Genomic DNA, 57,011 nt, shown 5'->3' with positions numbered 1-57,011 from the left:
CGTACTCACCCTGCCCGCGTACCCCCTCTTCGGCGCCGCGATCGGTGCTGCCGCGTTGGGCGGCGGTGGTCCGTCACTCGCCGTACGAGCGGCCCTCGGCGCGCTCCTGTTCGGCGGCGCCCACGCGGTGGTCCGGAGAGCCGCGCCACACAGCCTCGGCGCCGGTGACGTGAAGCTTTCCGGCAGTCTCGGCGCGGTGCTGGGCGCGGTCGGCTGGGCCGCCCTCGCCGTCGCGGCCGTGCTGGCGGCGCTCGTCAGCCTGGTCGTCGCGATCGTGCGGAACGGCCGTCGCGTGCCCCACGGTCCCGCCCTCCTCGCCGCCACCTGGCTGTGTGCCCTCTTCCCTGGTGCGCCATGACCGGAACACTCTTCGGGCCCGCCCGGCCCCCGTGACAGGATTGAGCCCATGTTGCGCTGGATCACCGCAGGTGAATCGCACGGACCCGCGCTGGCCGCCGTGCTCGAAGGCATGCCCGCCGGCGTCGGCGTCACCACCGCCGACGTCACCGAGCAGCTCGCCCGGCGCCGCCTCGGCTTCGGGCGCAGCCCGCGGATGGGCTTCGAGACCGACCACATCGACTTCCTCGGCGGCGTCCGCCACGGCCTCACCCAGGGCGGCCCGGTCGCGATCCAGATCGAGAACGCCGAGTGGCCCAAGTGGGAGCAGGTCATGGCGGCCGACCCGGTCGACCCGCAGATCCTCGACGGCCTCGCGCGCAACGAACCGCTCACCCGGCCCCGCCCGGGCCACGCCGACCTGCCCGGCATGCAGAAGTACGGCTTCGACGAGGCGCGCCCCGTCCTCGAGCGGGCCAGCGCGCGCGAAACCGCGTCGCGGACCGCGCTCGGCACCGTCGCGCGGAACTTCCTGAAGCAGCTGCTCGGCGTCGAGATCCTCAGCCACGTCGTCTCGATCGGCGAGGCCGACGCTCCCCAGGGGCCCCTCCCGAAGCCGGAGGACCTCCCCGCCATCGACGAGAGCCCGGTGCGCGCCTTCGGCCAGGAGGGCACCGACGCGATGGTCGCCGAGGTCGACGCCGTGCGGAAGGCGGGCGACACCGTCGGCGGCGTGATCGAGGTCATCGCCTACGGCCTCCCGCCGGGCCTCGGCTCCCACGTCCACTGGGACCGCCGGCTCGACGCCCGGCTCGCCGGCGCGCTGATGGGCGTCCAGGCCATGAAGGGCGTCGAGGTCGGTGACGGCTTCACCACCGCCCGCCGCTGGGGCAGCCAGGCGCACGACGAGATCGACCGCGGCACCGGCCCGGTCGGCGTCACCCGCCGGTCCAACCGCGCGGGCGGGCTCGAAGGCGGCATCACCAACGGCGAACCGCTGCGGGTTCGCGTCGCGATGAAGCCGATCTCGACCGTCCCCAAAGCACTGTCCACAGTGGACGTCAAGACCGGCGAGCCCGCCGTCGCCATCCACCAGCGGTCCGACGTCTGCGCGGTGCCACGCGCCGGGGTCGTGCTCGAATCGGTCGTGGCGCTCATCCTCGCCGACGCCGCGCTCGAGAAGTTCGGCGGCGACTCCCTCGTCGAGAGCAAGCGCAACGCCGAGGCGTACCTGAAGGCCCTCGAGGAGCGCTGGTGAGCCCTCGCGCGGTGGTCGTCGGCCCGCCCGGCTCGGGCAAGAGCACGGTCGGACCGCTGCTGGCGGCCGCGCTCGGCGTCGAGTTCCGCGACAGCGACGACGACATCGTCGCGCGCACCGGGCGCAGCATCTCCGACATCTTCGCGGAAGACGGCGAAGCCGCTTTCCGCGCGCTGGAAGAGGAAGCGGTCGCCACCGGCCTGGCGGAGCACGACGGCGTGCTCTCCCTCGGCGGCGGCGCCCCGCTCACCCCGGGCACCCGGGCGCGGCTGGCCGAGCACACCGTCGTGTTCCTCAACGTCGGCCTCGCCGCCGGCGTGCAGCGCACCGGACTGTCGTCGGCGCGGCCGCTGCTGGCCGGGGTGAACCCCCGCGCCACGTTCAAGAAACTGCTCGACGAGCGGGTGCCCGTCTACCGCGAGGTCGCCACCGTCGAGGTCGTGACCGACGACCGGACGCCCGCCGACATCGTCGCGGGCCTGGCGGCCGAGCTCGCCGTCCCCGCCGAAGCCAAGGAGTGAGTCACCCCGTGTCCGATCCGGTGCGCATCCCCGTCGCCACCGCCCATCCCTACGACGTCGTGGTCGGCCGCGGCCTGCTCGGCGACCTCGCCACGCAGCTGGCCGACGCTTCGAAGATCGCGCTGATCCACCCGCCCACGCTGACCACCACGGCCGAGGCCATCCGCGAGGAGCTGATCGCCGCCGGGCTCGACGCGCACCGCGTCGAGATCCCCGACGCCGAGGACGGCAAGGCGCTCACCGTCGCGAGCTTCTGCTGGGAGGTGCTCGGCCGGATCGGGCTGGACCGCCGCGGTGTCGTGGTCGGCCTCGGCGGCGGCGCCGTCACCGACCTCGCCGGGTTCGTCGCGGGTACGTGGATGCGCGGGGTCCGCCTGGTCAACGTCCCGACGACGCTGCTCGGCATGGTCGACGCCGCGGTCGGCGGCAAGACCGGCATCAACACCGAGGCGGGCAAGAACCTCGTCGGGGTGTTCCACGAGCCGAGCGCGGTGTTCGTCGACCTCGCGACGCTGGAGACGCTGCCGCCGAACGAGCTCGTCGCCGGGATGGCCGAGGTCGTGAAGACGGGCTTCATCGCCGACCCGCGGATCCTCGAGCTGATCGAGGCCGACCCGGCTGCCGCGCTCGACGCGAGCGGCGACGTGCTGGCCGAGCTGGTCCGCCGGTCGATCCAGGTGAAGGCCGACGTCGTGGCCGCCGACCTGCGCGAGTCCGACCTGCGGGAGATCCTGAACTACGGCCACACCCTCGGCCACGCCATCGAACGCCGCGAGCGGTACCGGTGGCGTCACGGCGCCGCGGTGAGCGTCGGGCTGGTGTTCGCCGCCGAGCTCGCGCGGCTGGCCGGGCGGCTCGACGACGCCACGGCCGAGCGTCACGCCGCCGTGCTGAAGCTGCTCGGCCTGCCGACGACCTACGACGCCGACGCGCTGCCCCAGCTGCTGGAAACCATGAAGGGCGACAAGAAGACCCGCTCGGGCGTGCTGCGGTTCGTCGTCCTCGACGCCCTCGGCAAGCCGGGCCGGCTCGAGGGCCCGGACCCGTCGCTGCTCGCGGCCGCGTACTCGGCGATCGCGGCGGACGCCCCTTCGAGTGGCGGGAGCATCCTGCTGTGAAGGCGTTCGTGTTCAACGGTCCCAACCTGGGCCGGCTCGGCAAGCGCGAGCCGTCGGTCTACGGCTCGACCACCCACGACGACCTCGCGGCGCTGTGCGTCAAGACGGGCGAGGAACTGGGCATCGAGGTCGAGGTCCGGCAGACCGACCACGAAGGCGAAATGGTCGGCTGGCTGCACGAAGCCGCCGACGGCGGGAACCCGGTGGTGCTCAACGCCGGCGCGTGGACGCACTATTCGATCGCGGTGCGTGACGCGGCGGCGCAGCTGTCCGCGCCGCTGATCGAGCTGCACATCTCGAACGTGCACAAGCGGGAGGCGTTCCGGCACCACAGCGTGCTGTCGGACATCGCGACCGCGGTGATCGCCGGCCTCGGCGTCGACGGCTACCCGCTCGCGCTGCGGTGGCTCGCCGCGCACCCGGCATGACGCTGCCGACGCTGACCACGGCGCGGCTGCGGCTGCGTCAGCTGGTCGAGGCCGACCGCGAAGCCGTCGTGAAGGTGTTCTCCGACCCGGAGATGAGCCGGTTCTTCGCCGCGGACTTCTCCGACCCGGCCGCGGCGAGCGCGATGGTCGACCGCCGGCTGGCCTACCGCGGCCCGGCCGGCCAGGGCCACTGGGTGATCGAGCGCGACGGCGAGGTGATCGGCGTCGCGCACCTGCGCCCGTCGCCGGAACTGCCCGGCGGGGTGGCGGAGCTGGGCTACTACATCGCGAGTGCGCACGCGGGCCAGGGGTTGGCAACGGAGGCGGCCCAGGCGGTGCTCGCCCACGGCCTCGACGCGCTCGGGCTCGCGGCGATCTGGGCGCTGGTGCACGAGAACAACGCGGCGAGCCGCAAGGTGGCGGCCAGGCTGGGTTTCCTCGACGTAGGCAGCGGCATCCACTACGGCGATCTGCATCGCGTGCTCGTCTCGTTGGCGCCGGTGCACGGAAGGCCGCACCACATCGAGCTGTGGGTGCCGGACCTCGCCGAAGCGGAGCGGAGCTGGGGCTGGCTGCTCGGCGAGCTGGGGTGGCGGGAGTTCCAGCGCTGGCCGGCGGGAATCAGCTGGCGGCGCGGCGGAACGTACGTCGTGGTGGAGGAATCCCCGGCGATGAGCGCCCCGGAGCACGAGCGCACGCGGCCGGGCCTGAACCACCTGGCGCTGCACGTGGGAACCCGAGCCCAGGTCGACGCCTTGGCCGAGCGCGCGGCGGAACACGGCTGGCGCCCGCTGTTCGCCGACCGCTACCCGTACGCGGGCGGCGAAGCGCACTACGCGGCTTATTTGGAGAACGACGCCGGTTTCGAGGTCGAACTGGTCGCACTGGAAGGCCCACCGGCCGGGACGTGACTCGAGCGCCTCGAACCGGGAAGCGTTTTCGCGCAGGGGCATAGTGGCGCCTGAACACTTCGCCGCCGGCCGACTCCGGCGCCGGACGCGCGCTCTCGGCGATCTGCTGAAGCTCGCGCATTTCCGGCGATCCGGGAGCTGAGCATCCGAGCCCGGCGCGAAGTCCGCGATCCGGTCTCGCTGGCGCGCGCCGCTCGCGCCGTGGAACAACCAGAGGCTGCTCGACACCGCAACTCCCGCTGGCTGCTGACACCGCAACCCTCGGTGGCCGCTCGACACCGTAGCCCCGCCGGCACGAACCCCACTCTCCGCGGAGCGAGCCCGACTCCCGCCAGCGCGAATCCAGCGCTCGTCGGCGCGAACCCCCAGCCGCCGGTTGGGCTCGCCACCGGGTCTGACCGGCCCACACTCCGGAAACCCTTGTCCGCCCGCGATCTTGCGCGCGATCGGAGGACCGTCGACCAGGCATGCCGTCACTCGGACGGGTCGGGTCTCGCTACACTCCGATGTCGTGAGCCCGTTTCGTCGTGGGGGTCGGCGACCCGCTCGTGCCCTGGTCGCCAGTGTTCTGGCCGGGCTCCTCGTCGCGGGGTGCACCGAGGGTTACGCCCAGCCCCAAGCGGCGGGGGACAAGCCGGCCATCGCCGGGGGGCAGACCGGTGTTCCGCCGCGGCCGGTCGATGTCAAGCTCGCTTCGGGTGACCCCCGGGAGAGTGGTGGTGTGATCGCCGCCGGTGGGGCGGATGCCGTCTACAACTACGGGCCGTCGGTCATGCTCGACCGGGGGCAGACCCGGATGTGGTGGTGCAGCCAGTACGGCGGCGCCGGACCCGCCGGCGACGACATCCTCTACGCCCAGGCCCAGTCGATCGACGGGCCGTTCGCCGGGCCCGACGGCGGGATCCCGGCCGCCGTGTTCTCCGGCGCGCCCGGGCAGTTCGACGGCATGCACACCTGCGACCCGTCGGTGCTGCGCGTCGGCACGACCTACTACCTCTACTACACCGGCGCGGCCGGCGACCACGCGCTCGGCAACGCCGTCGGGCTCGCGACCAGCACGGACGGTGTGCACTGGACCCGCGCGGCGGGCGGGAAGCCGATCCTCGGGCCGTCGCACGACGTGCACCGCGCCAACGTCTACGGCGCCGGCCAGCCCTCGGCCGTCTACCTCGACGGCTGGTTCTACCTGATGTTCACCGACACCACCGGCCGCGCCGCGGCGTGGAACGGCGCCGGGCAGTTCGTGCTCCGGTCGCACGATCCCGCGTTCGGGTCCGGGGTGCAGGCCCTCGACGTCGGCGGGTTCGTGCCGGTGCCCACGACCGCCATGCCGCGCGGCCGGTCGGTGGTCGAGGGGTTCAGCGCCGACCTGATGTGGGTGGGCGCGCTCGACGCGTTCGTCATCGCGCACGAGACCGACACCGGCACGACGCTGACGTTCTGGACCGCGGACTTCACCGAGAACCCGTACCGGCCAGTGGTCATCCCGGGTCCGTGGAAGGAAGGGCCGGGGCTGGTGCGCCGCGCGGACGGGCACGCGCCGCTGTCGTCGGCCGCGCCGTGCGACCGGGTGCCGTTCGACGTCGTGCGCGCGACCGTGATCGGCGGGGCCGCCGCCCCGACCGACCTGCGGCACTTCGGGCTCGACCTGCGCGGCAGCCAGGCGTGCGCGAACCCGCGCCGGGTGGCCGCGACGTTCGACGGCGTGACGATGCCGTCGCCGGACCGCACGATGGACCTGGTCCGCGCCGGGCAACGGGTGCGGGTCGACCGCCGCGGGGTGGCCGCGGCCCTGGCCGGCGAGCTGCTGGAGAAGGAGCCGCCCGAGGTGGCGGCACTGCCGGTGGCGACGCGGCTGCGCTCGGGCGCGGAGGCGGTTTGGGCTCCGGGCCGCGGGCTGGCACTGGTCCTCGACGACCGCCGCCTGTGGGGAGTCCCGGACGCGGCGATCGTGACCGGCAACGGCTCGGCGACGCACCCGGTGACAGACGCCCAGTGGGACGGCTTCCCCCAGGGCACTTCGCTGGTCGGCTGACGCCGGAGCGGGCGCGTGCTGTTCGCCGGCGGGAATCGCAGCCAGGCAGAGCGGCGGGCAACGGCTCGGCGGCACGCCGGGTGACGGACGCCCGTTGGGACGGGCTTCTCGCAGGCAGTTCGCTGGCGGCGGGGCAGTTCGCGTGCCGAGGAACGGGCGGTGCTCGCCGCAGGAGGAGACCGCGGGCGGGTGCTGCGTGTGGTACTCGCCGGCAGGTGGAAACCGCGGCCAGGTGAGCTAGGCCCGAGGTTCCCGGCTACGTGGCCGGATCCGCGGAGACGGTCGCGGCGCGGGTTCCTCATCGCCCGCCCGGTCGCGGCGGCGAGGCTGGGGCGAGGGCTCGTCCGCCCGGATCCGGCGCTGAGGCCGGGTCAAGGCCTCTGACTCCGACTCCGACTCCGACGCCCGATCCCGGCGCCGCGGCCGGGGCGAAGGGGCCTCCTCCTCCGGAAGAACGTCGTCCGGCTTCGAACGCCCGATCCGCCCGCCCACGAACAGCCCGAGCCCGGCCGGCACCAGCACCAGCAACGCCGAGAACGCGGCCCCGCCGGTCAGCGCCCCGCCCAGCTCCGACACGCCCGTCTGGTCGACGAACACCGCGCGCCCGATCACGTACAGGATCCCTGATACGACCCCCGCCACCAGGGCCGCGATGAACCACGCCCGGCCGCGATCCGCCAGGCCGCGCCACGCGTCCAGGGCGCTCCACAGTGCTGCCGCGCCCACCAGGATCGCCAAGGCCACGGAAGTCACCAGCGTCTGGTCCGTCGGGTGGTACACCGCGTACTTGGCCAGCAGCGTCAGCGCGACGCCGTGGAGCACCGCCATCCCGAGTCCGCGGATCACCCAAGCGCTCATCCTGCGCAGTGTAGGCCAGGTTACTGGCGAGTTGCTTAGTCAGCGCCCACTAGGCTGGGGACGTGCCTGAAACCCATGGACGACGCCGGGCGGCGCTGCGCGGGCTGCTGACCGAAGCCGGTGTCGACGCGCTGCTGGTCACCGATCTGCTCAACATCCGCTACCTGACCGGGTTCACCGGCTCGAACGCCGCCGTGCTGCTGCACGCCGAGGGCGACGCGAAGACGCTCTTCTGCACCGACGGCCGCTACACGACCCAGTCGGCCGCCGAAGTGCCCGACCTGGACAAGGTCGTCGACCGGGCCAGCGCCGCCGCCCTCGTCGCGAAAGCCGCGAAGGACGCCAAGACCTACGGACGGGTCGGCTTCGAGAGCCAGCACGTCAGCGTCGAAGAGTACGAAGCGCTCCAGACGCACATAAAACTCCAGCGCACCCCCGGGCTCATCGAGCAGCTGCGCCTGGTCAAGGACGAAGCCGAGATCGAGGCGCTGCGCCAGGCCTGCGCCGCCGCCGACCGGGCGCTGGACGACCTCGTCGCCGCCGGGGGCCTGCGGCCCGGGCGGACCGAGCTGGAAGTCGCCCGTGACCTGGAGAACCGGATGCTGGAGCACGGCTCGGAGGCGCTCAGCTTCGCCTCCATCATCGCCGCCGGCGCGCACTCGGCCATCCCGCACCACCGGCCGACGCACGCCGCGCTCGAGCGCGGTGACTTCGTGAAGATGGACTTCGGCGCCACCGTCGACGGCTACCACTCGGACATGACCCGCACGTTCGTCCTCGGCGAACCCGCGGACTGGCAGCGCGAGGTGTACGACCTCGTGCACACCGCCCAGGCGGCGGGCGTCGACGCCGTCGTGCCCGGCGCCGAGGTGTCCCATGTGGACGCCGCCGCGCGGAGCGTGATCGCGGACGCCGGGCACGGCGAGCACTTCGCGCACGGTCTCGGCCACGGCGTCGGCCTGCAGATCCACGAGGCGCCCAGCTTCGCCGCGACGGGCGTCGGTACACTGTCCGCCGGTATGGCGGTCACCGTCGAGCCCGGCGTCTACCTCGCGGGGCGCGGTGGCGTGCGCATCGAGGACACGCTCGTCGTGCGGGCTGGGGAGCCCGAACTCCTCACCCTGAGCACCAAGAACCTCGTGGTCGTCTGACGGCGGCCCCGAACCGTAGATTCGACACAGGAGACTGCAAGCTCGTGGCCACGACCAACGACCTGAAGAACGGGCTCGTCCTCAACCTCGAGGGCCAGCTGTGGACCGTCACCGCGTTCCAGCACGTCAAGCCGGGCAAGGGCGGTGCCTTCGTGCGCACGACGCTCAAGCACGTGCTCACCGGCAAGGTGGTCGACAAGACGTTCAACGCGGGCACGAAGGTCGAGACGGCCACGGTGGACCGCCGGAACATGACCTACCTGTACAAGGACGGCCAGGACTTCGTGTTCATGGACGGCGACACCTACGACCAGATCACCGTGCTGCCCGCGGTCGTCGGCGACAACGCCAACTACATGCTGGAGAACACCGAGGTCCAGGTCGCGGTGCACGAGAACGAGGCGCTCTACATCGAGCTCCCGACCTCGGTCGAGATCGTCATCCAGCACACCGACCCGGGCCTGCAGGGCGACCGCTCCACCGGCGGCACCAAGCCGGCGACGCTGGAGACCGGCGCGGAGATCCAGGTCCCGCTGTTCCTGTCCACCGGCGAGAAGATCAAGGTCGACACCCGCGACGGCCGTTACCTGGGCCGCGTCTCCAACTGATGCCGACGTCGAAGCCCCACCCCAACCGCGGCGGCGCGATCAGCCGGCGGCAGGCGCGTCGTCGCGCGGTGGAAATGCTGTACGAGGCCGCGCAGCGGGACGCCGACGCGGTGACGCTGCTGGCCGACCGGGTCGGCGCGACCGAGGTCGACCCGATCGCGGACTACACGATCAGCCTGGTCGAGGGCGTGACCGGCCGGAAGGCGCAGATCGACGAGCTGCTGGCGGAGCACGCGCAGGGCTGGACCCTGGAGCGGATGCCGAAGGTCGACCTCGCGGTGCTGCGGGTCGGGGTCTACGAGCTGCTCTGGGCCGAGGACGTGCCGGACCCGGTCGCGATCGACGAGGCCGTGGGCCTCGCGAAGGAACTGTCCACGGACGATTCGCCGCGGTTCGTCAACGGCGTGCTGGGCCGGATCGGCACGATCGCCGACCGCCTCCGCGCCGTTCTCTAGAGCCCGCCTGGCCCCCCGGTCAGGCGGTTTCGGTCAGCGGTGACCACGACCGGGGGTCCGGGGGCTGGGCCCCCGCAAAGCACGGCGAGCGAGGGCGTGGCTCGCGCTGTCCGCGAGCAGAGCTCGTCCCCGAACGAGCCCCGTCGGCACAGCAACACCCCGAATCAGTCCTCCTTGGAAGGACGCGCCTCCGGCGGGAGCACACCCCAGTCGATGAGCTGCTCGGTGAGCTCGCCCGGCGTCATGTCGTAGATGATCGCCAGGGACCGCAGGTCTTCGGTGCGGATCGAGAGCACCTTGCCGTTGTAGTCGCCGCGCTGGCTCTGGATCGTCGCCGCGTAGCGGGCCAGCGGACCCACCTTTTCGGCAGGCAGCTGCTGCAGGCGCTCGAGGTTGATCACGATCTTGGTGGCGGGCTCCGCACCGGAGGGGACCCGGCCCTCGGGCAGCAGCTCGACCACCGGCACGCCGTAGAAGTCGGCCAGCTCGGCCAGCTTCTGCACGGTGACGGCACGGTCGCCACGCTCGTACGAGCCGACGACGACGGCCTTCCAGCGCCCACCGGACTTCTGCTCGACCCCGTGCAGGGACAGGCCCTGCTGCTGGCGGATCCCGCGGAGCTTGGCCCCGAGCGCCTTGGCGTAATCGCCCATCTGGTCGTTCTCCGTTCTCCACCCCCTCCCGGTCGGGGTGACCGGTCCAGGGGACTCTTCGAGTCGAATACTCAGAGTAATGGTTACGCATTGTTGTCACCAGGTCAAGCAGGAGCTTGCCGCGAATCACGCCACACCACCCGTAAGACTGAGCAAAGTGCCTGCTACTGTCGGTGGGAAAGCCCCGACCAGCAGGGGAACAGACGTCCTTTAAGGACCCGTCCGGTGAGGCGGGGAAGGAGTCCGAAGTGTCGTCACGTCCGCGTGGCGCGGCTGGTTCGGCCGGGGAGCGCGAGCTCCTGTCGGCCGGCGATGTCGCGCGCACGATCGCTCGAATGGCCCATCAGGTCATCGAAAAGACCGCGAACGGTGCGGAGAGCACTACCCCGCCCGTGTTGCTCGGGATCCCCAGCCGCGGCACTCCGCTCGCGGCCCGTCTCGCCGAGAAGATCGGCGAGTTCTCCGGAGTCCGCCCGCCGACCGGCGCCCTCGACGTCACCCTCTACCGGGACGACCTCCGCCGCCGCCCGCCGCGCGCGCTCGAACAGACGCAGCTCCCCGCCGACGGCATCGACGACCGCGTGGTGATCCTGGTCGACGACGTGCTCTTCTCCGGCCGCACGATCCGGGCCGCGCTCGATGCCCTCCGTGATCATGGCCGCCCGCGCGCGGTGCAGCTGGCCGTCCTCGTCGACCGAGGTCACCGTGAGCTGCCGATCCGCGCCGACTACGTGGGCAAGAACGTGCCGACCGCCCGCACCGAGGGTGTGTCGGTCCTGCTCGCCGAGATCGACGGCCGCGACGCGGTCGTGCTCCGGGCCCCGGAAGCCGCGCAAGCCTCGGAAGCACCTGGAGAAGATTCGTGAAGCACCTGCTCGCCACCGACGGGCTGGACCCCGAGCTGGCCACGGCCGTGCTCGACACCGCCGACGAGCTGAAGCACACCCTGCTCGGCCGCGAGGTCAAGAAGCTGCCGACGCTGCGCGGCCGCACGGTGATCACCCTGTTCTACGAGAACTCGACGCGCACGCGGGTGTCGTTCGAGATCGCCGGGAAGTGGATGAGCGCCGACGTGATCAACGTCTCCGCCTCCAGCTCCTCGGTGAACAAGGGGGAGTCCCTGCGCGACACCGCGCTGACGCTGGCCGCCGCGGGCGCCGACTGCGTGATCGTCCGGCACCCCGCCAGCGGCGCCGCCCAGCGGCTCTCGGAGTGGCTGGCCGAGCCCGGCACGTCGGTGGTCAACGCCGGCGACGGCACCCACGAGCACCCGACCCAGGCGCTGCTCGACGCGGCGACGCTGCGGGAACGGCTCGGGTCCTTGAAGGACCGTCGCATCGCGATCGTCGGCGACGTCCTGCACAGCCGCGTCGCGCGCTCGAACATCCACCTGCTCTCGGCTCTCGGCGCGGAGGTGGTGCTCGTCGCGCCGCCGACGCTGCTGCCCTACGGCGTCGAAAGCCTGCCGGTCACCGTTTCGCACGATCTCGACGCCGAGCTGCCCGCGGTCGACGCGGTGATGATGCTCAGGGTTCAGGCCGAGCGCATGCACGGCGGCTTCTTCCCGAGTGCCCGCGAGTACTCGATCGCTTACGGCCTCTCGGAAAAGCGGCAGAAGCTGCTGCCCGAGCACGCGGTCGTGTTGCACCCCGGCCCGATGCTGCGCGGGATGGAGATCGCGAGCGCGGTCGCCGACTCCCCGGCCTCGGCCATCACCGAACAGGTCCGCAACGGCGTCCACGTCCGCATGGCGGTCCTCTACCACCTCTTGGCCAGTGAAGGAGCTGCCGCGTGAGCACCCTGATCAAGGGCGCCCGCCCCTACGGCGAGGGTGATCCCGTAGACGTCCTCGTCGAGGACGGCGTGATCACCGCGATCGGCGCCGTCGACGTCCCGGAGGACGCCGAAATCGTCGAAGCCGCCGGTCAGGTGCTGCTGCCGGGCTTCGTGGACCTGCACACCCACCTGCGCGAACCCGGCCGCGAGGACACCGAGACGATCGACTCGGGCTCGGCCGCGGCGGCGCTCGGCGGTTACACCGCGGTGTTCGCCATGGCCAACACCGACCCGGTCGCCGACAACGCCGTCATCGTCGAGCACGTGTGGCGGCGCGGGCAGGAGGTCGGCCTGGTCGACGTCCACCCGGTCGGCGCGGTCACCGTCGGGCTCAAGGGCGAGAAGCTCGCCGAGCTGGGCACGATGGCGGCGTCGCAGGCGCGGGTCAAGGTGTTCTCCGACGACGGCCTCTGCGTCGCCGACCCGCTGCTGATGCGCCGCGCGCTGGAGTACTCGACCGCGCTGGACGTCGTCATCGCGCAGCACGCGGAGGAGCCGCGGCTGACCGTCGGCGCCCAGGCGCACGAGGGCGAACGCGCCGCCCGGCTCGGCTACACCGGCTGGCCGGCCGCCGCGGAGGAGTCCATCGTGGCGCGCGACTGCCTCCTGGCCCTGCACGCGAACGCGCGGCTGCACGTCTGCCACGTCTCGACGTCGGGCACCGCGGACGTGCTGGCCTGGGCGAAGGAGCGCGGCACGAAGGTGTCGGCCGAGGTCACCCCGCACCACCTGCTGCTCACCGACGAACGCCTGGCCACCTACGACCCGGTGAACAAGGTGAACCCGCCGCTGCGCACGAAGTCCGACGCGGAAAAGCTCCGGACCGCGCTGGCCGAAGGTGTCATCGACTGCGTCGCCACCGACCACGCGCCGCACGCGGTGCAGGACAAGGACACCGAGTGGACCGCCGCCCGGCCCGGCATGCTCGGGCTGCAGACGGCGCTGTCGATCGTGGCCGAGACCATGGTCCGCACCGGGCTGCTCGACTGGCGCGGCGTCGCCCGCGTGATGAGCGAGCGCCCCGCGGAGATCGGGAACCTGGCCGACCAGGGCCGGCCGATCGAGGTCGGCGAGCCGGCGAACCTGACGCTGGTCGACCCGGACGCCGAGTGGACGGTCCGGGGCGCGGAGCTCGCCAGCATCGCCGCCAACACCCCGTACGAGGGAATGCGGCTCCCCGGTGTGGTGACCGCGACGCTGCTGCGCGGGCGGCTCACCGCGCGGGACGGGAAGGTCTGCTGATGGAACGCCTGTGGCTGGTGCTGGCGATCGTCGCCTTCTTCCTGCTGTGCCTGTGGGGCATGTACGTCGGCTGGCGCCGCAAGGCGCGCTCGCAGAGCGTGCAGGTGCCGCCGTTCCCCGCCGTCCCCGAGGACGCGGGCGAGGCGCTGCTGGAGTCCACCGGCGTCTACGTCGCGACGACGTTCGCGGGGGAGTGGCAGAACCGGGTCGTCACCCGCGGCGCGGGGCTGCGCACCGGCGCGGTCCTGCGGCTGCACGACGGCGGTGTCGCCGTCGAACGCGGCGGGGCGCCCGACTTCTGGATCCCGCGCGACGCCGTCACCGGCGTCCGGCGCGACAACAAGATCGCCGGGAAGGTGATGGGCACCGACGCGCTGCTGGTGCTCACCTGGCGGGCCGGCGACACCGAGCTCGACACCGGCTTCCGCGGCGACGACCTCGACGACTATCCACAGTGGATCGAACAGCTCAAGATCAAGGGAGGTGCCCAGTGAACGCGCGCGCTCAGGCCGCACTGGTACTCGAAGACGGCCGGGTGTTCCGCGGCGCCGCCTACGGCGCGCAGGGACGGTCCCTCGGCGAGGCGGTGTTCTGCACCGGCATGACCGGCTACCAGGAGACGCTGACCGACCCGTCCTACCACGGGCAGATCGTGGTGCAGACCGCGCCGCAGATCGGCAACACCGGCTGGAACGACGAGGACGACGAGTCGTCGAAGATCTGGGTCAACGGCTACGTGGTGCGCGACCCCGCCCGCACGCCGTCCAACTGGCGCTCGAAGCGCACGCTGGACGACGAGCTGGTGAACCAGGGGATCGTCGGCATCGCCGAGGTCGACACCCGCTCGCTGACCCGCCACCTGCGCGAGCTCGGCGCGATGCGCGCCGGGGTGTTCTCCGGCGACGCGCTGGGCACCGTCGACGAGATGGTCGCCGAGGTGCTGGCGAGCCCGAAGATGGAGGGCGCCGACCTGGCCGGCCAGGTCACCACGCCGAAGCCGTACGTGGTCTCGCCCTCCGGTGAGACGCGCTTCCGCGTCGTCGCGCTCGACCTGGGCATCAAGTCCAACACCCCGCGCCAGATGGTCAAGCGCGGCATCGAGGTGCACGTGCTGCCCTCGACGTCGACCTTGGACGAGCTGCTGGCGATCGAGCCGCACGGCGTGTTCCTCTCCAACGGCCCCGGCGACCCGGCCACCACGGTGCACGCCACCGAGCTGACCAAGCAGGTCCTCGGCCGCGAGATCCCGCTGTTCGGCATCTGCTTCGGCAACCAGGTCCTCGGCCGCGCGCTCGGCCTCGGGACGTACAAGATGCGCTACGGCCACCGCGGCATCAACATCCCGGTGATCGACGTCGCCACCAAGCGGGTGGCGATCACCGCGCAGAACCACGGCTTCGCCCTCGAAGGCGAGCCCGGCCAGCGTTTCGAGTCGCCCTTCGGTGCGGCCGAGATCAGCCACTACTGCCCCAACGACGACACGGTCGAGGGCGTGCGCGCGCTCGAAGTCCCGGCGTTCTCGGTGCAGTACCACCCCGAAGCCGCGGCCGGCCCGCACGACGCGGCCCCCCTGTTCGACGATTTCGTGACGCTCATGGAGAAGAAGGCCTGATGCCGAAGAGGACGGACATCCAGCACGTGCTGGTGATCGGCTCCGGGCCGATCGTGATCGGGCAGGCCGCGGAGTTCGACTACTCCGGCACCCAGGCCTGCCGGGTGCTGCGCAGCGAAGGCCTGCGTGTCTCCCTGGTGAACTCGAACCCGGCCACCATCATGACCGACCCCGAGTTCGCCGACGCGACCTACATCGAGCCGGTGACGCCGGACTTCGTCGAGAAGGTCATCGCCGTCGAACGCCCCGACGCGATCCTCGCCACCCTCGGTGGGCAGACGGCGCTCAACTGCGCCGTCGCGCTGCACGAGCGCGGGGTGCTCGCGAAGTACGGCGTCGAGCTGATCGGGGCCGACATCGACGCCATCCAGCGCGGTGAGGACCGGCAGAAGTTCAAGAACATCGTCGCCGAGGTCGGCGCCGAGACCCCGCGAAGCCGCGTCTGCAACACCATGGACGAGGTCCGGGACACGGTGAAGGAACTCGGCCTGCCGGTCGTCATCCGGCCGTCGTTCACCATGGGCGGGCTCGGCTCCGGCATGGCGCACACGCCGGAGGACCTGGAGCGGCTCGCCTCCACCGGCCTCGACGAGTCGCCGGTCACCGAGGTGCTCATCGAGGAGAGCGTGCTCGGCTGGAAGGAGTACGAGCTCGAGCTGATGCGCGACCGCAGCGACAACGTCGTGGTCGTCTGCTCGATCGAAAACGTCGACGCGATGGGCGTGCACACCGGCGACTCGGTCACCGTGGCGCCGACCATGACGCTCACCGACCGCGAGTACCAGGTGATGCGCGACGTCGGCATCGACGTGCTGCGCGCGGTCGGCGTCGACACCGGCGGCTGCAACATCCAGTTCGCGATCAACCCCGAAGACGGCCGGATGGTCGTCATCGAGATGAACCCGCGGGTGTCGAGGTCTTCCGCCCTCGCGTCGAAGGCCACCGGCTTCCCGATCGCCAAGATCGCCGCGAAGCTCGCCATCGGCTACACCCTCGACGAGATCCAGAACGACATCACCGGCGAGACCCCGGCGGCCTTCGAGCCGACGCTGGACTACGTCGTCGTCAAGATGCCGCGGTTCGCCTTCGAGAAGTTCCCGGGCGCCGACCCGACGCTGACCACGACGATGAAGAGCGTCGGCGAGGCGATGTCGTTCGGTCGCAGCTTCCCCGAGGCGCTCGGCAAGGCGATGCGCTCGATCGAGACGAAGGCGACCGGGTTCTGGACCCTGCCCGACCCCGACGGCGTCACTCGTGAGTCCACTTTGGACTCGCTGCGCGTGCCGCACGAGGGCCGGCTGTACGAAGTGGAACGCGCGCTGCGCCTGGGTGCTTCGGTGCAGGAAGTCCACGAGGCGTCCGGGATCGACCCGTGGTTCATCGACCAGATCGCGCTCATCGGCGAGGTCGGGGCCGAGGTCCGCGACGCGCCGGTGCTCGACGGTGACCTGCTGCGCCGCGCCAAGCGCACCGGCCTGTCCGACCGTCAGGTCGCCGCGCTGCGGCCGGAGCTGGCCGGCGAGGACGGCGTCCGCGCGCTGCGCCACCGCCTCGGCGTGCGGCCGGTGTTCAAGACCGTCGACACCTGCGCGGCCGAGTTCGCCGCCAAGACGCCGTACCACTACTCGGCTTACGAGTCCGACCCCGAAGCGCAGTCCGAAGTGGCCGCGCAGACGGACAAGCCGAAGGTGCTCATCCTCGGCTCGGGCCCGAACCGGATCGGCCAGGGCATCGAGTTCGACTACTCCTGCGTCCACGCGGCGATCGCGTTGCGGGAGGCCGGGTTCGAGGCCGTCATGGTCAACTGCAACCCGGAAACCGTGTCCACCGACTACGACACGTCCGACCGGCTGTACTTCGAGCCGCTGTCCTTCGAGGACGTCCTCGAGGTCGTGCACGCCGAGCAGGCGTCCGGCACGGTCGCCGGCGTCATCGTCCAGCTCGGCGGCCAGACCCCGCTGGGACTGGCCAAGCGGCTCGCCGACGCCGGTGTCCCGGTGGTCGGGACGCCGCCGGAGGCCATCCACCTGGCCGAGGACCGCGGCGCGTTCGGCGAGGTGCTCACCGACGCCGGGCTGCCCGCGCCGCGCTACGGCACGGCGACGTCGTTCGAGGGCGCCAAGCGGATCGCCGACGAGATCGGCTACCCGGTGCTCGTCCGGCCGTCCTACGTGCTCGGCGGGCGCGGCATGGAGATCGTCTACGACGAGCAGACCCTCGCCGGGTACATCAGCCGCGCCACCGAGATCAACCCCGAGCACCCGGTGCTCGTCGACCGCTTCCTCGACGACGCCATCGAAATCGACGTCGACGCGCTGTTCGACGGCGAAGAGCTCTACCTCGGCGGTGTCATGGAACACATCGAGGAAGCCGGGATCCACTCCGGTGACTCGTCGTGCGCGCTGCCGCCGATCACGCTCGGGCACACCGACCTGCAGGCCGTCCGCCGCTCCACCGAGGCCATCGCGCGGGGCGTGGGCGTGCGCGGGCTCCTGAACGTCCAGTACGCGCTCAAGGACGACGTCCTGTACGTCCTGGAGGCCAACCCGCGCGCGTCGCGGACGGTGCCGTTCGTGTCCAAGGCGACCGCGGTGCCGCTGGCCAAGGCCGCCGCGCTGATCATGACCGGCTCGACGATCAAGGACCTGCGCGAGAGCGGCGTCCTGCCGGCCGACGGCGACGGCGGGCAGATGCCGGCCGACTCGCCGGTCGCGGTGAAGGAAGCCGTGCTGCCCTTCCACCGCTTCCGCACGCCCGAAGGACACGGCGTCGACTCGCTGCTGGGCCCGGAGATGAAGTCCACCGGCGAGGTGATGGGCGTCGACGTCGACTTCGGCAAGGCGTTCGCCAAGTCCCAAAGCGCGGCCTACGGCTCGCTGCCGACGTCCGGACGCGCGTTCGTCTCGGTCGCCAACCGCGACAAGCGCTCGATGGTCTTCCCGGTGAAGCGCCTGGCGGACCTCGGGTTCGAGATCCTCGCCACGTCCGGCACCGCGGAAGTGCTGCGGCGCAACGGAGTCGCGTGCTCGGTGGTGCGCAAGCACTACGAGGGTTCGACGGAAGCCGAGCCGAACATCGTGGACGTCATCCTCAACGGTGACGTCGACATGGTGATCAACACCCCTTACGGCAACAGCGGTCCGCGCGTCGACGGCTACGAAATCCGCACCGCCGCGGTGTCGCGCGACATCCCGTGCGTGACGACCGTGCAGGGCGCCGCGGCGGCCGTGCACGGCATCGAAGCGCTGATCCGGGGCGACATCGGGGTCAAGTCCCTGCAGGAGCTCCAGGCGGCGCTCAAGGCGAAGTCGTGAGCACGGGGGAGCGGTTCGGGGCGCGGCTGGCGAAGGCCGTCGCGGCCCGGGGCCCGCTGTGCGCCGGGATCGACCCCCACCCGGGCCTCATCGAGGCCTGGGGGCTCCCGGTGGACGCGTCGGGCCTGGAGCGCTTCGCGCTGTCCGCCACCGAGGTCCTGGCGGCGCGCACGGCGATCGTGAAGCCGCAGTCGGCGTTCTTCGAAAGTTTCGGAGCGGCGGGTGTCCGGGTGCTGGAACGGGTGGTGGAAACGGCGCGCGAAGCGGGCGCGCTGGTGCTGCTGGACGTCAAGCGCGGTGACATCGGCTCCACGATGGCGGCGTACACGGCCGCGTACGTGGCCGACGGCGCCGCGATCGCGGCCGACGCGATCACCGTTTCGCCGTACCTCGGGTTCGGCTCTTTGGCCCAATGCGCCGAAACGGCGGTCGCCGCGGGGAACGGCATCTTCGTGCTTGCGCGAACTTCCAACCCCGAAGCGGCCGCCGTGCAGAACGCCCGGCTGCCGGACGGGCGCACCGTGGCGCAGTCGATCGTCGATTCCGCGGCGGCGCTCAACGCATCCGCCGCACCGCTCGGCGATGTGGGTGTCGTGGTCGGCGCCACCATCTCGCCGGGAGACCTGGATCTTTCCGGGCTGAACGGTCCGGTGCTGGCGCCCGGTTTCGGGGCCCAGGGAGCCACTGCGGCCGATTTACGGGCACTTTTCGGTGCTTCGCTGCCCGGGGTGCTGCCCGCGTCGTCCCGCGACATCCTGAAGCACGGTCCGGAGCAAGCGGCTTTGCGCCAAGCGGTCGAACGGGTCGCCGAAGTGCTGGCCGACCCGCAGGAAAACGACCAATAGCAGGGCCCGGAACCGGGTCCCACCAGGCACCCCCGCATTGTGGCCGGTGCTCACGGGTGGGTACCGTCGCGTCACCCACCCAGATTTGAGAACTACCGGAGGAAAACGTGGCACTTCCCCAGCTGACAGAGGAACAGCGCGCTGCGGCGCTGGAGAAGGCCGCCGCCGCTCGCAAGATCCGTGCTGAGCTGAAGGAGCGGCTGAAGCGGGGCGGTACCACTCTGGTCGACGTGCTGAAGCAGGCCGAGGAGAACGAAGTCCTCGGCAAGATGAAGGTTTCGGCTCTGCTCGAGGCCCTTCCGGGCGTCGGCAAGGTCCGCGCGCAGCAGACCATGGAACGACTGGAGATCGCCCCCAGCCGTCGCCTCCGCGGCCTCGGCGACCGGCAGCGCAAGGCGCTGCTGGCCGAGTTCAGCGGCGAGTGAACGGCGCCGGTCGTGACTACCCGGTGACCCCGGGCGCCGACCGCGGCAGTGAGCCGGTGGCGGGGGACATCCCCCGGCACCGGCTCACCGTCGTATCGGGGCCTTCGGGGGTCGGGAAGTCGAGCGTGGTGGGCGAGCTGCGGAAGCTGGAGCCCGACATCTACTTCAGCGTCTCGGTCACCACGCGCAAACCCCGCCCCGGCGAGATCGAGGGCGCGCACTACCACTTCGTCGACCGCGCCGAGTTCGACGCGATGGTCGCCGAAGAGCGGCTCCTGGAATGGGCCGAGTTCACCGGCAACCGCTACGGCACCCCGCGCGAACCGGTCGAGAAGGCCCTCGCCGAAGGACGGCCCGCGATCCTGGAGATCGAGCTGCAGGGCGCCCGGCAGGTCCGCAAGGCGATGCCGGAGGCCCGGCTGGTGATGCTGATGCCGCCGTCCTGGGAGGAACTGGTCGGCAGGCTCACCGGGCGGGGCACCGAGAACGAGGCCGCCGTGCAGGCCCGGCTGGCGGAAGCGGAGCGTGAACTGGCCGCCGCCGGCGAGTTCGACCACCGCGTCGTCAACGCCGACGTGCGGGAGGCCGCTGAGCACTTGCTAAACTTGATTACCGGCGAGCAGTTTGCCGCCGGTAGTCCCACAGATTCGGAGCACCAAGAGTGACGACTCAGGCGACGCTGCACGAAGAGCTCGAGGGCATCACCAACCCGCCGATCGACGACCTGCTCGAGAAGGTCAGCTCGAAGTACGCGCTGGTGATCTACTCGGCCAAGCGTGCCCGCCAGATCAACGACTACTACGCCCAGCTGGGCGAGGGCCTGCTCGAGTACGTCGGCCCGCTCGTCGAGCCGGGCCCGCGCGAGAAGCCGCTCTCGATCGCGCTGCGCGAGATCCACGGTGGCCTGCTCGAGCACACCGAGGGTGAGTAAACCCAAGGTCGTCCTGGGCGTGGGCGGCGGCATCGCCGCCTACAAGGCCTGTGAGGTCCTGCGGGGACTGACCGAGTCCGGTCACGACGTCCGCGTGGTACCCACCGAAGCCGCGCTGAACTTCGTCGGCGCGGCCACCTTCGAGGCTCTCTCGGGGCACCCGGTGCACACCGGCGTGTTCACCGAGGTGCCCGAGGTGCAGCACGTCCGCGTCGGCAAGGAGGCCGACCTCGTCCTGGTCGTCCCGGCCACCGCGAACCTCCTCGCCAAGGCCGCCCACGGCCTGGCCGACGACCTGCTGACGAACACCCTGCTCACCGCCCGGTGCCCGGTCGCCTTCTTCCCGGCGATGCACACGGAGATGTGGGAGCACCCCGCGACCCGCGCCAACGTGGCCCTGCTGCGCTCGCGCGGCGCGATCGTCACCGAGCCCGACGCGGGCCGGTTGACCGGCGTCGACACCGGCAAGGGCCGGCTGGCGAACCCCGCCGAGATCGTCGACCTCGCCCGGCTGCTGCTGGCCCGGCCGGACGCCCTCCCGCGCGACCTCGAAGGCGTCCGCGTCGTCGTGTCGGCGGGCGGCACCCGCGAGCCGCTCGACCCGGTCCGCTACCTGGGCAACCGCTCGTCCGGCAAGCAGGGCTACGCGCTGGCCCGCGTCGCCGCTCAGCGCGGCGCCGAGGTCACCCTGGTCACCGCCCACACCGTCGCGCTGCCGGATCCGGCGGGCGCGACCGTCTCGCACGTCTCGACGGCGGAGGAGCTGCGGCAGGCGGTGCACGCGGCCGCCGAAGCGGCCGACGTCGTCGTGATGGCCGCCGCCGTCGCCGACTTCCGGCCCGCGAACCGCGCCGACCACAAGATCAAGAAGTCCGACGACCAGCCGGACCCGGTCATCACGCTCGACCGCAACGCCGACATTCTCGCGGAATTGGTGCGAAACCGGCGTCCCGGACAGGTCGTCGTGGGGTTCGCCGCGGAGACCGGCGACGAGCACGGCGACGTCCTCGACCACGCCCGCGTGAAGCTCAAGCGCAAGGGCGCCGACCTGCTGGTCGTGAACGCCGTCGGCGACGGCAAGGCGTTCGGCACGGAGGACAATTCGGGCTGGCTGCTCGGCTCCGACGGCACGGAAATCCCCATACCCCTGGGCGCGAAAGCCGAGCTGGCGTCCACACTGTGGGACGCTGTTGTGAGCTTCATGAAGCGTTGACCGGCCTCCGAGCGATAGTCAGTACGCTTGCACAGGTAAGGGGTGCCTAAGTTACGGGGCATCCGACGACAAGGTGAGGAAGTGACGGCCACCGTGACCGCGTCTAGCAGCAGATTGTTCACCTCGGAGTCGGTGACCGAAGGGCACCCCGACAAGATTTGCGATGCCATCAGTGACTCGATCCTCGACGGTCTGCTGTCGAAGGACCCGCGCAGCCGCGTCGCGGTCGAGACCCTGATCACCACCGGCCAGGTGCACGTCGCCGGTGAGGTGACGACCGAGGCCTACGCCGACATCCCCACGATCGTCCGCGACGTCATCCTCAAGATCGGGTACGACTCCTCGGCCAAGGGCTTCGACGGCAACTCCTGCGGCGTCAACGTCGCGATCGGGTCCCAGTCCCCGGACATCGCCCAGGGCGTCGACACCGCGTACGAGTCGCGGGTCGAGTCCGACGAAGACGAGATCAACCGCCAGGGTGCCGGCGACCAGGGCCTGATGTTCGGCTACGCCTGCTCGGACACCCCCGAGCTGATGCCGCTGCCGATCGCGCTGGCCCACCGGCTCTCGAAGCGGCTGACCGCGGTCCGCAAGGACGGCGTGCTGCCGTACCTGCGCCCGGACGGCAAGACCCAGGTGACCATCGAGTACGCCGGTGACCAGCCGGTGCGCCTCGACACGGTCGTCGTGTCCTCGCAGCACGCCGACGGCATCGACCTCGAGCGCATGCTCAGCGTCGACGTCAAGGAGCACGTGGTCGGGCCCGAGATCGAGGCACTGGGCATCGACACCTCCAGCGCGCGGCTGCTGGTCAACCCGACCGGCCGGTTCGTTATCGGCGGCCCGATGGGTGACGCCGGCCTGACCGGGCGCAAGATCATCGTCGACACCTACGGCGGCATGGCCCGCCACGGTGGCGGCGCGTTCTCCGGCAAGGACCCGTCCAAGGTCGACCGCTCCGCCGCGTACGCGATGCGCTGGGTGGCCAAGAACGTCGTCGCCGCCGGCCTGGCGTCGCGGACCGAGGTGCAGGTCGCGTACGCGATCGGCAAGGCGGCCCCGGTCGGCCTGTTCGTGGAGACGTTCGGGACCGAGACGGTCGACCCGTCGAAGATCCAGCAGGCCATCACCGAGGTCTTCGACCTGCGGCCCGCCGCGATCATCCGCGACCTCGACCTGCTGCGCCCGATCTACGCGCCGACGTCGGCGTACGGCCACTTCGGCCGGCCCGAGCTCGACCTCCCCTGGGAGAGCACGGCCCGCGCCGAGGCGCTGAAGTCGGCCGCGGGAGCCTGACGCACGATCCGGTGAAGGCCACCTCGGAAACCCTTCGAGGTGGCCTTCCTGGCGTCCGGGGTGTCGGAGGGGTCTGGTAGAGATCACGGCGTGAGTAGCTCCGAGCCCGCAGCCCTCTGGGACCTCCCGGAGAAGCCGACCGCCGCTCCGGCGGCGCCGTCGCGTGCCCGGAAACCGAAGCCGAAGCCGGGTCAGAAGGCCAAGGGCGCGCAGTCGCCCGCGCCCGAGCGGCCGGTCGCGCGGATCGTCGTCGACATCCCGCTGGCCCACCTCGACCGCACCTTCGACTACCTCGTGCCGGAGAAGCTGCACGAGACCGCGGTGCCCGGGTGCCGCGTCCGCGTCCGGTTCGCCGGGCAGCTCGTCGACGGCTACCTCATCGAGCGCGGCGAGACCAGCGACTACGGCAGCAAGCTGGCGTTCCTCGACCGCGTGACCTCGGCCGAGCCGGTGCTGGCGCCGTCGTTACACGCGCTGTGCCGGTCGGTCGCCGACCGCTACGGCGGCACGCTGTCGGACGTCCTGCGCCTGGCGATCCCGCCGCGCCACGCGAAGGTCGAGGGGGAGCCGCCGCTCGCGCCCGCCGCGCCGCCGGAGCTGCCGGACAGCACGGCCTGGGCGCGCTACCAGCGTGGCCCGGCGTTCCTGGAGGCGCTGACCGAGGGCAAGCCCGCGAACGCCGTCTGGCAGGCCCTGCCGGGCGAGGACTGGCCACGCCGGCTCGCCGAGGCCGCCGGTTCGGTGGCGGCGGCCGGGCGCGGCGCGGTGCTGGTGGTGCCGGACCACCGCGACCTGACGCGGGTGCACGAGGCGTGCGCCGCGATCGTCGGCGAGGAGGCCGTGGTGGCGCTGATCGCCGGCCTCGGGCCCGCGGAGCGGTACCGGCGCTGGCTGGCGGTGCTGCGCGGCTCGGTGCGGGTGGTGGTCGGCACGCGGGCGGCGATGTTCGCGCCGGTCCACGACCCCGGGCTGTTCGTCGTCTGGGACGACGGCGACGACCTGCACCTCGACCAGCACGCGCCGTACCCGCACGTCCGGGACGTGCTGATGGACCGCGCGCACGCGGCGAAGGCGTCCCTGCTGGTCGGCGGGTTCGCCCGGACGGCGGAGGCCCAGCTGCTGGTCGAGTCGGGCTGGGCCGCGCCGGTCCTGGCCGACCGCACGGTGCTGCGGTCCGCGGCGCCCCGCGTGACGCCGGTCGGCGAGGACTTCGACGTCGCCCGCGACGAAGCGGCCCGCGTCGCCCGCCTGCCGGCGGTGGCGTTCGAAGCGGCGAGGCAGGCGTTCGCGGCGGGCCTGCCGACGCTGGTCCAGGTCCCGCGACGCGGGTACGTCCCCGGTCTGGCCTGCGGAAACTGCCGGACCCCGGCCCACTGCCGTCGCTGCGCGGGACCCCTGTCGTTGCCGGGCGGTTCGGTGGACGGGCAGCCGAAGCCCCCGGCGTGCCGCTGGTGCGGCGTCCCGGAGACGGCGTTCCGCTGCACGGCGTGCGGCTCGGTGAGGCTGCGCGCGGTGATCGTCGGCGCGAAGCGGACGGCGGAGGAGCTGGGGCGGGCGTTCCCGGGCATCCCGGTCCGCACGTCGGGGGCGGCGGAGGTGCTGTCATCGGTCCCGGGCAAGCCGGCACTGGTGGTGTGCACCCCGGGAGCGGAACCGGTGGCCGAGGGCGGCTACGGCGCGGCGTTGCTGCTGGACGGCTGGGCATTGCTGGGCCGCCAGGACCTACGGGCGGGCGAGGAGGCGTTGCGCCGCTGGATGGCGGCGGCGGCCTTGGTGCGCCCGGCGTCGTCGGGTGGCCGCGTGATCGTCGGGGCGGAGGCGGGGATGCCGGTGGTCCAGGCACTGGTCCGCTGGGACCCGGCATGGCACGCGGGCCAGGAGCTGTCGGAGCGCCGCGAGCTGGGCTTCCCCCCGGCGATGCGCATGGCGAGCGTGGAGGGCAGCCCGGACGCGGTGGCGGGGTTTCTGTCGGACTTGCCGTTGCCGCCGTCGGGTGAGGTGCTGGGACCGGTGCCGCTCGGGGAGATCGACGAGGACGGCAATGCCGAGCGGGAGCGGGCTTTGGTGCGGGTCTCCCGAGCGGAGGGAAAGGCTTTGTCGGCGTCGATCCACGCGGCGGCTGCCCGCCGGGACGCGAAGAAGGCCACGGAACCGATCCGCGTCCAGCTGGACCCGCTGGAACTCATCTGATCCGCGCGCACGCCAGGATTCCCCGGCGTGCGCGCGAATTCCGCCGGATCAGTGGCCGAGAACCGTGCCCGGCAACGAATCCAGCGCCGCCCGCGGGGATTCCTTCTGCGGCAACGGAACCGCCGAACCCGCACCGCCGGCCGCGGCGGACGTCAGGTCGACCACCTCAGCCGCGATCGCCTGGCGACGAGCCTCGAAAGCCGGATCCGTCAACCCCGTCGGCTGGCCCAGCACCGGAGTGTGCAAATGCCCGCCCGCCACCGAAGCCAGCCCCAGACCCAGCCGCACTCGGTTCGCGCGGAACATCGATTCGTTCGACAAATAATTTCCGCCCCCGCCCGAAGCCGCGATTTCGCCCGGTGCCGGGGCGTCCGATCGGCACACCGGCGTCCCCGCACCCGGGTGTGAAGAGTCCGGCCACACGCAGAACGCCTGGTTGAAGTTGACCGGATAGGCGCCGGTCACCTCGAGCATCCGCGTGTACGGCAGCGTCGTCTCGATGAACTGGACGTCCGGCTGGGGCCAGCCCGCGGCCGGCGGGACCCCGCCCGTCACGGACACGTTGTTGTTGTCCGGGAAGCCGCCGCGCCAGGCGCCGGCCCAGCGTTCGACGTCGAAGCGGCCCGGGCGGCCCTGGCTGATCGTCAGCACCACGTCCGGCCGCCGCGCGCGGTCGCGCAACGCCGTGCCGTACGCCGCTTCCACGATGCCCTGGTCGAAGTAGCCCCACACCACCGGGAAGCTCACCGCCTGCACCACGGCCGGGCCGGCCGGCGTGTCGAGCACCTGCCCGTCGAGCTGCAGTGCCGACGCGCCCGCCGGGTTCGAGATGGTGATGCCCGCGCCGTCCAGCTGGAACGGGTCGAAGCCGCTCACCATCACCCGCCGCGTCTTCCCGAGCGGGAACCGGACGTCGTCGAGGCCACGCGCGCCGCGATCGAACGCCGTCAGCAGCGCGTCCCGCTGCGAGGGGAACGACTTCCACTGCCGGATCGCGCTGCTGAGCTGCAGCCGCGCCCAGTACAGCGGCCGGTCGTCGAACCGGTCGAGCGTGCCGAGATCGGGACGGCGGCCCTGCGCGCGGTCGACGGCGGTCCGCCACAGCCGCTCGCCGGCCTGGGTGACGACGTGCTCGGCGCGACGCGGGGTCCGCGCCGCGCAGAGGTCGTGCTTCACCTCGGCGACGAGCGGATCGAACCCCGCCAGCCGCACGAGCTCGGGCCCGACAGCGGGACCACCCGCGGGCAGGGAAGCGGTCAGACGCTGTTCCTCAACGGTCAGCGGAACACCGGCGTCGAAACAGCCGGGCGCGGCGGTGGCGACGGCGGGGAACGCGAAGAGCGGGACGGCGGCGAGCAGGGGGAGCAGGGCGGTCAGGCGCACGGATTTCCCTCCACGGCGTGGGTGACGCGGCCGAGTCTTCCGCCGACCGCGCCACCCGCGTAACCCGCGGAAGTCGGGATCAGCCCGTCGCGAGGACCTTCAAGCGCGAAATGTCCGCGCTGAACTGGTCCTGGTCAATGGGCGAAGAGCTGTACTGCCAGAACGTGTAGAAGCCCCAGTTGTACGGCAGCGTCCCCGCCGACGACGCGTACCGCGCCACCCACAGCGGGTTCGTCGAGCTGAAGTCGCCCGTGTTGCCGGTGCACTGGCTCCACCAGCTCGTCGCCGTGTAGATCACCGGCCAGCGGGTCGTCTTCGCGTGGTACTCGTCGCTGAACGCCTTGATCCACGCCACCATCTGGGCCGGCGTCTTGCCGTAGCACGCGTTGTTCGGGCCCCACTCGATGTCGAGCGTGCCCGGGAGGGTCTTGCCGTCCTTCGACCAGCCGCCGCCGTGGGCGACGAAGTAGTCGGCCTGGGCCGCGCCGCCGGCCCCGTCCGGGCGGCCGTAGTGGTAGGCCCCGCGGATCATGCCGACGTTGTACGACCCCGTGTACTGCTGGCTGAAGTACGCGTTCTGGTAGCTGGTGCCCTCGGTCGCCTTGACGTAGGCGAACTTCTTGCCCGCGCTCCAGTACGACGCCCAGTTGACGTTGCCCTGGTAGGAGCTGACGTCGATGCCCGGGACGCTCGCGTCCACCGACGCCGGCGCGAGCCCCGCCGGGGCCACGCCGTCGTGGGCGCGGATCGCCGCGCCCATCTCGTGGTTGTTCGACGCGTCCTGGTCCGGCAGGCTCGGTGACGCCGACGCGCCGGGGGCGGTCACGACCAGCAGGGAGGTCGAGACAGCCACAGCGGCGCCGAGCAGGCGGCGCCATCTGCGTGGTGCGGTCATCTTCAGTTGTCCTTTCGGTTGCCCTCGCTGTGCGCGGCTGTGCAGGGCCGCGCCGGACGATTCTGTGACAGCGATGTGGGCGGCGTCACTCCGCCATGTGATCCAATTTCGAAGTCTGGGGAAACTCGTAAAATTCTGACGAGCGCGCCGCGGCGCCTTTTGGCGTCTTGAACGTGCCTGGTCCGAAGGGCAGACTCGCCCGCATGCCCGCGCACCGGAGTCGCACCCTCGTCATCGCCGCCACGGCCGCGCTCCTCACGACCGTCGCCGCCGGACCCGCCACCGCCGCCACGCCCACGCCGAAGTCCCCGGTCGCCGTCGGCTTCGGGGGCGCCGTGGCCAGCATCGACGCCGACGCCACCGCGATCGGCACCAAGGTCCTGCGCGACGGCGGCAACGCCGTCGACGCGGCCGTCGCGGTCGCCGCCGCGCTCGGCGTCACCGACCCGTTCTCCGCCGGTGTCGGCGGGGGCGGGTTCTTCGTCTACTACGACGCGAAGACCCACCGAGTCCACGCCCTCGACGGCCGCGAGACGGCGCCGAAGACCGCCGACGCGAACCTCTTCGTCGAGAACGGCCAGCCGCTGCCGTTCAACGACGCCGTCACGAGCGGGCTCAGCGTCGGCGTCCCCGGCACGCCCGCGACGTGGTCCGAGGCGCTGCGCAAGTGGGGGACGCGCTCGCTGGCGAAGTCCCTGAAGCCCGCCGAAGACCTGGCGCGCAAGGGGTTCGTCGTCGACTCGACGTTCCAGACGCAGATCGCGAACAACGCCGCGCGGTTCGCCGCGTTCCCGTCGACGCGGTCGCTGTACCTGCCCGGCGGCGCCCCGCCGTCGCCCGGGACGGTGTTCCGGAACCCCGACCTCGCGGACACCTACGCGCAGCTCGAACGCCGTGGCGTCGACGCGCTGTACCGGGGCCAGATCGGCGCGGACATCGCCAAAACCGTGCAGCAGCCGCCGAAGGACCCGGCCTCGACGCTGAACGTCCGCCCCGGCAAGCTCAGCACGGCCGACCTCGCGGCCTACCGCGCGATCGAGCGCGACCCGACCCGCACGAGCTACCAAGGCCTCGACGTCTACGGCATGCCCGCGCCGTCGTCCGGCGGGCTCACGGTGGCCGAGGCGCTCAACATCCTCGAGAACTTCGACCTCAAGCACGCGAGCAAGGCCGACTACCTGCAGTACTTCCTGGAGTCGACGCGGTTCGCCTTCGCCGACCGCAACCGCTGGATCGGCGACCCCGCCGTCATCGACGTCCCGGCCAAGGAGCTGCTGAGCCAGCGCTTCGCCGACTCGCGGGCGTGCCTGATCTCGAAGGACAAGGCCGCGACCAGCCCGGTCGCGCCGGCCGACCCTCGCCATCCGACACCGTGCGCGGCCGGGACCACCGCCGCGCCGACGCCGTACGAGGGCGAGAACACCACGCACCTCACGGTCGCCGACAAGTGGGGCAACGTCGTCGCCTACACGCTGACGATCGAGCAGGAGGGCGGCAGCGGGATCGTCGTGCCGGGCCGCGGGTTCCTGCTCAACAACGAGCTGACCGACTTTTCGTTCACGCCGGTGACGCCGGGCGTGCCCGACCCGAACCTGCCCGGCCCCGGCAAGCGCCCGCGTTCGTCGATGGCGCCGACGATCGTGCTCGACCACGGCCGCCCGTTCTTCGCGACGGGTTCCCCGGGTGGCGCGTCGATCATCACCACCGTCCTGCAGGTGATCCTCGGCCGGCTCGACCGCGGGCTGTCGCTGGAGGACGCGATCGCGGCGCCGCGGGCGTCGCAGCGGAACTCGGCGGCCGCGCAGGTCGAGCAGGCGTTCCTGGACCAGCCGGAGACGGCGGACCTGAGGGCCCGCGGCCAGGGCTTCTCGACGGCACCGGCGGAGATCGGCGCGGCGACGGGCGTGGAGCGCCTGCGTGACGGCCGCTGGCTGGCGGCGGCGGAACCGGTCCGGCGCGGTCAGGGCGCGGCGCAGGTGGTGTGGCCGGCGCGCTGGTAGGTCAGGCTTCGAGAGCCCAGCGGATGTACGGCGTCTTCGGGACGAACCCCGCCCGTTCGAACACCCCGGAGGCGCCGGACGGGCTCGCCGAGTCCACCACCAGGCTCGCTTGGTCGTAACCGTGGTCCTTCGCGGCTTGCAACGCGTGGGCCAGCAGGGCCGTCGCGACGCCGCGCTTCCGGTGGTCCGGGAGCGTCCCGACCACCATGAAGTGCGCGTCGCGGATCCCGGTCGCCGCGGTGTCGGCGTCCCAGGACAGGGTCACCAGCAAGCCCGCCGGTGCTCCGGCCGCGTCGCGGGCCAGGAAGCTGACCTCGGGCCGGAACGTCTGGTTGACGATCTTGTTCCGCCAGTGGTCCGCGGGCATCGGCGTCGCGCCCCAGCAGTCCTCGAACGCCGCGTTCCGGACGCGCCGGAAGTCCTCGTCGGTCTGCTCCGACCACGGCTCGATCCGGGCTTCCCCCGGCGCGACGTCCCCGAGGGGGTGCTCCATCCGCCGGAAGTACCGGACCGGCGCGAAGCCCCGGGAGCGCATCAGCTCGGCGAGGCCGGCGATGTGCCCGGGCCGGTGGACGTCGACCGCGAGCTTCGCGTCCGGGTGGTGCCGGGCGTGCAGCACCTTCGCCGCGGCGACCCCGGCTTCGACGAGCCGGGTCCCGACCCCCCGGCGCCGGTGCGCCGGGTGCACCCCGCCGTCCAGGAAGACCCGGTGGACCTCGCCGGCGGACGGCTTGAACCGGATCTTCACGTAGCCGATCATCGTGTCGCCGTCGAAGGCCGCGAGGCTGCCGCGTTCGAGGTCGGCGTAGGGGTCGACCAGCTCTTGGAGGGTGTCCTCGGCGGTGTAGTGCTCGCCGATCCCGTCCACGGATTCCATGGCGTTGAGGAGGTCGGCGGAGGCTTGGGCGTCCTCGCGGGTGAGCGGCTGCCACGTCAGTCCGTGCATACCGGCGACGCTAACGCCCGGGAGCCGGGCCTGTCGTGCCGATTACCGGCGGTCAGGCGGGCGCGCCGCGATCACGGGGGCCTTCTAGACTCGGCTCCGATGTTCCAGCCATGTGAATCCTCCCCGCTCCCGCCGGGGGTGCGCCGATGAAGCTCGTCTTCGCCGGCACCCCCGAACCGGCGGTCCCGGCGCTGCGCGCCCTGCTCGACTCCGGCCGGCACGAGATCGTCGCCGTCGTCACCCGGCCCGACGCCCAGGCCGGCCGCGGCCGCCGGGTCGTCCGCTCGCCGATCGGCGCCCTCGCCGACGAGCACGGCATCGAGGTCCTGACGCCCGCGCGCGCCGGCGACCCGGCCTTCCTCGCCCGGCTGACCGAGCTCGCGCCGGACGCCTGCCCGGTCGTCGCCTACGGTGCGTTGCTGCCGCAGGCCGCCCTCGACATCCCGCGCCTCGGCTGGGTGAACCTGCACTTCTCGCTGCTGCCCGCGTGGCGCGGCGCCGCGCCGGTGCAGGCCGCGATCCGCGCCGGCGACGAGATCACCGGCGCGTCGACCTTCCGGATCGTCAAGGAGCTGGACGCGGGCCCGGTCTTCGGCTTCGTCACCGAGGCGATCGGCGGGACCGACACGGCGGGCGGCCTGCTCGGGCGCCTGTCGGAGTCCGGCGCCAAGCTGCTGCTGTCCACCATGGACGGTCTGGCCGACGGCAGCCTCGTCGCGCGCGAGCAGCCCGCCGAGGGGATGAGCTACGCGCCGAAGGTGACCGTCGAGGACGCCCGGGTGTCCTTCGCCGACCCGGCCGCGGCGGTCGACCGCCAGATCCGGTCGGTCACCCCGGACCCGGGCGCGTGGGCGGAGTTCCGCGGCGAGCGGTTCAAGCTCGGCCCGGTGACGGTGGTCGACGAGCCCGGCCCGCCGCCGGGGGAGATCGTGGTCGAACGCAAGCGGGTGCTGGTCGGGACGGCGACCAAGCCGTTGCGGCTCGGCGAGGTCCAGGCACCCGGCAAGAAACGGATGGCGGCCACCGACTGGGCGCGAGGTACGAGGATCGACCAGGGAGAACGCCTCCGGTGAACGACCACAGGGAACGACGTCCGTCACGGCCGGACCGGGGCCGCCCGGCTCCGCGCAAGGAAGGCCCGCGCCGCCCGCCGGAGGTGGACCCGGCCCGGCAGGCCGCGTTCGACGTCCTGCGCGCGGTCCGGGAGAAGGACGCCTACGCCAACCTCGTCCTGCCGGACCTGCTGCGCGAGCGGCGGATCGGCGGCCGGGACGCGGCGCTGGCCACCGAGCTGGCGTACGGCACGTCGCGGGCCCAGGGCCTGCTCGACGCCGTCATCGAGGCCAACGCCGAGCGGCCGCTGGCCAAGACCGACCCGGTGGTGCTGGACGCGCTGCGGCTCGGCGTCTACCAGCTGCTGCGCACGCGCATCCCGGAGCACGCCGCCGTGACGTCCACTGTGGACCTCGTGCGGGCCGAAGCCGGTTCGTGGGCAACGGGTTTCGCGAACGCCATCATGCGCAAGGTGTCCGAAAAGGACGAAGCGACCTGGCTGGACGAGGTCGCGCCGGACGAGGCCAAGGATCCGATCGGGGCTTTCGCGCTGCGCACCGCGCACCCGCGCTGGATCGCCCGCTCGTTCGCCGAAGCGCTGGGGGACAAGGGTGCGGGGCTGAAGGCGGCCCTGGAGGCCGACGACGCGCGGCCCGAGGTGCACCTGGTCGCCCGGCCCGGCGAGATCACCGCCGACGAGCTGGCGGCGATCACCGGCGGCGACCCGGCGCCGTACTCGCCTTACGGCGTCCGCCTGCCCTCCGGTGCCGGTGACCCGGCCGACGCGGAGCCGATCCGCGAGCGGCTGGCCGCGGTGCAGGACGAGGGCAGCCAGCTGTGCGCGATCGCCGCGACGAAGGTGCCGGTCGAGGGCTCCGACGAGCGCTGGCTCGACCTCTGCGCCGGTCCCGGCGGCAAGGCGACGCTGCTCGGCGCGCTGGCGGCGTTGAGCGGGGCGACCGTGGACGCCGTCGAGAAGGCGCCGCACCGCGCGAAGCTCGTCGAGAAGGCCACGACCGGCCTGCCGGTGAAGGTGCACGTCGCCGACGGCCGCGAGTCGGGTCTGGAGCCGGGCTACGACCGCATCCTGGTCGACGCGCCGTGCAGCGGTCTCGGCGCACTGCGTCGGCGGCCGGAGGCGCGTTGGCGCCGGCAGCCGTCGGACGTCGCGGACCTGACGAAGCTGCAGGGCGAGCTGATCACGGCGGCGTACGCGCTGCTGCGACCGGGCGGCGCGCTCACGTACGTCGTCTGCTCGCCGCACCTGGCGGAGACCGAGGGCGTGCTGGGCGAGACGGCCCGGCGGCTGAAGGCCGAAGTGCTGGACTCGCGGGAGTTCTTCCCCGGTGTTCCCGAGCTCGGCGACGGGCCGTACGTGCAGCTCTGGCCGCACCGCCACGGCACGGACGCGATGTTCTGCGCCGTGCTGCGCAAACCGTGAGAGACCTCGGGCTGATCGCCGGCTCGTGCGGCGGGCTGGACACCCGGTTCGCCGCCGAGCTGGTCCGGCCCGCCGCCGAGCGCGGCTGGCGCCCGGCGATCACCTTGACGCCGACGGCGCACCGCTGGCTGGAGTCGACGGGCGCGCTCGCCGAGGTTGCTTTGTCGACCGACCTGCCGGTGCGCAGCGTCTCGCGGTTGCCGGGCGAGCCGCGGCCGCACCCGGACCCGGCGGTGTTCCTGTTCGCGCCGGCATCGGCCAACTCGGTCGCGAAGCTGGCACTGGGCATCGCGGACAACCAGGCGCTGACGGTCCTCGGCGACGTCCTCGGCGCACCGGGGATCACGATCGTGGTGGCGTACCAGATCCAGGACACCCGAGTGCACCACCCGGCATGGCAGCGCCACTTGGACACTCTCGCGGGGGTAGGGGTGACGCTGCACCGGCTGGACGTCGGGCGGCATTGGACCGAGGTCTTGGACCTGCTTCCCTGATCAGCAGGCCGCCGCGTCGGTGGCGGCCAGCAGGTGCCCGCTCGTTTCGGCCGGAGTCGGGTTCTCGTTCAGCACCACCGTCACCCGGCGACCACCCGGGCCGACGCCGGCCAGGTTCGTGAAGCCGAGGATTCCGCCTTCATGACCCCAAAACTCCCCGCACGACAGCGGAACACTGCCCAGCCCCAAGCCGTAACCCGCCCCCGGGATGCCGAGATCCGCCGGGACCGTGCGCTTCATCTCGGCCAGCTCGGCCGGACGCAGCAACCGCCCGCCGAGCAGGGCGCCGTAGAACCGATCGAGGTCGGCCGGGGTCGAGATGAGCCCGCCCGCCGCCCCGGCGATCGTCGCGTCGTAGTCGCTGAAGTCCACCAGCTTCCCACCAAACGGCACGTAACCGACGGCGTGCGGGTCCGGCAGCTTCTCGTCGCCGCGGCGGGGGAGGTACGTGTCGTGCAGGCCCAACGGCCGGGTGATCCGCCGCGCGATCTCGTCGCCCACGGAACGCCCCGTGACCTGCGAGACGAGCATCCCGGCGACGATGTAGTTGGTGTTCGAGTACGACCAGCTCGTGCCGGGCGGGAACAGCGCCGGGTGCTTCAGCGCCATCGCCACCAGCTCGGCCGGCTCCGCGCCGCGGTGGCGCAGCGACTCCGGGTCGCTCAACGCGAGGTCGTCGGTGTAGTTGTACAGCCCGCTGGTGTGCTGGAGCAGCTGCCGCACGGTGATCCGCCGGTCGGGCAGCAGGCCGGGCAGGTACCGCTCGACCGGCGCGTCCAGCTTCACCCGGCCCTCGCCGACCAGCTGCAGCACGACCGTCGCGACGAACGACTTCGTGACGCTGCCCGCGCGGAAGGACCCGTTGCGCGGGAACGGTTTCCCGGTCGTGACGTCCCCCGTGCCGCTGCGCGTGACCCGCGTCCGGGAGCCGTCCTGGACGACCGCCTCGGCGCCCGGGGCCCCGTCCTGGCCGGTCAACGTGTCGAGCGCGCCCTGGACCGGGTTCGTGGTGACGGCCAGCGCCGGGGCCGCCGGCGTCGCCGCGATCAGCGCGACGAGGGTGCCGCAAGCGACGATCCGCTTGCCGCGCAATGACTTCCGCATGAAAGAACCCCCTGGTGTCGTGGTACTCCCAACCTAGGGAGCCACGGCACCAGGGGGCATGGGGCAGGCCGCCCGAACGATCCGGGGGCCTGCCCCACCACGTCAGCGCAGGCGCAGCGCGCGCTTCAGCGTGCCGAACAGGTCGGTCTGGTTGGTCAGGCCGACGATGTTGGCCGCCTGCGGGCCCATGGCCGCGATGCGGACCTGGGTGCCCGTGTGCGACTGCGAGCCGCCGGTCTCGGCGGTGCCGTACGCGAGGGTCATGTTCGCACCCTCGTTGGTGATCAGCGTCGCGGTCAGGCCCGGGGTGGCCGTCGGCTCGACGATCTGGCTGCTGTGGCCGTGGTCGGCCGTCACCAGCACCAGCGTGTCGGGGTGGCTGCGGGCGAACGCCGTGCCCGCCGCGATCGCCGCGTCGAAGTCGATCGTCTCGCCGATCTGGCCGCACGGGTCGGCGGCGTGGTCCTGCTTGTCGATGCTCGCGCCTTCGACCTGCAGGAAGAAGCCCTTGTCCGAGTGACGGTCGTCGAGCAGCTCCAGCGCCTTGCGGGTCTGGTCGGCCAGCTTCGGCTGGGTCTTCGGCAGCGCCGGGTTGGCGGTGCAGCGCGACGGCGCGGTGCCGCCGTGGACCGCGGCCGGGCCGGTCCAGTTGACCGGCATGTTGTTCTTGGCGAACAGGCCGAGGACCGGCTTGCCCTTCTTCGCCGCCGCCAGGTCCGCCGCGGTGTTCACGACGTTGTAGCCGGCCGCCTTGGCCTGGTCGAGGACGGTCTTGCCCTTGAACTTGCCGGCGGTGACCGTCTGGTCGAAGTACGTCGCGCCGCCGCCCAGCAGGACGTCGGGGCGGGTCTGGACGAGCTGCTCGGAGATCGAGCCGGCGCCGCCCTTCTCCTTGGCGTTGACCGCGCACTTGGCGGTCGTCTCGACCGGGCCCTTGCAGTCGCGGCTGACGACGTGCGAGCCGAGCACGGCCGGCGTGGCGTCCTGGACCTCGGCGGTGGTGACGTCGCCGGTGCGCAGGCCGCCGCGCTTGGCCAGCTCGAGGATCGTCGGCACGGGGTTGCCGTACGCGTCGACCGAGATGGCGCCGTTGTAGGTCTTGACGCCGGTGGCCCAGCCGGTGCCGGACGCGGCCGAGTCGGTCACGTAGTTCGGCTTGCCGGGGTTGTTCTGCTCGACCGCGTAGGTGGTGTAGTCACCGGTCAGCGGCAGCTCGTCCATCGCGAGCCGGCCGGCGGCGCCGCGCTCGTAGTTGCGCGCGGACGTGATCTCCGACTGGCCCATGCCGTCACCCAGGAACAGGATGACGTTGCGGGCACTGCCGCCCTGGATCGCGGAGCGGACGTCGTTGGTGCGGTCACCGGTGCCGGCCGACGAACGCGCGTTGTCGCTGTCGGAGCCGTTGGCGGCGATGGCGACCGGGGCGGCGGCGACCAGTGCGGCGCCGAGCGCGCCCGCGACCAGCCACCGGCGGCGGCCGGTGAGCAGCGAAGCCATGTTTCTCCTCTTCGGGGACTTCGGGAGGTAAGAGCCCGGATTCCGGACACGGGCTATTAGTCCGTCTGCATGTGTGCCGAGGAGGGACGGCGGGTGAGCGCCAGGTGACCGCTGGGGGAACTCATGGCTTCACGGAGGTGACCGGGAGCACGTCGGTTATTGACCGGCGAGGTGGCCCGGCGCGACGATGCCCGATTCGTACGCTATGACCACCGCCTGGGCGCGGTTGCCCGCGCCGAGCTTCGCGAAGACGTTGCCCACGTGCGTCTTCACGGTCTCGAGGCTGATCACGAGCGCGGCCGCGATGTCCTGGTTGGACAGTCCGGTCGCGACCAGCCGGAGCACCTCGGCCTCGCGCCGGGTGAGCGCTTTCGCGGCCCGCGTGTACCTCCCGTCCGGCAGCCGGGCGCTCACCAGCCGCCGGATCGCTTCCGGGAACAGCAGCGACTCGCCGGTGGCGACGGTCCGGACGGCGTGCGCGATCTCCTCCTTGCGGGCCCGCTTGAGCAGGAACCCGCTCGCCCCGGCCAGCAGCGCCTCGTGCACGTAGTCGTCGTTGTCGAACGTCGTGACGACGAGGACCTTCGGCGGCTCGGGCAGCTCGGCGAGCAGCTGCCGGGTCGCCTCGATGCCGTCTATGCCGGGCATCCGGACGTCCATCAGCACGACGTCGGGCCGGCTGCGGCGGACCGCGGGCAGCACCTCCGAGCCGTCGGCCGCTTCGCCGATCACAGTCAGGCCCTGCTGCTCCAGCAGCGCCCGCAGGCCGGTGCGGACCAGCGGCTCGTCGTCGGCCAGGAGGACGGTGGGCGTCATGCGCCCGTCCGCAGCGGGATGGTCGCGCGCAGCCGCCACCGCTCGCCGTCCGGACCGGCGTCGAGCTCGCCGCGCAGGGCTTCGACGCGCTCGGCGAGCCCGGTCAGCCCGCGCCGCCCGGGCCGCGGACCCACGCCGGGCAGGGCGTTGACCACGGCGATCGCCAGGCGTTCGGGGCCGGCCTCGACGCGGACGTCGGCCCCGCCCGGGCCGGCGTGGCGCAGCGCGTTGGTCAGGCCCTCCTGGACGATCCGGTAGCCCTCGCGCGACACGGCGGCGGGCAGCGTGGCGACCGGTCCGCTGACGGTCAGCCGGACGTCGAGCCCGGCGTCGCGGGCGCGCACGGCGAGGACCTCGGCGAGCGTGCGCGTCGGTTCCTTGGCCGCGGGTTCCTCGCGCAGCAGGCCGAGGACGTGGTCGAGGTCCTCGAGGGCGCTTCGAGACGCTTCTTCGATCGTGCCCAGTGCGCGCCGCACCTGGGCCGGGTCGGCCTCGACGAGGTCGGCCGCGGCCGCCGCCTGGATGGTTGACGTCGTCAGCGTGTGCCCGATCGAGTCGTGCAGCTCGCGGGCGAGCCGGTTGCGCTGGGCGAGCACGGCGGCGCGGCGTTCGGCCAGGGCCGCGCGTTCGGCCGTGGACGGGCCCAGCAGCGCGGTCGCGCCGGCGCGGAGACCGAAGGTGGCGGCCGCCGTCAGCACCACGGCCGCAAACGCCACCACCAGGCCGAACGGGATCGTCCACGCCCCGAGCGGGACTCCGGACCGGTACAGCGAGATCGTGTCCTGCCCGCCCGCCAGCCAGATCGCGGGCACGAGCAGCCCGAGGCCCAGGAAGGCCAGCACGGTGAACAGGACGCCGCTGGCCGCGGTGTGCAGCGCGAGCCACAGCCCGGACCGCAGCCGCGACGCCGCGTCCGGCCGGCCCTCGGGCGCGGGGACGTGGGTGCCGAGCAGGGTGTTCGCCAGGCCGATGCCGAGGCGTCGCACCGGCCCCAGCAGGCCCAGCAGCCCCATCAGCACGGCCAGGGCGAGCAGGGCGACGAGCGCGCGGACCCGGGAGTCGGCTTCGACGGACACCGCCACGGCCAGGGCGAAGGGGGACACCGGCGCCGCGATGACGGCGCCCGCGGCGGCGTGGAGCAGGCTGCGGTAGCTGCCGATCCGCGTCAGGGACAGGAGGAATCCGGGCATGCGGCGAGCGTAGGGCGGCCGGGATGGCCGTGACCTCCCTCTCCGGAGCCAGATTCTGGTCACAACCGGTTAGCGACCGTTAGCACCGGCCTCCTACACTCGGGACGTGGCTGACCGACCCCTGATCGCCCCCAGCATCCTGTCCGCGGACTTCGCCCGGCTCGGCGAGGAGATCGCCGCCGTCGCCGGCACCGGCGAGGCCCGCGCCGACTGGGTCCACGTCGACGTCATGGACGCGCACTTCGTGCCCAACCTGACCCTCGGCCTGCCCGTGGTCAAGGCGCTGCTCAAGAGCACCGACCTGCCGATCGACTGCCACCTGATGATCGACGACCCGGACCGCTGGGCGACCGGGTACGCCGAGGCCGGCGCCTACAACGTCACCGTGCACGCCGAAGCCGCGAAGGACCCCGTCGCGCTGGCCAAGAACCTGCGCGCCGCCGGGGCCAGGGCCGGCCTGTCGATCAAGCCGGGCACCGCGCTCGAACCGTGGCTCGACGTGCTCAAGCACTACGACACGCTGCTGGTCATGTCGGTCGAGCCGGGCTTCGGCGGGCAGTCGTTCATCGCCGACGTCCTGGAGAAGGTGCGCACCGCGCGGCGGCTCGTCGACACCGGGCACCTGAAGCTTGTCGTCGAGATCGACGGCGGGATCAACGCCGAGACCATCGAGCAGGCCGCCGAAGCGGGCGTCGACTGCTTCGTCGCCGGGTCCGCCGTCTACGACGCCGGTGATCCGGGCAAAGCGGTCGCCGCGCTGCGCGAGCAGGCGGCGCGCGGCCGGGCCGGCTGATCCAGGGGTGGCACCGGGGAAGCCCCGGGGCCGCGTCGGGTGTTGGATGGGAGAACCGGCTCACTAGGAGGCAGCGGACGTGTTCACCGGCATAGTCGAGGAGATCGGCGAGGTCACCGCGGTCGAACAGCTGACCAACGCGGCACGGCTGCGCGTGCGCGGCCCGCTGGTCACCAGCGATGCCGGGCACGGCGACTCGATCGCGGTCAGCGGCGTGTGCCTCACGGTCGTCGAGGTGAGCGACGGCGAGTTCACCGTCGACGTCGTGAACGAGACGCTGCAGCGCTCGAGCCTGGCCAAGGTCGCGACCGGCGACCGGGTCAACCTGGAACGCGCCACCCCGGCCGGCGGCCGGCTCGGCGGGCACATCATGCAGGGGCACGTCGACGGGACGGGCGTGTTCCTCTCCCGCGACGAAACCGGCGTCACGACCTTCGCGCTGCCGGGGCACCTGGCCCGGTACGTCGTCGAAAAGGGGTCGATCGCGGTCGACGGGATCTCCCTGACCGTCGCGGCGGTCACCGACGAGCAGTTCAAGGTCGCGCTGATCCCGACCACCCTCGAGGTGACCACCCTCGGCGGCCGCGAGGCCGGCGACCTGGTGAACCTCGAGGTCGACGTGGTCGCGAAGTACGTGGAAAAGCTGGCCGAGGCACACATCCGCGACCAGGTGCAGAATCGGGACGGCGGCACGGAGGAGCGGTCATGAGTGAATCGAGTGCGGCGGAGCCCGAGGCGGGCTGGACGCCCTGCGGCACGGGGGCGGTGTTCGACGCCGACGCCATCGAGCGGGCGATTTCCGACATCGCGGCGGGCCGTCCGGTCGTCGTGGTCGACGACGAGGACCGCGAGAACGAGGGCGACCTCATCTTCGCGGCGGAAAAGGCGACGCCGGAGCTGCTGGCGTTCATGGTCCGCTACACCTCGGGCTACGTCTGCGTGGCGCTGACCGAGGCCGAGGCCGACCGGCTGGACCTGCCACCGATGTACCACACGAACCAGGACGCGCGGGGCACCGCGTACAGCGTCACGGTCGACGCCGCCGAGGGCATCAGCACCGGCATCTCGGCCGCCGACCGCGCGCACACGATCCGCCTGCTGGGCGACCCGAAGTCGACGGCGAAGGACTTCCGCCGTCCCGGGCACGTCGTGCCGCTGCGGGCCAAGAGCGGTGGCGTACTGCGGCGCCCCGGGCACACCGAGGCGTCGGTCGACCTGGCCCGGATGGCCGGGCTCGCGCCGGCGGGCGTGCTGTGCGAAATCGTGTCGCAGAAGGACGAAGGCGACATGGCGCGCCGCGACGAGCTCGAGGTGTTCGCCGCCGACCACGACCTGGCGATCATCACCATCGCCGACCTGATCGCCTACCGCCGTCGCACCGAGAAGCAGGTCGAGCGCGTCGCCGAAGCGCGCATCCCGCTGGCCGCGGGCACGTTCCGCGCGGTCGGATATGACTCGCTGCTGGACGGCATCGAGCACGTCGCGTTCGTCTACGGCGAGATCGGCGACGGCCAGGACATCCTGGTGCGCGTCCACTCCGAGTGCCTGACCGGCGACGTCTTCGGCTCGCTGCGCTGCGACTGCGGCCCGCAGCTGGAGGCGGCGCTGGAAGCGGTGGCCGCCGAAGGCCGCGGCGTCGTGCTCTACATCCGCGGCCACGAAGGTCGCGGCATCGGCCTGCTGCACAAGCTGCAGGCCTACCAGCTGCAGGACGACGGCGCCGACACGGTGGACGCGAACCTCGCCCTCGGCGTCCCGGCCGACGCCCGCGACTACGGCACCGGCGCGCAGATCCTGTGCGACCTGGGTGTCCGCACGATGCGGCTGCTGTCGAACAACCCGGCCAAGCGGATCGGCCTCGAGGGCTACGGCCTGCGCGTCACCGGGCGGGTGCCGCTGCCGATCTCGCCGAACCCGGAGAACCTGCGCTACCTGCGGACCAAGCGCGACCGGATGGGGCACGACCTGGCCCAGCTGGAGCACTACGACCAGGTGGGCGCGGGCCCCGAGCACCCCGACGGAGGAACGCTGTGAGCGGCGAAGGCCGTCCCGAGGTTTCGCTGGACCTGACCGGCTGCAAGTCCTTGAAGCTCGGCATCGTGGCGACGAAGTGGAACGCGGACATCACCGACGTCCTGCTGGAGCGCGCGCTGGCGGCGGCCCGCGAGGCGGAGCTGGAGGACGAGCCGACGGTGGTCCACGTCGCGGGCGCGGTCGAGCTCCCGGTGGTGGTGCAGGCGCTGGCCCGCAACCACGACGCGGTGGTCGCGCTGGGCGTGGTCATCCGCGGCGGCACCCCGCACTTCGAGTACGTGTGCGACGCGGTGACGGCGGGCCTGACCCGGGTGGCACTGGACGAGAGCACCCCGGTGGGCAACGGCGTCCTGACGTGCGACACGCACGAGCAGGCGGTCGACCGGTCGGGGCGCCCGGGCGCGAAGGAAGACAAGGGCTACGAGGCGACGGTGGCGGCCCTGGACACGGCCCACGTGCTGCGGAGCCTCCGCCAGCCGTGGACCGAGCGGGGTTTCGTGTGAGCGTGAAGACTCTCCTGGTGGTCCGCCCCCGGCGCGCGCTGATCGTGTGCAGCGTGCTGGCGGTGGCGCTGCTGGCGGTGTTCGTGGTGGTGGCGGTGTTGCTGCGCAACGGCAACACGGGAGTCCACTTCCAGCGCTCCGACCAGGCGGCGATGATCGGCATCGGCATCCTGTTGGCGTGCGGCGTGATGCTGTTCGCGATCGCCCGGGTGCGCGCGGACGAAGAGGGCATCGAGGTCCGGAACGTGGTGATCACCCGGCGGTTCGCTTGGAGCGAGGTGCTTTCGGTGAGCTTCCCGGACGGCGCGTCGTGGGCGCGGTTGGAGCTGCCGGACGACGAGTACCACGCGGTGATGGCGGTGCAGGCGGTGGACCGGGACCGGGCGGTGGAAGCGGTGCGGGCGTTGCGAAAGCTGCACCGCGCCGCTACCGGCGGCTGACGGGCCCGGGCGTCAGAGGTCCAGGTCCACCACGATCGGCGCGTGGTCCGAAGGCCCCTTCCCCTTCCGCATGTTCCGGTCCACATAGGAATCCGTCACCGCCGACGTGAACCCCTCGTTCCCGTAGACGAGATCGATCCGCATCCCCTTGTTGTTCGGGAAGTTCCCCGCCCGGTAGTCCCAGTAGGTGAAGGGATGGTCGTACTTCAACGGCCGCGGGAACACGTCCGACAGCCCCAGCTTCCGCAGGTGCGCCAGGGCCTCGCGTTCCGGGGGAGTCACGTGTGTCGACTCCGCGAACACCGCGATGTCCCACACATCGGCATCCGTGGGCGCCACGTTGAAGTCCCCGAGCACCGCGAACGGCCCGGCAGACACCTCCGTAGCCACCAGCGCCCGCAAGGCCTCCAGCCACTCCAGCTTGTACGCGTAGTGCGGGTTGTCCGGCTCACGCCCGTTGGGCACGTACACCGACCACACCCGCACGCCGCCGCAACTTGCCCCGATGGCGCGCGCCTCCGACGCTCCGTCGAACTGCGGCTCGCCCGGCAGCCCGCGCACCACGTCCGACAGCCCCACCCGGGACACGATCCCGACGCCGTTCCACTGCCCGAGCCCGTACGCCGCCACCTCGTAGCCGAGCGCTTCGACCTCGGCAAAAGGGAACTTGTCCGTCGGCCTCTTCAGCTCCTGCAGGCACAGCACGTCCGGCGCCGACTGCTCCAGGAACTCCAGCACGCGAGGCAAGCGGGGGAGAATGGAGTTCACGTTCCAGGTGGCGATCCGCATGCCCGCGAGTTTCGCACACCCCACCGACAGTTCCGGGGCGGAGCCGAAGCGCCGCCCCGGAACAAGAGAGATCAGACCCCGGCGGTCGTCCGGATCCAGGAGCGGCTCGACGCCACGCTCGCGTAGTTGTTCGTGCCGCGCGTGTTCGTGCCGCTCTGGTTCTGGACCGTCGACGCGACGCCGACCTGGACGCCGCCCGACAGCTGGGGGCCGCCCGAGTCGCCCTTCCACGCCGACCCGTTGATCCCGACGCTCTGGATCGCGCGGCCGCCGTACGCGTCCGACGACCGGCCGGTGACCTGGACGTTCGCCGTCTTCAGTGCCGACGCCGGCGGGCCGGTCGGGGTCGTGCGGCCCCAGCCGTAGAGCTGGTTGGTGCTGCCCGTCGACGGGTCCGCGCTGCCCAGCGAGATCGGCCCGGCGCTGGTGGCCGACGCGAGGTGCAGCAGCGCGATGTCGCCGTTGGGGGACTCGTACTTCCCGTCGACCGCGATCTGCGTGCCGGAGAACAGCGTGTTGCTGCCGACCTTGACGTGCATGCCCGAGCCGTCCTGGTCGAGGCAGTGCACCGCCGTCATGACCCAGCGGGCGGCGATCACCGTGCCCGAGCAGTTGAAGCCCTGGAAGTCACGGCCGGGGGTGTTCACGTACACCTGGGCGCCCCACGACACAGTGGGGGCGGTGGTGCCGCCGACGATGTTCGGCTGGACGCCGGCGGAAGCGACGGCGCCACCCGCGAGGGTCAGCGCGACGGCGGCCGTGCACGCGGCGCCGAGGAAACGAAGAGAGCTCACGGAGGTGATCCTTTCGGACGGGGCCCCGATCGGGCCGGTCGGAAAGTAACCACCGCGTCACCGAGGGGGACACCCACCAAAGTCTGAACCGGACGAACACCCTACTTCCGGCGGGCGGGCCGGGGGCGTGCGAGAACTGTCGGTGCCGCCAAATACTCTGTGACGTGTGGCTGACCCGACCACCTACCGACCCGCTCCGGGAAGCATCCCGGAGGCCCCTGGCGTGTACAAGTTCCGCGACGCGACCAAGCGGGTCATCTACGTCGGCAAGGCGAAAAGCCTGCGCAGCAGGCTGAACTCCTACTTCGCCGACCTCTCCGGCCTGCACCCGCGCACGCGGCAGATGGTCACGACCGCCGCGAGCGTCGAGTGGACCGTCGTCGGCACCGAGGTCGAGGCGCTGCAGCTCGAGTACAACTGGATCAAGGAGTTCGACCCGCGGTTCAACGTCCGCTACCGCGACGACAAGAGCTACCCGATGCTCGCGGTGACGCTGGCCGAGGAGTTCCCCCGCCTGCACGTCTACCGCGGCGCCCGCAAGAAGGGCGTCCGGTACTTCGGGCCGTACGCGCACGCGTGGGCCATCCGCGAGACCCTCGACCTGCTGCTGCGCGTCTTCCCGGCGCGCACCTGCTCCGCCGGGGTGTTCCGGCGGCACGGCCAGATCGGGCGGCCCTGCCTGCTCGGCTACATCGACAAGTGCTCGGCGCCGTGCGTCGGCCGCGTCTCGGCCGGCGAGCACCGCGACATCGTCGAGGACTTCTGCGACTTCCTCGCCGGCAAGACCGACGTCATGATCAAGCGGCTGGAAGCCGAGATGGCCGCCGCCTCCGAAGAGCTCGAGTTCGAGCGCGCCGCCCGCCTGCGCGACGACCTCGGCGCGCTCCGCCGGGCCATGGAGAAGCAGGCCGTGGTGCTCGGCGACGGCACGGACGCCGACGTCGTCGCGTTCGCCCACGACGACCTCGAAGCCGCGGTCCAGGTCTTCCACGTGCGCGGCGGCCGGGTCCGCGGCCAGCGCGGCTGGGTGATCGACAAGGCCGAGGAGATGGACGTCCCGGCGCTGGTCGACCACTTCCTCACGCAGTTCTACGGCGACGAGGCCGACCTGGACGCCCGCGACGACGTCGACGCCGGGCCGGTCGTCCCGCGCGAGGTGCTGGTGCCGGAGCTGCCCGCGGACGCCGACGCGGTCGCGGAGTGGCTGACCGGGCTGCGGGGCTCGCGGGTCCAGCTGCGGGTGCCGCAGCGCGGCGACAAGAAGGCCCTCGCCGAGACCGTGCAGCGCAACGCGGGGGAGGCGTTCACCCAGCACAAGCTGCGCCGCGCCGGCGACCTCACGGCGCGCTCGGCGGCGCTCACCGAGCTGCAGGAGTTCCTCGCCCTCGACTCCGCGCCGCTGCGCATCGAGTGCATCGACATCAGCCACATCCAGGGCAGCGACGTCGTGGCGTCGCTCGTCGTCTTCGAGGACGGGCTCGCGCGCAAGTCCGAGTACCGGCGCTTCGCGCTGCGCGAAGCGGCCGAAGAGGGTGACGTCGCGTCGATCGCCGAAGTCGTGCGCCGCCGGTTCTACCGCTACCTGAAGGAAACCGCGGAGGAGACGGACTCGTCGAAGCCGGGCCTCGACCCCGAGACCGGCCGGCCGAAGAAGTTCGCCTACCCGCCGAACCTGCTGGTCGTCGACGGCGCGGGCCCGCAGGCCACCGCGGCCGCGGACGTGCTGGCCGAGCTCGGCATCACCGACATCTCCGTGGTGGGGCTGGCGAAGCGGCTCGAAGAGGTGTGGCTGCCCGCCGACCCCGACCCGGTCATCCTGCCGCGGACGTCGGAGGGGCTGTACCTGCTCCAGCGGCTGCGTGACGAGGCCCACCGGTTCGCCATCACCTACCACCGCGAGAAGCGCTCCAAGCGGCTGCAGACGTCCGAATTGGACAGTGTGCCCGGGCTGGGGCAGGCTCGCCGTACCGCCCTGATCAAGCACTTCGGCTCGGTGAAGAAGCTCAAGCAGGCCAGGATCGAAGAGATCGAGGCGGTGCCCGGCTTCGGCAGGCGCACCGCGGAGGCCGTGGTCGCCGCGCTGGCCGGGGAGTCCGGCGCGAGCAACGGCACGCAAGCAGGGGAGTAGGGAAACACAGTGAGTGCGCAAGAGGAGATCCGCGGTTCCGGCATGGAGGTCGCGGTCGTGTCCGGGTTGTCCGGGGCGGGCCGCAGCACGGCGGCCAAGTGCCTGGAGGACCTGGGCTGGTTCGTCGTCGACAACCTCCCCCCGGAGCTGATCGCCACCATGGTCGAGCTGGGCGCGCAGGCGCGCGGCGCGATCACGAAGGTGGCGGTCGTCATGGACGTGCGCTCGCGCGCGTTCACCGACGACCTGGCCTCGGTCATCAAGGACCTGGACGCGCGGGGCTACAAGCCGCGCGTGCTGTTCCTGGAGGCGACCGACGCGGTGCTGGTGCGGCGCTTCGAAGCGGTCCGCCGCGGGCACCCGATGCAGGGTGACGGCCGGCTCGCCGACGGCATCACCGCGGAGCGGACGCTGCTGGAGCCGCTGCGCGAAGAGGCCGACCTGGTGCTCGACACGTCGTCGCTGTCGGTGCACGACCTGCGCGCCAAGATCGAGGACGCGTTCGGCTCCGAGGCGAGCACCCAGACCCGGGTCACCGTGCTGTCGTTCGGCTACAAGTACGGCCTGCCGATGGACGCCGACCTGGTGATGGACGTCCGGTTCCTGCCGAACCCGTTCTGGATCCCGGAGCTGCGCGAACACACGGGCCTCGACGGCGAGGTCCGCAACTACGTCCTCTCGCAGGAGGGCGCCGAGGAGTTCCTCGACCGCTACCACCAGCTGCTGCGGCTGATCGGTGCCGGGTACAAGCGCGAGGGCAAGCGGTACCTGACGCTCGCCGTCGGCTGCACCGGCGGCAAGCACCGCAGCGTCGCGCTGTCCGTGGAGCTCGCCCAGCGTCTGTCCAAAGAGGACGGCATGGCCGTGAAGGTGGTGCACCGCGACCTTGGTCGTGAATAACGTGCGGGCGGTCGCCCTCGGGGGCGGCCACGGACTGCACGCCACGTTGTCCGCGGTGCGGCGGGTGACCCCCGACGTGACCGCGATCGTGACCGTGGCCGACGACGGCGGATCGTCCGGCCGGCTGCGGCGCGAGCTCGGGCTGCTGCCGCCGGGCGACCTCCGGCAGGCCTTCGCCGCGTTCGCCGCCGAAGACGGCGGCACGCTCTGGGCCGAGGTGTTCCAGCACCGCTTCGGCGGTGACGGCGCACTGGCCGGGCACGCGGTGGGCAACCTGCTGCTGGCCGGGCTGTTCGAGGTGCTCGGCGACCCGGTCGCGGCGCTCGACGAAGCCTGCCGGCTGATGGGCGTCTCGGGCCGGGTCCTGCCGATGTCGCCGGAGCCGCTGGAGATCGTGGGGCAGGTCAGCGGGCTCGACAGCGAGGACCCGGAGGCGTTGCGCACGATCCGCGGGCAGGTCGCGGTGGCCTCGACGCCGGGGCAGGTGCAGCGCGTCAGCCTGCACTCGCCCGGCCGCTCGGGGCGACCGCCGCAGGCGTGCGAGGAAGCGGTGGAGGCGGTGCTGAGCGCCGACGTCGTCTTCCTCGGGCCGGGCTCCTGGTTCACCAGTGTTCTCCCTCACCTGCTCGTGCCGGGCCTGCACGACGCGCTCGTGAAAACCACCGCGACGAAGGTGCTCGTGCTCAACCTTGTCCCCCAGCCGGGGGAAACCGCGGGGTTCTCGCCGGAGCGGCACCTGGACGTACTCTTCGAGCACGCGCCCGATCTGCGGGTCGACGCCGTGATCGCGGACCGCGATTCCGTGCCCGACCCGGCGAATCTCCGGCGCGCGGCGGAACGGCTCGGCGGTCGCGCGCACCTGGGGGCGGTGGGCGACCCGGAAGTGGCGGGACGGCATGATCCTGATGCGCTCGCGTTGTGCATGCGGGAGGCTCTCGGTCTCGGCGGGGAGCACGGGGGAGGAGCGAAAGGCAGGGAGGGGCAGTAATGGCGATGACCGCCGCGGTGAAGGACGAGCTGAGCCGGCTGGAGATCACGAAGGTCGGGCCGCGCCGGGCGGAGGTCGCGTCGCTGCTTCGCTTCGCCGGCGGGCTGCACATCGTGGCCGGCCGGGTGGTCGTGGAGGCGGAGCTGGACACGGGCTCGGTCGCGCGACGGCTGCGCAAGGAGATCCACGAGCTGTACGGCCACCATTCCGACGTCCACGTCATCACCGCCAGCGGCGGGCTGCGCAAGGGCACCCGGTACGTCGTGCGCGTGGTCAAGGACGGTGAGGGCCTGGCCCGGCAGACCGGGCTGATCGACCAGCGCGGCCGCCCGGTGCGCGGACTGCCCGCGGCCGTGGTGTCCGGGGGAGTGGCCGACGCGGAAGCGGCGTGGCGGGGCGCGTTCCTCGCCCACGGTTCGCTGACGGAACCGGGCCGCTCGTCGTCTCTCGAGGTGACGTGCCCGGGTCCGGAGGCGGCGCTGGCGCTCGTCGGCGCGGCGCGCCGGATGGGCATCCAGGCGAAGTCCCGCGAGGTCCGCGGCGCGGACCGCGTGGTGGTCCGCGACGGCGACGCGATCGGCGCGCTCCTGACCCGCCTGGGCGCGCACACGAGCGTCCTGCAGTGGGAGGAGCGCCGCATGCGCCGCGAGGTGCGAGCGACGGCGAACCGCCTGGCGAACTTCGACGACGCGAACCTGCGCCGTTCGGCCCGCGCGGCGGTGGCGGCGGCGGCCCGCGTGGAGCGGGCACTGGAGATCCTCGGCGACACGGCGCCCGATCACCTGCTGGCGGCGGGCAAGCTCCGGCTGTCCAACCGGCAGGCGTCCCTGGAGGAGCTGGGCCAGCTGTCGGACCCGCAGATGACGAAGGACGCGGTGGCGGGGCGCATCCGCCGCCTGCTGGCGATGGCGGACAAGCGCGCCAAGGACCTGAACATCCCGGACACGGAGTCGGCGGTCACGCCGGAGATGCTGGAAGAAGACGACGAGGCCTGACCGGTCCGCGGTCGTGGTTCGGGCAGCCGGCCTCGTGCCGCGCCCGCCAGGCCGCCTGCGGCGCCGCTTGGTGGCGACGACGTCCACACGGAACCGCCGGTCCTCGTCGGCGCGCGGGGTTAACCGGACCCGCCACTTCGTAACATCCCGGTAGCACCACGGCGCGACCGCCGAAACGCGGGACCTCGAACCTCGGGGAGGGATAGGCCGAACGAGGGAAGGGGAAAGCATGCGCAAGAGCAACGCGCGGCTGCAGGTGACGCCGGAGGTCGGCACCTGGCTCGCCCGGCGCAGCAGCAAGGTGGCCGACTGGACGATCGCCGAGCTGGCCGCGGCCAAGCGCGGTACCACCGTCTCCGTGGTCATCCCGGCCCGGGACGAGGAAGCCACCGTCGGGGCGATCGTCACCGCCATCCGCGAAGAGCTCCACGGCGTGCTCGTCGACGAGATCCTCGTCGTCGACAGCCACTCCACCGACGCCACCGCCGAAGTCGCCACCGCGGCCGGGGCCCGCGTCGTCGCGCAGGACGACGTCTTCCCGGAGCTGGACGGCCTGCCGGGCAAGGGTGAAGCGCTCTGGAAGGGCGTCGCCGCGACGACCGGCGATCTCGTCGTCTTCGTCGACGGTGACCTCTACGACTTCACGACCGACTACGTCACCGGTCTGCTCGGCCCGCTGCTGACCGACCCGTCGGTGGCCTACGTCAAGGGCTTCTACCACCGCCCGCTGAACGGCGCGGCGGGCAGCGAACCGGAAGGCGGCGGCCGCGTCACCGAGCTCGTCGCCCGGCCGCTGCTCAACATGTTCTGGCCGGAGCTGGCCGGGTTCGTGCAGCCCCTCGCCGGTGAGTACGCGGGTCGCCGCGAGGTGCTGGAGAGCATCCCGTTCGTCGTCAACTACGGCGTCGAGATCGGGCACCTCATCGACCTGCTGGAGCTGCGTGGCCTCGACGCGCTCGCCCAGGTCGACCTCGGCCACCGCGTGCACCGGCACCAGAGCACGCAGGCGCTGGGCCGGATGTCCGGGCAGATCATGCAGACGCTCTTCGACCGCCTGGAACGCTACGACCGCCTGGTCACGGCGGTCCCGCCGGCGACGCTGCTCGCGCAGTTCCGGCGCGGGACGTCGGCCGATGGCGTCGAGCGTGAGCTCGTCCTGACCGACCTGACGTCCCCGCAGCGGCCGCCGCTCGACAGCCTGCCGGCGCACGCGCTGCGGGAAACGGCGTAGGTCAGGCGGGCACGCGCGCGGGTTGCCACCCGGGCGGGCCGAGCACGTAGCCGGCGCGCTCGCGCCACGTCCGGGCCCCGCGGAGGTCGCGCAGGATCGAGCCGTACTCGTGGAAGCCGACCTTGAGCAGGTTGTACGTGTTGATGTTCTTCGTCAGCCCGTAGGTCGGCCGCTTGCCCTCGGGCACAAAACTGCGGAACAGCCGGTCCCAGATGATGAGGATGCCGCCGTAGTTGGCGTCCAGGTACTCGGCGTCGCTGCCGTGGTGGACGCGGTGGTGTGACGGCGTGTTGAAGACGTACTCGAACCAGCGCGGCAGCTTCTCGACCTTCTCGGTGTGCACGAAGAACTGGTAGACGAGGTCGATCGACAGGCCGGTCAGGATCATCCACGGCGGGATCCCGCACAGCGCCAGCACCGACCAGAACGGCAGCTGGAAGTACGGCGTCCACTTCTGGCGCAGCGCCGTCGAGAAGTTGTAGTGCTCGCTGGAGTGGTGCACCTGGTGCCCGGCCCACAGCAGCCGCACGCGGTGGCTGGCGCGGTGGTAGGCGTAGAAGACCAGCTCCTGGCCGAGCAGCATGAGCACCCACGTCCACCAGTCGCGCGGGTCGAGCTGGACCGGCGCGAGCTCGAACAGCGCGGCGAACACGAAGAGCATCACCAGCCGGAACAGCGCGTTGACGCCGACCGCGACGGTGCCCATCAGCATGCTCGTGCGGGTGTCGGCCGGGCTGTAGCCGATGACGTTGTCGTCGTGGCCGAGCACGTGCACCGCGACGACTTCGATCGCCACGAACAGCAGGAACACCGGGGTCGCGAACAGCACGGGGTCGCGCAGGTGCGCCAGGAACTCGGCCACGCTGCCTCCTTTGATCTGACCTGACGGTAACTTACCCTGAAGTCACTTTACGCACGGTAGGCTCTCCGGCGTGACGGAGTCAAGGGCGGTCGGGACCAAGGGGATGCCCCGCGAAGAGCGCGAGGCCCAGCTCGTCGTGGCCGGCACCGAGGAGTTCGGCCGCGCGGGCTACGCGGGCGCGTCGATGGTCGAGATCGCGCGCCGGGTCGGGGTCACGAAGCCGTTGCTGTACCAGTACTTCGGCTCGAAGGACGGGCTCTACCTGGCCTGCCTGCACCGCGCGGGCGACCGGCTGACCGAGGGCGTCGCGACGACCATGGCGGCCGGCGGCGACCCCGAGCGGATGCCGCTGAAGGTGCTCTCGGCGATCTTCACGACGTTCGACCACGACCGCTACGCGTGGCGCCTCCTGCGCGACGCGACCGTCCCGGCGACGGGCGGCATCGCGACCGCGGCGGCGGACTACCGGCGCCGCCTGGACGCGTTCGCCCTGCTCGGCGCGACACAGCTGATGACGTCGCGCGGCCTGGCCGACCCGGTCGACATCGAGGCGATCGCACAGGTGTGGACGGGCGTGGTCGATTCGCTGATCAGCTGGTGGATCGACCGCCCGGACGAAGATTCGGCGGCGATGACGGCCCGCTGCGCGCGAATCATGGAAGGGTTGTTCGGCTGGTGAAATCTGTCCACAAAGGACAGATCACGGTTCGATGGTAGTCTGGTACGTCTTCTTTGTCCGTTAATCAGGACACGGAGCGTGGCATTCGAAGATTGGCTTCCCGAACGGCGTAGCGAAACCGCTCCCGTTCGCGATTAATCAGGGAAGCCATCCCGTCGAGAGGTGTCCCATGCCCGAACCAGCCGCTTCCGTCCCGGACGATCCCCGCCTCGCCGCGCGGTTCACCGAGGACCTGCTCGACGGCTGCCGCGTCCTGGCGAAGGATTACGGGTACCGGCCGGCCCAGTTCGAGCGGATGGTGCGCGAGCACGGCGGCGTCGAAGCGGCCAGGCTGCTGCTGCGCGGCGCCGGGACCGCGGGCGGGTTCACCGTGCTCTGGGAGAAGAACCAGCTCGGCCGCAGCTCCGAGGCGACGATGCTCCGCGGGGAGTACGCCGACCTGTTCACGCCCGACGAGCTCCTGCTGGCCCGGCGGCGGCTGGAGGAGCACGGCTTCGACGTCGACGCCCACCTGCGGAGCCTCGCCGAGCAGGGGTAGGGGTGAGCGCGGCAGGGGTGACCGGCGCCGCTCCGGTCACCCCTGCCGCGGCTTTCAGGCAGCCGCGCTGGACTTGCCGCGCAGGACGACGCTGCCGGTCGAGGCGCCCTTGACCGCTGTTTCGACCTGGGCCATCGTCGAAGACGAGCTCAGGCCGGGGACGGTCGCGGTGTTCAGGGCGTAGAGCGTGAACGTGTACGGGTGGCTGGACCCGCCCGGGCAGGGGCCGAAGAACTTCTGCGCGTTCGCCCCGCTGCCCATGGCCTTCTGCTTCGCGCCACCCTGGTCCGGCACGGTGTAGCCCGCCCCGAGACCCTCCGGCAGCGAGCGAGCCGACGCCGGGATGTCCCAGATCGCCCAGTGCAGCTTGTTGCCGCTGTTGGCGACGTCGGCGAACACGACGGCGTAGGCTTTCGCGCCGGTGGACGCGCCCCACGCGAGCGGCGGCGACGGGTCCTGGCCCGCCGTGCCGTCGCCGGCGCAGGTGTACTTGTCCGGGATCGTGGCGTTGTCGGCGAACGCCGAGCTGGTCAGCTTGAAGTCACCCGGCGTCGAGCCGCCCGGGAACTTCAGCCGGACGATCACGTTGTCCAGCACCGACGGCGTGCCGCCGTTCTTGTCGTTGTTCGTCGACGTCAGCCACAGCCCGCCGTCCGGCGTCTTGGTGACCGAGCGCAGCCGGCCCCAGCGGCCGGAGAACAGCGTCGACACCGTGCCGATGCCCGTGCCCGCCGCGTTGATCTGCGTGGCGAACATCTGCTCGCCGGTGACGCCGGCGATGTAGATCCAGTCGTTGACGATCTCGATCCCGCTCGGCCCGGCCTGGGACGTCGGCCAGGTCTTCTTCGGGGCGATGAAACCGCTGCAGCTGCCCTGCGTGCCTTCGCAGCTCGGCCAGCCGAAGTTGCCGCCCTTCTGGATCAGGTTGAGCTCGTCCAGGCTGCTCTCGCCGAACTCCGCCGCCCACAGCTGGCCGCGGGAGTCCCAGGCCAGGCCCTGCGGGTTGCGGTGGCCGTAGCTCCAGACGTACCGCGCGTTGCCGCCGGTGGCGTAGAACGGGTTGTCGGTCGGCGCCGAGCCGTCGGGGTTCAGCCGCAGGATCTTGCCGTTGAGCGAGCTCTTGTTCTGCGCGTTGTCACTGTTCTTCGCGTCGCCGACGGTGGCGTACAGCTTGCCGTCCGGGCCGAACTTGATGCGGCCGCCGTTGTGGTAGCGGTTCTTCGCGATCCCGGTCAGCACCGGCGTCGACGTCGAGGACAGCGTGGTGCCGTCGTAGGTCATCTTCACGATCCGGTTGTCCCCGGAGGCCGTGTGGTAGACGTAGACCGCGTGGTCGCTCGCCCAGTTCGGCGAGATCGCCAGGCCCAGCAGGCCGCCTTCGCCGTTGGTCCCGACCGCGCCCGGCACCTTGCCCAGCGTCGTCTTCTGGCCGGACGGCGTCACCAGCAGGATCTCGAACCGGTCCCGCTCGGTCACCAGCGCGTTGCCGTTCGGCAGGAAGTCCACCGCCCAGCCGAGGTCGACCTTCGCGATGTCCTTGTCGTACTCCGGGATGCCCCCGGCGCCGCCCGGCGCGCTCGTCTTGGCGGTGACCGCGTTGCTCGCCGCGGAGCTGTTGCCGTCGGGGTCGCGCGCCTTGACCGTGAAGGTGTAGGAGGTGCTCGGGTTCAGGTTCGTCACGGTCGTCCCGAGCGACGTCGTGGTCGCGACCTTCGTGGCGCCCTGGAAGACGTCGTAGCCGGCGACCGTGCCGCCGTTGTCGGTGGAAGCGTTCCACGCCAGGGAAACGCTGTTCGCGGTGACGCCGGTGGAGCGCAGGTTGCCCGGCACTGTCGGCGGGGTGGTGTCGTCGCTCGGCGGCGTGGTGAAGGTGACCACGTTGCTCTGCTGCGACGGGTTGCCCGCGGCGTCGAACGCGCCGACCGAGATGTCGTAGGCGGTGTTCGGGGTCAGGTTGGTGACCGTCGCCGACGTCGTGGTGCCGTCGACGGTCTTGAGGATGTTGCCGCCGCGGTTGATCTCGTACCGCACGACGCCGACGTTGTCGGTCGCGGCGGTCCAGGAGAACGTCGCCGCGGTGGGCAGGACGTTGCTCGCCTGCAGGTTCGACGGCGGCGACGGCGGTTCGCTGTCGCTCGGCGCGGTGAACGTGTCGGTGAGCTTGTCCGCGTTCGGGCCGCCGTTGGCGGTGGTCGCGGTGGTGCGGATCTTGTTGACACCCGCGGTCAGCTGGACGCTCGCGGTGACGGTCTTCCACGTCGTCCACGCGCCGGTGCCGGGGAAGTCGACGGTGCCCTTGTCGCCGCCGTCGACGATCAGCTTCACCGGCCGGTTGTCGGCGGTTCCGTTGGCGTAGCGGAAGGTCAGGGTGTGCGTGCCCGCCTGCGCGGCGTTCACGGAGTATTCGACATAACTGCCGACGACGTTGTCGAAGTTGACGAACCCGGTGCCGGAGTAGCCGGCGTGGTTCGATTCGACGACGCCTTGGGAGATGACGGCGTTCTCGGACTCGTAGTCCGTTGCGGCGGCTGCGAAAGCGCTTACCGGACTGAGCGCGGTGAGGCCGAGCGCCGCGACGGCGGTACCGGCCAGTACCACGCGCCACGGTGGACGGGGTGCCACTGGGAGCCTCCTGCGTGGGTCGGGGGACAGGGGGTGACCGGGGCGGAACTGGTCGGCGGACCACCGGAACTGGACCTAATAGTTAGGAAAGTTTCCTATCTATAGGGCAGATCTCACACCCTCCGAGCGGGCCGTGTCAATACTCGACATGGGCGCTCACCCTTGGTCAAGAAGGGTTTCCCGCTCAGCGGTGCGTGTGCCCGGACGGCGGAGTGCCGTCAGCTCGCGACCGCGGCGTTCTCGCCCGCCCAGTCGCGCGGTTCGAGGAAGGAGGCCAGTTCGGCCTCGGCGCTCCCCGGTTCCGGCGTGAACCCGGACTCCCACCGCGCCAGCGGCGGCAGCGCCAGCAGGATCGCCTCGGCGTCGGCCCGCGCGGCGGACGCGGCGCGGAAGAGCGCGGCTTCGACATACCGGCCACGCCGGTGGAGCTGCCACTGCCGCTCACGTGCCCCGTGCGGCAGGTCTCGCCGCCGTCGCACGATCGGGAGGTACGCGGGCGCGATCGTCGCGATGCCCGCCGCCGTGAACGCGGCCGCGCGCCGCCAGCCGTGCGGACCGGACGGGCGCAGGTGGTCGAAGGCGATGCCGCCGAGCCCGTGCGGCTCGTCGCGGTGCGGCAGCCGGAACCGGTCGTCGGCGGTGCGCTTCGCCTGCGCGTGGAACGCCGGGTCGAGCGAGTCGCAGTGCTGCCGGAGCACGCGGTGGAAGTGCGCCGCGTCCTCGGCGTAGCCGTAGCAGGGAAGGAGCTCCACGGTGCCGCCGAACCACCAGGTGTCCCCGGACTCGCAGTACCGGAAGTGCGCCTGGAACGCGGGGACGTACGGGTTGCGCGGGTGGATCACGACCGACAGCCCGCTGGTGAAGAACCCACCGTCGTCGGCGGTCGTCACGCAGATCCCGGCGCGCTCGAAGACGTCGCCGTCTTCCAGCAGGCCCGTCCGGCCCCGGCCGAACCGCGCCCCGCCGTCGAGGCGTTCCAGCTCCGCGACCAGCTCGCGCCGGCCGGAGCTCATGATCGCCTTGACGGCGTCGCGTCTGCTGTCCTCACCCGAAAGCATGACCCCCACCCCCGCGGGCGAGGATACCGCGAAAACGAGGTCAGCCGGCGATCTCGGCCCGCGCGATCACCTTGGTGATCTTCGCCCGGACCAGCGACTCCTCGGGGACGGCGTTGCGCTTGCCGTACTCCTCGGCCCGCTCGGCGCCCATGTACCGGCCGCCCAGCCTGGTCGCCCAGTCGAGCATCTCGTCGTAGTCGTGGGTCAGGCGCGCCTCGGCGGTGAACTGGATGTAGGAGTACGGCGGTTCCTGGTCGTCGACGACCAGGGAGATCCGCGGGTCGCGGGCGATCGCCTTGCCCTTGAGGGTGTCGGTGCCGGTGGTGAAGACCAGCTCGTCGCCGTCGGGGGTCTCGTCCAGCAGGAACCAGATCGGGGTGACGATCGCGGCGCCGTTGGCCCGGACCAGGCCGAGCTTGCCCGTCCGGGTGCCTTCGGACGCGAACTTCCACCACTCTGAACGGCTCATCTCACGCATGAGAGGGACGTTAGCCCGTCACCCGAGCGTGTGCAGAGGGTGGCCGACTAGCCTGGCCTGCTGTGCGAGACGACGACAGGGCCGCGATGGGTCTGGCCGACGAGGGGCTGACGCGCCGCCTCAAGGCGCTGGCCTGCACCGCGCCGTTGCACGACCTGGACGCGCGGAAGGCGAAGCTCGACTGGGCCGACGCCACGATCTACCAGATGGCCGAGATCGCGCTGCACACGATCGACCAGGTCACCATCGCGATGGACTTCGACACCGGCGCCGGCCACGACGAGGTCATCGACCGGCTGCTGCCGTTCATCGCGGCCCAGGCGCCGTCGCGGATGCCCGAGGAGCACGTCCGCGTGGCCAAGTGGGTCCTCGACAACCTGATCAACGTCGGCACCACCGACCGCGGCTTCCGGCGCGTCTACGGCTCGATGGGCCCGGGCGGCTACCAGCGGCGCCAGTTCGACTTCAAGCTGCTCGTCGAGCTGGCCGCCCGCGACGGCGAGGTCTACCTGCGTGCCACCGACGAGGCCATCAACGTCCTGGTCGGCGCGCTGGACACCGACGTCGAGTCGGCGCAGATCGCCGCCGAGGTCAAGCTCGAGAACCTCATCGCGCGCGGTCGTCTCGCCGACGCCAAGCTGGCCGCCGAGCAGGCCCGCTACCGGACCGTCCAGTACGGCGAGACGCTGCGCGCGAAGCTCGACGCGACCCGCCGCGACGTCCGGTCGGTCGACTGGGAGCGCGAGGTCCCGGAGCTGCTCGACAGCGCGCTGTCCCACATCGAGGCCCGCTTCCGCGCCGAGAACGCCATCCTCAAGAACATCACCACCGCCCGCGACGAGACCGAGGACCTCGACCGCAAGCGCCGCGCGGCCGAGCTCGTCGACATCGTCGGCGACTGCATCCGCCGGCACACCCGGCTGCAGTCCCGGCTGGCCGACGCGGGCGCGGTGTTCCGCGCCGAGCAGGACCGCCAGCAGTTCTCCGGCCCGCCCCAGCGGGCGACGCTCGACCTGTTCGGCCAGCTCCTGGTGCCGACGCTCGGGCTGCCGCTGGCCGACGCCGTCGCGCCGGTCGAGCACTTCTTCCACGCCGTCGCGGGCATTTCCCCGCCGGTCGTGCCG

The 57,011-nt window shown here is 71.9% G+C and carries 54 protein-coding genes and 1 pseudogene (2 of these 55 cut by a window edge); 40 read left to right on the top strand and 15 right to left on the bottom strand.

Annotated elements, in window-relative coordinates; translation table 11 throughout:
• The 7 genes from ACZ7PG_RS08340 to ACZ7PG_RS08310 form a co-directional block, all read left to right on the top strand.
• Positions 1 to 358: the 3' portion of a prepilin peptidase gene (locus tag ACZ7PG_RS08340; protein WP_470238406.1), read on the top strand. The gene continues 263 nt to the left of window position 1, outside the view; only the last 358 of its 621 coding nucleotides appear in the window; the start codon falls outside the window, past its left edge; the stop codon is at positions 356 to 358.
• Between the two features lie 48 nt (positions 359 to 406).
• A complete protein-coding gene (aroC, locus tag ACZ7PG_RS08335; RefSeq protein ID WP_470238405.1) occupies positions 407 to 1,594 on the top strand; it encodes a chorismate synthase in 1,188 nt (395 codons plus the stop codon).
• Positions 1,588 to 2,115 carry a shikimate kinase gene (locus tag ACZ7PG_RS08330; RefSeq protein WP_470239013.1) on the top strand — a complete coding sequence of 176 codons (528 nt, stop codon included), beginning with the start codon at positions 1,588 to 1,590 and terminating at the stop codon, positions 2,113 to 2,115. Before aroC ends, ACZ7PG_RS08330 begins: the two co-directional genes overlap by 7 nt.
• A gap of 8 nt (positions 2,116 to 2,123) precedes the next feature.
• Positions 2,124 to 3,233 carry a 3-dehydroquinate synthase gene (aroB, locus tag ACZ7PG_RS08325; protein WP_470238404.1) on the top strand — a complete coding sequence of 370 codons (1,110 nt, stop codon included), beginning with the start codon at positions 2,124 to 2,126 and terminating at the stop codon, positions 3,231 to 3,233.
• Positions 3,230 to 3,661 (top strand): type II 3-dehydroquinate dehydratase, encoded by a 432-nt coding sequence (gene aroQ / locus ACZ7PG_RS08320; RefSeq protein WP_470238403.1) that lies wholly within the window; start codon positions 3,230 to 3,232, stop codon positions 3,659 to 3,661. Before aroB ends, aroQ begins: the two co-directional genes overlap by 4 nt.
• Complete coding sequence (locus ACZ7PG_RS08315) at positions 3,658 to 4,572, top strand: GNAT family N-acetyltransferase (protein WP_470238402.1); 915 nt, start codon at positions 3,658 to 3,660, stop codon at positions 4,570 to 4,572. Before aroQ ends, ACZ7PG_RS08315 begins: the two co-directional genes overlap by 4 nt.
• Before the next feature lie 553 nt (positions 4,573 to 5,125).
• Positions 5,126 to 6,607, top strand: a complete 1,482-nt coding sequence (locus ACZ7PG_RS08310; protein ID WP_470239012.1) for a beta-xylosidase — start codon at positions 5,126 to 5,128, stop codon at positions 6,605 to 6,607.
• Positions 6,608 to 7,021: 414 nt separating this feature from the next.
• On the opposite strand, the pseudogene ACZ7PG_RS08305 reads toward ACZ7PG_RS08310, so the two are convergent.
• Positions 7,022 to 7,465, bottom strand: a pseudogene (locus ACZ7PG_RS08305) (B-4DMT family transporter); the annotation flags it as partial.
• A 62-nt stretch (positions 7,466 to 7,527) separates the two neighbouring features.
• On the opposite strand from ACZ7PG_RS08305, the gene ACZ7PG_RS08300 reads away from it, so the two are divergent.
• From ACZ7PG_RS08300 to nusB, 3 genes are read left to right on the top strand one after another with little or no spacing between them, the layout of a single operon-like run.
• Positions 7,528 to 8,616 carry a M24 family metallopeptidase gene (locus ACZ7PG_RS08300; RefSeq protein WP_470238401.1) on the top strand — a complete coding sequence of 363 codons (1,089 nt, stop codon included), beginning with the start codon at positions 7,528 to 7,530 and terminating at the stop codon, positions 8,614 to 8,616.
• 44 nt (positions 8,617 to 8,660) lie between these two features.
• A complete protein-coding gene (efp, locus tag ACZ7PG_RS08295) occupies positions 8,661 to 9,224 on the top strand; it encodes an elongation factor P (protein ID WP_360673313.1) in 564 nt (187 codons plus the stop codon).
• Positions 9,224 to 9,679 (top strand): transcription antitermination factor NusB, encoded by a 456-nt coding sequence (gene nusB / locus ACZ7PG_RS08290; protein WP_470238400.1) that lies wholly within the window; start codon positions 9,224 to 9,226, stop codon positions 9,677 to 9,679. The genes efp and nusB overlap by 1 nt, the downstream gene beginning before the upstream one ends.
• 164 nt (positions 9,680 to 9,843) lie before the next feature.
• Here the strand turns inward: nusB and bldD are convergent, their stop codons facing one another.
• A complete protein-coding gene (gene bldD, locus ACZ7PG_RS08285; protein WP_003096372.1) occupies positions 9,844 to 10,332 on the bottom strand; it encodes a transcriptional regulator BldD in 489 nt (162 codons plus the stop codon).
• 248 nt (positions 10,333 to 10,580) lie between these two features.
• Here bldD and pyrR point away from each other — a divergent pair, with 248 nt between their 5' ends.
• The 13 genes from pyrR (at position 10,581) to ACZ7PG_RS08220 (ending at position 25,236) form a co-directional block, all read left to right on the top strand.
• A complete protein-coding gene (gene pyrR / locus ACZ7PG_RS08280; protein WP_470238399.1) occupies positions 10,581 to 11,198 on the top strand; it encodes a bifunctional pyr operon transcriptional regulator/uracil phosphoribosyltransferase PyrR in 618 nt (205 codons plus the stop codon).
• Positions 11,195 to 12,127: an aspartate carbamoyltransferase catalytic subunit gene (locus ACZ7PG_RS08275; RefSeq protein ID WP_470238398.1), complete on the top strand. Its 933-nt coding sequence runs from the start codon at positions 11,195 to 11,197 to the stop codon at positions 12,125 to 12,127. The genes pyrR and ACZ7PG_RS08275 overlap by 4 nt, the downstream gene beginning before the upstream one ends.
• Complete coding sequence (locus ACZ7PG_RS08270; protein ID WP_470238397.1) at positions 12,124 to 13,410, top strand: dihydroorotase; 1,287 nt, start codon at positions 12,124 to 12,126, stop codon at positions 13,408 to 13,410. Before ACZ7PG_RS08275 ends, ACZ7PG_RS08270 begins: the two co-directional genes overlap by 4 nt.
• Entirely contained in the window at positions 13,410 to 13,904 is a 495-nt protein-coding gene (locus ACZ7PG_RS08265) for a PH-like domain-containing protein (RefSeq protein WP_470238396.1), read from the top strand. The genes ACZ7PG_RS08270 and ACZ7PG_RS08265 overlap by 1 nt, the downstream gene beginning before the upstream one ends.
• Entirely contained in the window at positions 13,901 to 15,022 is a 1,122-nt protein-coding gene (gene carA, locus ACZ7PG_RS08260) for a glutamine-hydrolyzing carbamoyl-phosphate synthase small subunit (RefSeq protein ID WP_470238395.1), read from the top strand. Before ACZ7PG_RS08265 ends, carA begins: the two co-directional genes overlap by 4 nt.
• Positions 15,022 to 18,336: a carbamoyl-phosphate synthase large subunit gene (gene carB / locus ACZ7PG_RS08255; RefSeq protein ID WP_470238394.1), complete on the top strand. Its 3,315-nt coding sequence runs from the start codon at positions 15,022 to 15,024 to the stop codon at positions 18,334 to 18,336. Before carA ends, carB begins: the two co-directional genes overlap by 1 nt.
• Positions 18,333 to 19,181, top strand: coding sequence for an orotidine-5'-phosphate decarboxylase (pyrF, locus tag ACZ7PG_RS08250; RefSeq protein WP_470238393.1), 849 nt, complete (start codon positions 18,333 to 18,335; stop codon positions 19,179 to 19,181). Before carB ends, pyrF begins: the two co-directional genes overlap by 4 nt.
• A 107-nt stretch (positions 19,182 to 19,288) precedes the next feature.
• Positions 19,289 to 19,606, top strand: a complete 318-nt coding sequence (mihF, locus tag ACZ7PG_RS08245) for an integration host factor, actinobacterial type (RefSeq protein ID WP_013224622.1) — start codon at positions 19,289 to 19,291, stop codon at positions 19,604 to 19,606.
• A complete protein-coding gene (gmk, locus tag ACZ7PG_RS08240) occupies positions 19,603 to 20,271 on the top strand; it encodes a guanylate kinase (protein WP_470238392.1) in 669 nt (222 codons plus the stop codon). Before mihF ends, gmk begins: the two co-directional genes overlap by 4 nt.
• On the top strand, positions 20,268 to 20,537 hold the full coding sequence (rpoZ, locus tag ACZ7PG_RS08235) for a DNA-directed RNA polymerase subunit omega (protein ID WP_005152353.1): 270 nt from the start codon (positions 20,268 to 20,270) through the stop codon (positions 20,535 to 20,537). Before gmk ends, rpoZ begins: the two co-directional genes overlap by 4 nt.
• Positions 20,530 to 21,750: a bifunctional phosphopantothenoylcysteine decarboxylase/phosphopantothenate--cysteine ligase CoaBC gene (gene coaBC, locus ACZ7PG_RS08230; protein ID WP_470238391.1), complete on the top strand. Its 1,221-nt coding sequence runs from the start codon at positions 20,530 to 20,532 to the stop codon at positions 21,748 to 21,750. The genes rpoZ and coaBC overlap by 8 nt, the downstream gene beginning before the upstream one ends.
• Positions 21,751 to 21,843: 93 nt before the next feature.
• Positions 21,844 to 23,046, top strand: coding sequence for a methionine adenosyltransferase (gene metK / locus ACZ7PG_RS08225; protein WP_470239011.1), 1,203 nt, complete (start codon positions 21,844 to 21,846; stop codon positions 23,044 to 23,046).
• Positions 23,047 to 23,136: 90 nt separating this feature from the next.
• Entirely contained in the window at positions 23,137 to 25,236 is a 2,100-nt protein-coding gene (locus tag ACZ7PG_RS08220; protein WP_470238390.1) for a primosomal protein N', read from the top strand.
• Positions 25,237 to 25,284: 48 nt separating this feature from the next.
• On the opposite strand, the gene ACZ7PG_RS08215 is transcribed toward ACZ7PG_RS08220, so the two are convergent.
• Complete coding sequence (locus ACZ7PG_RS08215) at positions 25,285 to 26,619, bottom strand: pyroglutamyl-peptidase I (protein ID WP_470238389.1); 1,335 nt, start codon at positions 26,617 to 26,619, stop codon at positions 25,285 to 25,287.
• A gap of 79 nt (positions 26,620 to 26,698) precedes the next feature.
• Entirely contained in the window at positions 26,699 to 27,514 is an 816-nt protein-coding gene (locus ACZ7PG_RS08210) for a lysozyme (protein ID WP_470238388.1), read from the bottom strand.
• Between the two features lie 203 nt (positions 27,515 to 27,717).
• Between ACZ7PG_RS08210 and ggt the strand changes: the two genes are divergently transcribed.
• A complete protein-coding gene (gene ggt / locus ACZ7PG_RS08205) occupies positions 27,718 to 29,514 on the top strand; it encodes a gamma-glutamyltransferase (RefSeq protein WP_470238387.1) in 1,797 nt (598 codons plus the stop codon).
• A gap of 1 nt (position 29,515) precedes the next feature.
• On the opposite strand, the gene ACZ7PG_RS08200 is transcribed toward ggt, so the two are convergent.
• Positions 29,516 to 30,460, bottom strand: coding sequence for a GNAT family N-acetyltransferase (locus tag ACZ7PG_RS08200; protein WP_470238386.1), 945 nt, complete (start codon positions 30,458 to 30,460; stop codon positions 29,516 to 29,518).
• 146 nt (positions 30,461 to 30,606) lie between these two features.
• Between ACZ7PG_RS08200 and fmt the strand changes: the two genes are divergently transcribed.
• From fmt to ACZ7PG_RS08185, 3 genes are read left to right on the top strand one after another with little or no spacing between them, the layout of a single operon-like run.
• Positions 30,607 to 31,533 (top strand): methionyl-tRNA formyltransferase, encoded by a 927-nt coding sequence (fmt, locus tag ACZ7PG_RS08195; RefSeq protein WP_470238385.1) that lies wholly within the window; start codon positions 30,607 to 30,609, stop codon positions 31,531 to 31,533.
• On the top strand, positions 31,530 to 32,954 hold the full coding sequence (locus ACZ7PG_RS08190) for an RsmB/NOP family class I SAM-dependent RNA methyltransferase (RefSeq protein ID WP_470238384.1): 1,425 nt from the start codon (positions 31,530 to 31,532) through the stop codon (positions 32,952 to 32,954). The genes fmt and ACZ7PG_RS08190 overlap by 4 nt, the downstream gene beginning before the upstream one ends.
• The gene (locus ACZ7PG_RS08185; RefSeq protein WP_470238383.1) at positions 32,951 to 33,448 is read left to right on the top strand and encodes a flavoprotein; all 498 of its coding nucleotides are present in this window, start codon (positions 32,951 to 32,953) and stop codon (positions 33,446 to 33,448) included. The genes ACZ7PG_RS08190 and ACZ7PG_RS08185 overlap by 4 nt, the downstream gene beginning before the upstream one ends.
• Here the strand turns inward: ACZ7PG_RS08185 and ACZ7PG_RS08180 are convergent, their stop codons facing one another.
• The 4 genes from ACZ7PG_RS08180 to ACZ7PG_RS08165 form a co-directional block, all read right to left on the bottom strand.
• Positions 33,449 to 34,552 (bottom strand): serine hydrolase domain-containing protein, encoded by a 1,104-nt coding sequence (locus ACZ7PG_RS08180; protein ID WP_470238382.1) that lies wholly within the window; start codon positions 34,550 to 34,552, stop codon positions 33,449 to 33,451.
• A 102-nt stretch (positions 34,553 to 34,654) separates the two neighbouring features.
• Complete coding sequence (gene phoA / locus ACZ7PG_RS08175) at positions 34,655 to 36,049, bottom strand: alkaline phosphatase (RefSeq protein ID WP_470238381.1); 1,395 nt, start codon at positions 36,047 to 36,049, stop codon at positions 34,655 to 34,657.
• 156 nt (positions 36,050 to 36,205) lie between these two features.
• On the bottom strand, positions 36,206 to 36,865 hold the full coding sequence (locus ACZ7PG_RS08170) for a response regulator transcription factor (RefSeq protein WP_470238380.1): 660 nt from the start codon (positions 36,863 to 36,865) through the stop codon (positions 36,206 to 36,208).
• Positions 36,862 to 38,055, bottom strand: a complete 1,194-nt coding sequence (locus ACZ7PG_RS08165) for a sensor histidine kinase (RefSeq protein WP_470238379.1) — start codon at positions 38,053 to 38,055, stop codon at positions 36,862 to 36,864. Before ACZ7PG_RS08165 ends, ACZ7PG_RS08170 begins: the two co-directional genes overlap by 4 nt.
• A gap of 121 nt (positions 38,056 to 38,176) precedes the next feature.
• On the opposite strand from ACZ7PG_RS08165, the gene rpe reads away from it, so the two are divergent.
• From rpe to ACZ7PG_RS08140, 5 genes are all read left to right on the top strand, one after another.
• Positions 38,177 to 38,848 (top strand): ribulose-phosphate 3-epimerase, encoded by a 672-nt coding sequence (rpe, locus tag ACZ7PG_RS08160; protein ID WP_470239010.1) that lies wholly within the window; start codon positions 38,177 to 38,179, stop codon positions 38,846 to 38,848.
• Positions 38,849 to 38,927: 79 nt separating this feature from the next.
• Entirely contained in the window at positions 38,928 to 39,557 is a 630-nt protein-coding gene (locus ACZ7PG_RS08155; protein WP_470238378.1) for a riboflavin synthase, read from the top strand.
• Positions 39,554 to 40,882, top strand: coding sequence for a bifunctional 3,4-dihydroxy-2-butanone-4-phosphate synthase/GTP cyclohydrolase II (locus ACZ7PG_RS08150; RefSeq protein WP_470238377.1), 1,329 nt, complete (start codon positions 39,554 to 39,556; stop codon positions 40,880 to 40,882). The genes ACZ7PG_RS08155 and ACZ7PG_RS08150 overlap by 4 nt, the downstream gene beginning before the upstream one ends.
• Positions 40,879 to 41,385 carry a 6,7-dimethyl-8-ribityllumazine synthase gene (ribH, locus tag ACZ7PG_RS08145; protein WP_470238376.1) on the top strand — a complete coding sequence of 169 codons (507 nt, stop codon included), beginning with the start codon at positions 40,879 to 40,881 and terminating at the stop codon, positions 41,383 to 41,385. Before ACZ7PG_RS08150 ends, ribH begins: the two co-directional genes overlap by 4 nt.
• Positions 41,382 to 41,825: a PH domain-containing protein gene (locus ACZ7PG_RS08140; RefSeq protein ID WP_470238375.1), complete on the top strand. Its 444-nt coding sequence runs from the start codon at positions 41,382 to 41,384 to the stop codon at positions 41,823 to 41,825. The genes ribH and ACZ7PG_RS08140 overlap by 4 nt, the downstream gene beginning before the upstream one ends.
• Before the next feature lie 12 nt (positions 41,826 to 41,837).
• Here ACZ7PG_RS08140 and ACZ7PG_RS08135 read toward each other — a convergent pair whose 3' ends face one another.
• Both ACZ7PG_RS08135 and ACZ7PG_RS08130 read right to left on the bottom strand, forming a co-directional pair.
• Positions 41,838 to 42,614, bottom strand: coding sequence for an exodeoxyribonuclease III (locus ACZ7PG_RS08135; protein ID WP_470238374.1), 777 nt, complete (start codon positions 42,612 to 42,614; stop codon positions 41,838 to 41,840).
• A 71-nt stretch (positions 42,615 to 42,685) separates the two neighbouring features.
• A complete protein-coding gene (locus tag ACZ7PG_RS08130) occupies positions 42,686 to 43,408 on the bottom strand; it encodes a S1 family peptidase (RefSeq protein WP_470238373.1) in 723 nt (240 codons plus the stop codon).
• Positions 43,409 to 43,574: 166 nt separating this feature from the next.
• On the opposite strand from ACZ7PG_RS08130, the gene uvrC reads away from it, so the two are divergent.
• From uvrC to ACZ7PG_RS08105, 5 genes are all read left to right on the top strand, one after another.
• Positions 43,575 to 45,536, top strand: coding sequence for an excinuclease ABC subunit UvrC (gene uvrC / locus ACZ7PG_RS08125; RefSeq protein WP_470238372.1), 1,962 nt, complete (start codon positions 43,575 to 43,577; stop codon positions 45,534 to 45,536).
• Between the two features lie 42 nt (positions 45,537 to 45,578).
• The gene (gene rapZ, locus ACZ7PG_RS08120; protein ID WP_003101350.1) at positions 45,579 to 46,436 is read left to right on the top strand and encodes an RNase adapter RapZ; all 858 of its coding nucleotides are present in this window, start codon (positions 45,579 to 45,581) and stop codon (positions 46,434 to 46,436) included.
• A gap of 1 nt (position 46,437) precedes the next feature.
• Positions 46,438 to 47,424 carry a gluconeogenesis factor YvcK family protein gene (locus tag ACZ7PG_RS08115; RefSeq protein ID WP_470239009.1) on the top strand — a complete coding sequence of 329 codons (987 nt, stop codon included), beginning with the start codon at positions 46,438 to 46,440 and terminating at the stop codon, positions 47,422 to 47,424.
• On the top strand, positions 47,424 to 48,419 hold the full coding sequence (whiA, locus tag ACZ7PG_RS08110; protein ID WP_470238371.1) for a DNA-binding protein WhiA: 996 nt from the start codon (positions 47,424 to 47,426) through the stop codon (positions 48,417 to 48,419). Before ACZ7PG_RS08115 ends, whiA begins: the two co-directional genes overlap by 1 nt.
• Before the next feature lie 229 nt (positions 48,420 to 48,648).
• Positions 48,649 to 49,650, top strand: coding sequence for a glucosyl-3-phosphoglycerate synthase (locus tag ACZ7PG_RS08105; protein WP_470238370.1), 1,002 nt, complete (start codon positions 48,649 to 48,651; stop codon positions 49,648 to 49,650).
• A gap of 1 nt (position 49,651) precedes the next feature.
• Here ACZ7PG_RS08105 and ACZ7PG_RS08100 read toward each other — a convergent pair whose 3' ends face one another.
• Complete coding sequence (locus tag ACZ7PG_RS08100) at positions 49,652 to 50,512, bottom strand: sterol desaturase family protein (RefSeq protein ID WP_470238369.1); 861 nt, start codon at positions 50,510 to 50,512, stop codon at positions 49,652 to 49,654.
• Positions 50,513 to 50,582: 70 nt separating this feature from the next.
• Between ACZ7PG_RS08100 and ACZ7PG_RS08095 the strand changes: the two genes are divergently transcribed.
• Both ACZ7PG_RS08095 and ACZ7PG_RS08090 read left to right on the top strand, forming a co-directional pair.
• Positions 50,583 to 51,191, top strand: coding sequence for a TetR/AcrR family transcriptional regulator (locus tag ACZ7PG_RS08095; RefSeq protein ID WP_470238368.1), 609 nt, complete (start codon positions 50,583 to 50,585; stop codon positions 51,189 to 51,191).
• Positions 51,192 to 51,360: 169 nt separating this feature from the next.
• Positions 51,361 to 51,729, top strand: a complete 369-nt coding sequence (locus ACZ7PG_RS08090) for a hypothetical protein (protein WP_470238367.1) — start codon at positions 51,361 to 51,363, stop codon at positions 51,727 to 51,729.
• A 54-nt stretch (positions 51,730 to 51,783) separates the two neighbouring features.
• Here ACZ7PG_RS08090 and ACZ7PG_RS08085 read toward each other — a convergent pair whose 3' ends face one another.
• From ACZ7PG_RS08085 to ACZ7PG_RS08075, 3 genes are all read right to left on the bottom strand, one after another.
• Complete coding sequence (locus tag ACZ7PG_RS08085; RefSeq protein ID WP_470238366.1) at positions 51,784 to 54,351, bottom strand: PQQ-dependent sugar dehydrogenase; 2,568 nt, start codon at positions 54,349 to 54,351, stop codon at positions 51,784 to 51,786.
• 218 nt (positions 54,352 to 54,569) lie between these two features.
• Positions 54,570 to 55,409 (bottom strand): coproporphyrinogen III oxidase, encoded by an 840-nt coding sequence (locus ACZ7PG_RS08080; RefSeq protein ID WP_470238365.1) that lies wholly within the window; start codon positions 55,407 to 55,409, stop codon positions 54,570 to 54,572.
• A 40-nt stretch (positions 55,410 to 55,449) separates the two neighbouring features.
• Positions 55,450 to 55,887: a PPOX class F420-dependent oxidoreductase gene (locus tag ACZ7PG_RS08075; protein WP_470238364.1), complete on the bottom strand. Its 438-nt coding sequence runs from the start codon at positions 55,885 to 55,887 to the stop codon at positions 55,450 to 55,452.
• An 86-nt stretch (positions 55,888 to 55,973) separates the two neighbouring features.
• Between ACZ7PG_RS08075 and ACZ7PG_RS08070 the strand changes: the two genes are divergently transcribed.
• Positions 55,974 to 57,011 carry the 5' portion of a hypothetical protein gene (locus ACZ7PG_RS08070; RefSeq protein ID WP_470239008.1) on the top strand. The gene runs 420 nt beyond the window's last position, so only the first 1,038 of its 1,458 coding nucleotides appear in the window; it begins with the start codon at positions 55,974 to 55,976; its stop codon lies off the right edge, out of view.

The organism is Amycolatopsis sp. NPDC114504 (genome assembly GCF_055633595.1).
This window is presented reverse-complemented; position numbering and strand designations above follow the sequence as displayed.

Excerpts from the sequence above, each read along its gene's own strand:
- ACZ7PG_RS08080 (WP_470238365.1), bottom strand. The coding sequence starts at position 55,409 with ATGCTTTCGGGTGAGGACAGCAGACGCGACGCCGTCAAGGCGATCATG.
- bldD (WP_003096372.1), bottom strand. The coding sequence starts at position 10,332 with ATGGGCGATTACGCCAAGGCGCTCGGGGCCAAGCTCCGCGGGATCCGC.
- ACZ7PG_RS08075 (WP_470238364.1), bottom strand. The coding sequence starts at position 55,887 with ATGCGTGAGATGAGCCGTTCAGAGTGGTGGAAGTTCGCGTCCGAAGGC.
- ACZ7PG_RS08135 (WP_470238374.1), bottom strand. The coding sequence starts at position 42,614 with ATGCGGATCGCCACCTGGAACGTGAACTCCATTCTCCCCCGCTTGCCT.
- ACZ7PG_RS08210 (WP_470238388.1), bottom strand. The coding sequence starts at position 27,514 with ATGACCGCACCACGCAGATGGCGCCGCCTGCTCGGCGCCGCTGTGGCT.
- rapZ (WP_003101350.1), top strand. The coding sequence starts at position 45,579 with ATGGAGGTCGCGGTCGTGTCCGGGTTGTCCGGGGCGGGCCGCAGCACG.
- ACZ7PG_RS08180 (WP_470238382.1), bottom strand. The coding sequence starts at position 34,552 with ATGCGGAAGTCATTGCGCGGCAAGCGGATCGTCGCTTGCGGCACCCTC.
- ACZ7PG_RS08200 (WP_470238386.1), bottom strand. The coding sequence starts at position 30,460 with ATGCACGGACTGACGTGGCAGCCGCTCACCCGCGAGGACGCCCAAGCC.
- carB (WP_470238394.1), top strand. The coding sequence starts at position 15,022 with ATGCCGAAGAGGACGGACATCCAGCACGTGCTGGTGATCGGCTCCGGG.
- ACZ7PG_RS08315 (WP_470238402.1), top strand. The coding sequence starts at position 3,658 with ATGACGCTGCCGACGCTGACCACGGCGCGGCTGCGGCTGCGTCAGCTG.
- ACZ7PG_RS08150 (WP_470238377.1), top strand. The coding sequence starts at position 39,554 with ATGAGTGAATCGAGTGCGGCGGAGCCCGAGGCGGGCTGGACGCCCTGC.
- nusB (WP_470238400.1), top strand. The coding sequence starts at position 9,224 with ATGCCGACGTCGAAGCCCCACCCCAACCGCGGCGGCGCGATCAGCCGG.
- ACZ7PG_RS08265 (WP_470238396.1), top strand. The coding sequence starts at position 13,410 with ATGGAACGCCTGTGGCTGGTGCTGGCGATCGTCGCCTTCTTCCTGCTG.
- aroC (WP_470238405.1), top strand. The coding sequence starts at position 407 with ATGTTGCGCTGGATCACCGCAGGTGAATCGCACGGACCCGCGCTGGCC.
- whiA (WP_470238371.1), top strand. The coding sequence starts at position 47,424 with ATGGCGATGACCGCCGCGGTGAAGGACGAGCTGAGCCGGCTGGAGATC.
- ggt (WP_470238387.1), top strand. The coding sequence starts at position 27,718 with ATGCCCGCGCACCGGAGTCGCACCCTCGTCATCGCCGCCACGGCCGCG.
- ACZ7PG_RS08090 (WP_470238367.1), top strand. The coding sequence starts at position 51,361 with ATGCCCGAACCAGCCGCTTCCGTCCCGGACGATCCCCGCCTCGCCGCG.
- ACZ7PG_RS08170 (WP_470238380.1), bottom strand. The coding sequence starts at position 36,865 with ATGACGCCCACCGTCCTCCTGGCCGACGACGAGCCGCTGGTCCGCACC.
- phoA (WP_470238381.1), bottom strand. The coding sequence starts at position 36,049 with ATGGCTTCGCTGCTCACCGGCCGCCGCCGGTGGCTGGTCGCGGGCGCG.
- ACZ7PG_RS08165 (WP_470238379.1), bottom strand. The coding sequence starts at position 38,055 with ATGCCCGGATTCCTCCTGTCCCTGACGCGGATCGGCAGCTACCGCAGC.
- ACZ7PG_RS08105 (WP_470238370.1), top strand. The coding sequence starts at position 48,649 with ATGCGCAAGAGCAACGCGCGGCTGCAGGTGACGCCGGAGGTCGGCACC.
- fmt (WP_470238385.1), top strand. The coding sequence starts at position 30,607 with ATGAAGCTCGTCTTCGCCGGCACCCCCGAACCGGCGGTCCCGGCGCTG.